Origin of the sequence: Sphingobacterium sp. 1.A.4 (genome assembly GCF_002734245.1) — a bacterium.
GTDB lineage: Bacteria > Bacteroidota > Bacteroidia > Sphingobacteriales > Sphingobacteriaceae > Sphingobacterium > Sphingobacterium tenebrionis.
This window is the reverse complement of the sequence record NZ_PEAZ01000096.1, coordinates 57,672-115,342: the sequence shown is the minus strand read 5'-3', so window position 1 is coordinate 115,342 and position 57,671 is coordinate 57,672. Positions and strand designations below refer to the sequence as shown.

Below are 57,671 nucleotides of genomic sequence, written 5' to 3'. Positions count from 1 at the left end.
TGGATATGGTTTATCGCTTATCTTTTAAAATACTGTTTTTTATGCTAAAACCATGGCATCGTGTTAGAAACAATATTAAAGTATGCTTTTAGTATGGTTAAAGCATGTGTTTATATGCTCAACATAGGAATTGCATACTTTCACATTACTTTCACTATGGTTTCAGAGCGAACCTAATCAGATAAAACCCTACGTAGCTGATCCGATTAGATTCCCGAAAAAATACTGTTGAAATATTCCCCTAGAATAGGTACTGGTTTTTTATGGCCGTTCACCGCATTCATTACCCCAGCGATCCATAGAATAACCAATAAGACAAATCCTAAAACGGAGATGATCCAACCAATAAAAGGTAGATAACTGAACATCCCAAAGATAAACATAGCCAGGAATATGCCTAAGGATTGCCGGATGTGAAAAGTGGTAAAGTCGTTCCGTTTCTCGTTGTTCAATACAAAAGCAATGATGAGACCGATAGCCGTCAGGTAGGAGATGATGGCAAAATTCTTACCATCCTCCATCAAATTATTGCCTCGCTGATCAAATGGGCTTGATGAGTTTTTCATAAATAGTTTAAAAGTTCATTGGTTAGATGTATGATAAATATAACATAATTTTCCTAAAATTGTTAAACTACTAGAATCTCGGGTACAAATACGTTTAGGGTAAACTTATACCTATGATTTTTGTTTAAATACTAATGAAAAACGATTATGGAAGAAAAAACGATTAGATATCCACATCCGAATGGAGAGATCACCATTCTCTGGAAGCCTGAAAAATGTATACATTCGGGAATATGTGTAAAGACTTTGCCGCAGGTTTACGATCCGAAGGGAAGACCATGGATTACACCGGAGCCTGCAACTACGGAAGAATTGATTGATCAGATCAATCATTGCCCGTCGGGCGCTTTGAGTTATGAACTTTCGAAGGATTAGGAAAAGATTAAAAACAAAAAAGGTCGCATTTATTAAATGCGACCTTTTTACTGCGGTCTGGACGGGACTCGAACCCGCGACCCCATGCGTGACAGGCATGTATTCTAACCAGCTGAACTACCAGACCTCATGTTTGCAAAATGATTTCCAAGTTAAACTTGACCAATATTGGCGGTCTGGACGGGACTCGAACCCGCGACCCCATGCGTGACAGGCATGTATTCTAACCAGCTGAACTACCAGACCAATATTTTGCAATTTCTTTTAAAGAACGTGGTCTTTTCAGACCTTGTTAATTCAATAATTAACTGTTGTTTTTGTTGTGGCGGTCTGGACGGGACTCGAACCCGCGACCCCATGCGTGACAGGCATGTATTCTAACCAGCTGAACTACCAGACCATTTTCCTTCTTTTCAGAAGGTGTGCAAATATAGTGTTTATTTCTAAATCTGCTAAATATTTTTGAAAAATATTAGTCTACAGCGCCCTCTTTCATCTTTTCGGCATTCTCTGCAAACTGTAGCTTGTCGATAATGTCCTGAATATCACCATCCATAATGGCAGGTAAATTATACATCGTCAAACCGATACGGTGCTCGGTTACACGACCCTGTGGATAGTTGTAGGTACGGATCTTCGCCGAACGGTCTCCGGTGGATACCATCGTCTTACGTTTCGCGGCTACATCACCATGTTTCTTCTGTACTTCAAGTTCGTAAAGCTTGTTACGAAGCATCTCCATCGCCAACTCACGGTTTGCCAATTGCGAACGCTCTACCTGACAAACAACCACGATTCCAGAAGGTTTGTGCGTCAACTGAACCTTGGTCTCTACCTTGTTCACGTTCTGACCACCAGCACCACCTGAACGGGATGTCTGCATCTCGATATCGCCTGGATTGATCTCCACGTCAACCTCTTCCGCTTCTGGTAAGACAGCTACCGAGGCTGCTGATGTATGTACTCGGCCTTGCGTTTCCGTATCAGGGACACGTTGAACACGGTGAACTCCTGATTCATATTTCAATTGACCATACACATCATCGCCAATTACTTTTAGGATCACCTCTTTATAACCACCCGATGTTCCTTCCGTTACATCCATCACCTCAGTTCTCCAACCTTTGGTCTCGAAATAACGGGTATACATACGGTATAGATCGCCAGCAAATAAGGCTGCCTCATCTCCTCCTGTACCACCGCGGATCTCGATGATGGCATTTTTACCATCCTCTGGATCTTTAGGGATCAACATCAGACGAATCTCTTCTTCTTTTTCCTCACGTTGGGTCCAAAGAATATCCAATTCCTCCTTCGCCATCTCCCTCAACTCCTGATCCTTCTCATTGGCAAGGATGTCTTTGTTGGTATCGATGTTGCTCACCATATTTTTATAGATATGGTATTGTTCTACAATCTTACCTAGGTCTTTATATTCCTTATTAAGTTTTGCAAAACGACTCATGTCGCTAATGGTATCAGGATTGGATAATTCCGCTTCTACTTCTTCCCAGCGCTCTTTTATCGCTTGTAATTTGTCTAACATAGTATTCCTCTGTTGAATAGTTCATTCCCAAATCGTTGGGAATGATAGTAATCGACAAAAATAAAGATTTTTGCGCTTTTTTTAAGTAACTAATGCGAAGAAACTGCTTTTAGCCCAACGATAGAGCCTATCAAGGTGATAATGAAGAAGATGCGCCAGAAATCTGTAGGTTCTTTAAAGAAGAAAATACCCATCAATACGGTTCCTACCGCACCGATGCCCGACCATACGGCGTAGGCAGTACCCAAGGGTAATGTACTGGTTGCTTTGATCAATAAGCCCATACTAACCGTTACACTAACCAAGAAACCCAGATACCACAGGTACATTTCCGTTCCGGTGGCAAATTTTGCACGTCCGATACAATACGTGAAAGCGACTTCAAAAAGCCCGCCCAATACTAGAATAATCCAATTCATTTGTTGTATGTTTTAATTACTGAGGCAAATTTCTGCTTTTACCCGCAATAAGCTTTTTACATATGTTAAAAAAATCTCGATGATTTTATTTTTTTGTCGCCCGGATGCGGCTCAAGGTAACTTGGCTAATTCCTAGGTAAGAGGCAATATATCCTAATTTGATGCGATTCGTGATGTTCGGTGCCTTCTTTAATAGCTCTTCATAGGATTCCAGGGAGGATTTAAACAGTCGGAACATCAACCTATCCTCAATTTTCAGGGATTCCAATTCAGCCAGTTTTCTTCCCCAATTGGCAATTCCGATAGATTTTAGGAAAAGATTTTGTAGGTCGGTGCTGGAAATGCGGTATAAGCTAGAATCTTCGAGGCTTTGGATGGTTTCATAACCTCTTTGGTTATGGATATAACTGTTCAAAGAGATTAAGGCATCTCCAGGAAAAGTAAAGGCAAGAATGATCTCCTTTTCTGCCTTGTGGTAATAGATTCGGCAGATACCGGATTTCTGAAAATAAATATATGGGCTGATCTTTTCCGACTCGATAAGCTTGGTATTCTTAGGTACATGGACCTCTTCGATGATTTCCTCCAATAATTCCAAGTCGGAAGACGCTAATCGAAAAATAGAATCGGCTATTTCCCTGAACTCCATGTTTCCAATGTTAATTGTTCCCCATCCCAAACGGCATAAGTATTATAATTGATCCATTCGCCAAGGTTGACGATGGTGGATTGATTACCTATGGTCCTTTCATAAGGAAGATGCCGGTGACCAAAAATAAAATAATCGTAATGTTCGCCCTGCAGGATTTCCTTCGAATACACGATCAGCCATTCATTTTCTTCGCCAAGAAACTTTTCTTCATTGTTGTTGGCGATTCGGCTGTGTTTCGACCATCTTGTAGCAATACCTATCCCCAGGTTAGGGTGCAGGCGGGCAAATAACCATTGGCAAAAACGCGATCTAAAAATTTTCTTCAAAAATTTATATTTCGCATCTCCTGGACCAAGACCATCGCCATGATGTATGTAAAAACGCTTCCCATCTACTTGAAGAACCTTTTCATTGGAGACGACTTCAGCACCCAATTCCTGTTTGAGGTATCCAAACATCCACATGTCGTGGTTCCCTTTGAAGAGGGTGATCTTAACACCTAAATCGGCCAATTCAGCCAGTTTGCCAAGAAAACGAATGTAACCTTTGGGGACTACCGAGGCGTATTCAAACCAGAAATCAAAGATATCGCCTACGAGGTAAAGTTCTTTTGCATCGGTTTTTATATGGTCTAACCAAGCAACGATTCGGCGCTCCCTATCCAAGGAATGTGAAGTAGGATAAGATCCTAAATGAAAATCGGAAGCAAAATAAATCTTGTTGCGTATGCCCATGAGTTCAAAACTAGCAAATTAAATCATTAGTTTTGTTATAAACTAATTGTAATAGATATGAGGAAATACACCTGTTTGGGCATCATTGTCCTGGGCTTGGCGGCCTGTAATCAAGAAAAAGCTATTGAATCAAAAACCGATATTACATTGAAACCCTATCCTAAAACTGAAAAAGGAACACAAACTGATACTTATTTTGGTGTTACCGTGGAAGATCCCTACCGATGGTTGGAAGATGACCTATCTGCTGAAACCAAAGCTTGGGTAAAAGCTGAAAATGAAGTCACCGAGGATTATTTAAGCCAGATTCCTTTCCGGGAGAACATCCGAAAACGGTTGGAGAACCTGTGGAACTATGAAAAATTCTCCGCTCCTTTTACCGAAGGCGAGTACACCTATTTTTATAAGAATGATGGTTTACAGAACCAATCGGTCATTTATCGTAAAAAAGGAGATGATGGGAAAGAAGAAGTTTTCTTGGATCCGAATAAGTTTTCTAATGATGGTACGACCTCTTTGGCAGGATTATCATTTAGCAAAGATGGTTCATTGGCGGCCTATCAGCTATCTGAAGGAGGTTCTGATTGGACTAAGGTCATCATCATCAACACGAAGGATAATTCGATCGTAGGGGATACCCTGACGAATGTGAAATTCAGCGGCCTTGCTTGGCAGGGAAATGAAGGGATTTATTATTCATCTTACGATAAACCGAAAGAAGGATCTGCTTTGTCGGCAATGACCGACCAGCATAAGCTGTATTTCCATAAGCTGAACACTGCCCAATCTTCTGATGCCTTGATCTTTGGTGGGCCAACCACCCCGCGTAGATATATCGGTGCGGGATTGACCGAGGATGAAAGGTTCCTGATCGTTACGGCGGCTAATGCCACATCGGGAAATGAGTTGTACATCAAAGACCTGAAGAATCCGGGTTCAGATTTTGTTCCGATTGTGAACAACATGGAGTCCAACCATTATGTATTGGATAATGAAGGCGATAACCTGATCATCTATACCGAGTTGAATGCGCCGAACGGTAGATTGGTGCAGACCAGTTTTGCTACACCTACGCAGGAAAATTGGAAGGATCTGATTCCGGAGACGGAACAGGTGTTGAGCCCTTCTACTGGTGGAGGTAAAATCTTCGCTAATTATTTGAAAGATGCGACCACGCTTGTCAAACAATACGATAGACAAGGCAAATTGGAGCATGAGGTAGAATTACCGGGTGTGGGTACCGCTTCAGGATTTGGTGCCAAAAAGGATGAAAAATCCCTGTATTATTCCTTTACGAATTATGTAAATCCAGGAACCATCTATAAATATGATATTGCTTCAGGTAAATCAGAAGTGTATAAAGCTTCAGCGATTAAATTCGATCCTGCCAACTACGAATCGAAACAGGTTTTCTACACCTCTAAGGATGGTACTAAAGTTCCGATGATCATTACCTATAAAAAAGGAATCAAATTGGATGGGACCAACCCTACGATGCTGTACGGTTATGGAGGTTTCAACATCAGTTTGACGCCTTCTTTCAGTACCAGTAATGTAATCCTATTGGAACAGGGTGGCGTGTATGCGGTGGCTAACCTGCGTGGCGGTGGTGAATATGGGCAGACTTGGCACGTAGCAGGTACCAAATTGAATAAACAGAATGTATTTGATGATTTCATTGCCGCAGCAGAATACCTGATAAAGGAGAAATATACCTCTTCGGAAAAATTGGCGATTGCGGGTGGTTCCAATGGAGGGTTGTTGGTCGGTGCAGCAATGACGCAACGCCCGGAATTATTTAAAGTAGCCTTTCCGGCAGTAGGGGTGTTGGATATGTTGCGTTATCATAAGTTTACGGCAGGTGCTGGATGGGCATTTGATTATGGAACAGCAGATGATAATGCGGAAATGTTCAATTACTTGTATAAATATTCGCCTTACCATGCCTTGAAACAAGGGGTAGATTATCCTGCGACGATGGTTACTACGGCCGATCATGATGACCGCGTAGTACCCGCGCATTCCTTTAAATTCGCTGCGCGCTTGCAAGAATATAATAAGGGAACTAATCCGATGCTGATCCGTATCGATACAAAAGCTGGTCATGGTGCCGGAAAATCAACTGCTATGGTTATTGCAGAGCATACTGATAAATGGGCTTTCATGTTCCAGAATATGAAGGTGGGTTATCGGGATGTGAAATAATTAAAATAGTGAAATAAGAAAAGGATTCTTGCTGTCCATCGATTAAGTTTTGGACAACAAGAATCCTTTTTATTTTGGCCACTGCTATTGAAGCAGCTCCATATCGGTGTCCCTTATTCAGTTTCCCAAGTAGGGAGTCCTTTTTTCATTAAGGCCAAATTTGATTCATAGTCTGCTTTTTCATCCGCAGCTGCTAAGCTGATCGCTTTTTCTTGGATCGCAATGGCCTCTTTGGTTTTTCCAGATTTATGCAGAATGTTTGCATAGGTATCTAAATATTGCGGATTTTCTTTCTTTTCCAAGGATTTTTTGCTCCAGGCCAAGGCTGCTTCTAAACATACCGGATCGGTACAGTTTTCAAAGATAGTCCAGGCAAAACTGTTCAGTTGTGTTTCGGAAACCGCGGCTCCTGATGCAATTAAATGATTTACGGCCTCTCTGTACTTGGTCCAGTCCTTTTTAGCTCTATAATAATTAGGCTTGAAGGTCATGAAGGACTCTTACAATTTCAAATCCGGATAAGCCTTAATAGCCTCTTCTGCTGCTTGGTCAAAATTATCCGTTTGAGAAGCACGTAATTTAGGCATAAGTACCGAATTAATTACGGCAGTTCCTAACATGGCATCCGCTTTTCCTGCACCCATCACTTCGTCTACTTTTGCCTTGTTATTGCGAATCAATTCAAATGCCTTATTATCCACACTTGTAATGGATGATCTCAACATAGGAATAAATTCCTTCGTTAAAACGGCATCAGCACTGGAATTCTCTATAATGGAAGCAATAGCTTCTGCTGCAGTATTTTTGTCATATGCCTTTGTTGCTGCTTTTGCCATGGCTTTGGCGGCTTCGACATCCTTAGGATTAGCCTTGTATTTTTTAACGATGGTTTCATATTGCGTACTCGGGTCAAAGCTTTCTTTGGTCATAGCGATAAACTCATCAGCTTCGCCACCACCTACAATACGGTGAACCAATTCGCCATTTGGATTAAAGATTAAAAAGGTAGGATAAGCGGCAATGGCGTAATCTTTTGCGAATCGTTTTGCTTCGGCTCTCCAAGATTTCACATCCTCGTTATCCCCTGGGGTTTCATCCATTTGAATCTTCAGGTTCACAAATTTTTCATTGAAAAATGTTCCCACTTTTTCCTGTGGGAAAATGTTATCCGACATGTATTTACATGGGCCACACCAGGTGGTAAATGCATCCACGAAAATGAACTTATTTTCCTTTTTGGCTTTCTCCTTAACCTTGGCCCAAGTGGTATTGTGCTCAAAGTGAATACCTTTTTCCTGTGCAAAAACCAAGAAAGGGAGCGTGAATAAAATGAATATTAGCTTTTTCATAATTAACTTTACATTTCTAAATATTTAACTAAAGTAACCATTATTAACAAAAAAGTCCTTGTAGAGACAAGGACTTTAAAAGATTTAACATTTTTTAGATAGCTAATTGCTTCTGCATTTCTTTGGTTAATGCTTTTTTGTGCAATAACAAAGAGATAGTTTTATAGCGAACAAACTCTTTTGTTGCATACATATAACCTTTATAATCGTTGGTAGTTCCCCATGAGTTCTTAACGATATAATATTCTTTTCCGTTCTGATCTTTTACCAAACCTACGATGTGCATTCCGTGGTCATCGGTTGTGGTATAGTTGTCAAAAGCTTCTTGACGTTGCGCAGGAGTGATCTTCGCTTCTGGTTTCGGACCGTTGAACATATTATCCAACTCTTCTTTACTCATTTGCTCGATCGGTTTTTCTGGCACATAAGCTACGCCATTCTTCCAGCTGAAGCTTTTCTCGGATACGTCAGTTGCCCATGCTACTGTGAATCCTTTTTCCAAAGCTTGGTCGATGATATCGGTAAGATCATTGATCTTCACGTTATAGAAACTTTCGAAAGACCAGTTGTCAGGGATCAATAGGACAAATGGTTTGTATAAAGCATGCTCTTCAAAAGAAGAGATCCCTACATAATCATCTGGATTGATACCCACTACTTGATCGGCAAATGTACGTGGGGTATAGGTTTTTCCTTTGTATTGGAAGGATTCAGGTACTTTTCCTAGATAAGAATCCATCGCCGCAGTAAATGAATTGATCCAGTTTGCTCCTGGTTTCTTACTTTTTGCCACAGATTCTGTGATGGATTGAAGGATTGGGCTCATCTCCCCAAAGTTATTGCGTGTCTGTCCTTCAGGCAATCCGGTATACGCCTCGTAAGGTACTGCACCGTATTTTCTGAAAATAGTCAATACATCATGCAATTGGCCGCCGTCGCCTTGTGCCTGTTGTCCATGCAGACGCACAAAGTTCTTTGCTTTTTCAATGTAGGTATTACGGGCAGTATAGATCTGGGAAATATTCACTGGTTCCTTGCCCATTCGGATCATCTCGGATTCTAAGAAGGAGTTTCCAGAATAAGACCAACAGGTACCAGATGATCCTTGGTCCTTAATAGAAGTGTTTCCAAGGTTGATCACTTCCGTGAACTTGAATCCTGCCTTACTGTTGTCGCTGGCATTGCCTTTTAAGGCATTTATTAAGTTGTCTTGTGCGAATGTTTGGGTTGTAGCAAATAGAGCTGCTGCAAAAAGAATAGATTTACTCCAATTCATGTTATTATAATATTAAAAAACTGTGTACGAATTTATAAAATAATAAAGAGTAGCTAGGCCACTCTTTGTAAAAATATTAGCACATACTAAAACAGGCCCCTTTTCGGAGCCTGTTTATATGATTAGGATTTTTCAAAATCTTGTTTCTTCGGAAACATCAGGGATGCGATGATACTCAACGCTAGGATTCCCAGAATGACGATAAGGGAATGGGTGGTGGTAAAGCCCCATTCTTTCAAGTAGCTATGCAATAGCATTTTCAGACCGATGAAGATCAATAAGAATGCTAAACCTACTTTTAGGTAATGGAATTTGTGGATGATGTTGATCAATAGGAAGAACATCGAACGTAATCCTAGGATTGCAAAAATATTCGAGAAGAATACAATATAAGGGTCTTTGGTTACCGAGAAGATCGCAGGGATCGAATCCACCGCAAAGATCAAGTCGGTAAATTCAATCACCAATAACACCAAGAATAGGGGAGTCATGTATTTCTCGCCATTTTCTACATGGAAGAAATTTCCTTGATCCAACTTATGGGTTACTTTGAATCTTTTGGACATGAACTTAACCACAGGGTGGTTTTCTGGATCCACTTCCTCTTCTTTATTTCTGTTCATGTACATGGTAAACCCGGTGTACACCAAGAATGCACCGAATACATATAGGATCCATCCAAATTTGGTAATCAATGCCGCACCTACGAAAATGAAGATACAACGCATGATGATGGCACCTAGGATACCCCATACCAATACTTTATGGTAATACTTTTCTGGAATACCAAAGGAACTGAACAGCAATACCATAACGAAGATATTATCTACCGAAAGAGCATATTCTACTACATAACCGGTTAGGTATTCGAGTGTAAGGTTCTTATTATAGGCCTGAAGACTTCCAACGAGGTCGTTTTCATTAATGGTGATATTATGCAGGTGTTTGGCGACGACCTCTTTGAGCCGTGCCATATCATGCACATTATGCAGCTCATTTCCCCAATAATAAAGTAATAGACCAAATAAAAGCGCAAAAGTAACCCAGATGGCACTCATAATGGCGGCCACTTTTAAGGATACAGGTTTATCGCTTTTGGAAAATAGTCCCAGGTCAATTGCTAACATCAGAATTATAAAAATTATAAATCCGATCATAAAGAGTGCTTCGTGGCTCATGGTAGATGTTTATTTCTTTCTTTCTGTAGTATACTTAACGAGTTGTTCTAATCCGGTTTTATATTCCCCACCGTTCGGGATTTCGGCTAATATGTCAAATGCTTCCTGTTGATATTGCATCATTTTTTCGGTTGCATATTCCATTCCACCGTTTATCTTCACAAAGTTGATCACCTCTGCTACTTTTTCTGGATCTTCATTATGGTTCTTCACCAGGTTGATGATCTTTCTTTTTTGGCTTTTATCCACCGTTGATAACGCATGTATCAATGGCAGCGTCATTTTCTTTTCCTTGATGTCATTTCCTACGGGCTTGCCCACATCATCCAATCCAAAGTCGAAAAGGTCATCTTTAATTTGAAAAGCAATACCCACCTTTTCGCCAAACAGCCTTAGTTTTTCCACGGTTTCTTCATCTGCTCCCGCAGAAGATGCTCCGCAGGCACAACATGAAGCGATCAGGGATGCTGTTTTTTTTCGGATCACCTCAAAATAGATGGATTCCTTGATGTCAAGATGTCTGGCTTTCTCGATCTGAAGGAGTTCCCCCTCCGACATCTGCTGAACCGCCTCGGAAACAATTCGCAATATATCAAATTCTTTGTGTTTTACGGATAATAATAATCCTTGGGAAAGCAGAAAATCGCCTACCAAAACCGCAACTTTGTTTTTCCAAAGTGCATTGATAGAAAAGAATCCTCTTCTTTCATTGGCATTGTCCACTACATCATCATGCACCAAAGAAGCCGTATGCAATAGTTCCACTAAGGATGCTCCATGATAGGTTGCCTCGGTGATGCCACCACATACGCCAGCAGAAAAGAAAACAAACATCGGACGCATCTGTTTTCCTTTTTGCTTAATAATATACCTTGTAATTTTATCTAATAAAGGAACGGAACTACGCATCGAATCCTTAAAGGTTTTTTCGAAGCGCTTGAGATGTTCTTTAATAGGAAGTTGTATTTCGTCTATTGTTAACATGAAAATGGTTTAAGACCATTAATAATCCCTGAAATTGACCATAAAAATAATAAAATTATGCTTGGGAAGCTAAGGTAATTTCAAGCTGTTTATACCAATCTTCACCATATTCTCGAATCAAAGGGTCTTTTAGGAATTTATAGACCGGGACCTTCAATTCTTGACCGAATGTACAGGCATCTTTACAGATATACCAACGATCGTAATGCAGTACATCAAATTCAGGGTAGTGGGTAGCACGGATAGGGTAGAGGTGACAGGAAATAGGCTTTTTCCACTGCACATCGCCCATTTCATAGGCTTTTTCAATACCACACTTGGTAATACCGTTTTCCCAGGTTACATAGGCACATTCTTTATTGCCATCTACACAGGTGGTGGTCAGATCGCCATCGGAATCTACCACATATTTACCTTGCTCCTCAATGGCTTTTATGCCTTTTTCGGTTAGATAAGGCTTTACTTTAGGATAAATTTCTTCCAGGATTGTTGTTTCCGCCTCTGTCAATGGTGCGCCAGAATCGCCTTCAATACAGCAAACCCCTTTGCATTTGCTCAGGTTACAAACAAAATCGTTGTTCACGATATCCTCGTGAACAAGTACATTTCCTACTTCAATCATTTTTATTTTGAATAACTAACCCGTTGGCCTAACGGGAATTTTAAGCCATCTGCACTAACCAAATCCATCGTTACAGAGCCAATTAGAATATCTACTTGCGCTTTAACGGGGATACGGTTTCCATCATTCGTAACCCAAAGATACAAACGACTGTTCTTTTTAAAGATTCTTCCTGGAGAAATTTCAGGACTCAGCTTGATACACTCTAATGTTCCAAGAACAGATTTGACCTTCTCTACACCGATATATTCCACACCCAATTGTGCGACCTCATCATTCAAGAAATAAGTAATCTTGAATTTATCGCCTTTTTTCAACGTGGAGAAATCAAGGTTACGCGAGAAGTAATAAGCAGAGACCAAATCGAATGTTTGCTGGGTAGGACTGGTGAAAGTCCCTTTTTTACCTTTTACTTTCTTTGTTTTATGGTCGAAAGTAGCATACTCCACCCGACGATAATTGTTCTCCCGAATATTTTCGGTATACAGGATCGGTAGGAAATTCTTTTGGTCTATATAGGAATCATATTGATTCTTTACGGTATAGAATTTTGAAAATGCCCCTGATGTTTGACCAAAGGCAGATAGATGTACCGCATCCATATTACCAAAATTATATTTTGATTGTTTTACGGATAGGGTACCTGTAGCCGCTGACATAAAGCCATAACGCAGTTTGTATTTCAATACCTCGCCGGCTTTGAAAGTGGGTTCTGATAAGTATGGTAATGTTTGTGCCTGACCAATAGTGGTCAGCGTAATAAACAAGACTAGGGCTGAAATAATTCTTTTCATATAACTAAGACCGTGGGTTGAATAAATAGTTTAAGTTTTACGCTTAAACACAGGTACAGTAGAGCATGGCTCGCCATACATGATGCTCTTGGCTACTTTACTTAATTGGGCTGTAAAGGTCACGAAAGCCGATTCTGGAACAAAGATATCTCCACATCCCTTTACGACGATACGCTCATCCTGGTATACACTATAATCTAATCTTGCTAATTCTTGCTCAAATAAATCCTGACGCACCTTATCCTCATCTCCAAAATGTACGGAAAGAGCATGCTCCACCAGTTTGTTCGTCAACAACATATAAGCCCATGTAGGGACAATCGCATCGGCAGTACATACAATACCGATGTGCTTGCCTGCATATTGCGACCAATCATGTGTTTTGATGAATTCCCGGAAATCCTTTTCCTTCAGGATCAATCCATGAAAGAGGTTCTCCTTGATATCGTAGATGACAATAGGAGCTGTTGGGGCATATTTAGCCAAATCTATGGTCACCAAACCACTTTGGGCTACTTTATTTACAATGTTCTCTTGAATATCCATTTCTCTAAAAATAAAAAAAGCTGGGCAACTTTGGGTTACCCAGCAACAAATTTAACTATTCTTTACTAATAGAATTTAATACGATTGTCAACAATCTTAGCGTTATCCTGCAAAGCTTGGAAAATTACGTTCTGATCACGTTGAGCTTTAGACGCTGTAATTTGCTTTTGTTGAGCGGTTAATTCTTCACCCGCCAAAGCTTTTGGATTTACGAATCCTAATACCTGAACAGCATATACACCTTGAGAACCTTCAATAGATTTTGATGGTTTGTTAGGCTGTAATCCGAATACGGTACCTACAACTGCGTTTTCAACTGCTACACCAGGAATAACTGGGTTAGCTAGAACAACATTCTCAACAGATTGTGCGTTCTTGCCTAATTTTTGAGCCACTTGGTCGATGGAAGTTGAACCATTCAATGCATTGTTCATCTTCTCTTTCAACATACGAGCCTTCACCAAATTCTTTACAACCGGCTCGATCAATTTCTTAACCGACTCTAATGGTTGGATTCCTTTTGGTTGGATATCTGTAACACGAGCAACGATAAAGTTATCTGCCGTTTCGAATACTTTGTCTCCATTTGTTCCAGCTTTCGCTTCAAATGCCCAACGGCTTAATTCACGAGGGATTTCAACCGCGCCGAAACTGTTGTCCATTGCTTTTGTTCCTTCGTTTTTAAGGATGGTCAAGTTTTGTTGTTTTGCTACTTCCTCAAAATTGGTTCCGTTCAATGCGGAGAAGAATTTGTTGGCTTTAGAATATGCTGCATCAGTAGTTTCTTTTCCAGAAACGATTGATTTATCAACGATAGCTAACTTGGCAATTTTTGAACTACCGATCTGTCTGTTCACTTTTACAATGTGAACACCATTGTTGGTAGGAACCACTTTAACATCGCCCGTTTGACCATCAAATAAGATAGCATCTAATTCTGGGATCTGACCTCTAACCAATGTTCCGATTTCACCTCCATTGGTTTTTGAATTCGGATCAGCACTGAATTCCAATGCCAGGGTAGAGAAGTTTCCGCCAGCAGTAATTAAGTTTTTGATAGAGTCTGCTTTGGCAATCGCTTTATCCACGCCACCCTCAGTTGCTGGGTTGATGACGATCGTGCTTGCATTAACCGAGTCAGGGCTCATCTTTACGTTGATTACCTTCGCGATTTCATATACGTTCTGTGTTAGGTAAGGACCAACTACGGTGCCTGGAGCTGCGTTGAAAACCACAGAATCCAAAGCTGCGCTTAATTGGTTCTTTCCGTAATACGTAACTGGGTATTTTCTTTCTGAGTTTACAGTTACAAATGAAGAATCATTGGTTGATGCCTGTAAATCTGTTTTTAATTTTTGGATAGCTGCAGTGGCTAAAGCTGTATCAGCTTGGTTTGGACGTGCGTCAAAAAGTACGTATTCAATGTTACGGGATTCCTCTTGGTTCTTGAATGCGTTCTTGTTTTTGTCGTAATATTCCTTGTAATCAGCATCTGTCAATTTTACTTGTGCATCTGCGATGGAAGCATAATCCAACATCACGTATTTGAAGTTCGCTAATTTATTACGGGAATTGTAATCGTATTGCGCTTCCAAAGCGGTTGTATATACGCTATTGTTCACCAATGTGCTGTATTTTTGGAATAAACGATCTGTTTTGATGCTTTCCAATAAAGCTTCCCATTCTCTTTTGGTGTTAGGATCTTGTTTTGCTTGTTGCATCACCGCGTTGATGGATGCTTTGTCGATCTGACCAGTTTGAGGATTGGTAAAGTATTGTGCGATCAACATGGACGGATTGTTTCCGGTCACTAAGTTGTTCAATTCATCTTTACCTACTTCGATACCGATTTTCTCGATCTCTTGTTTGATCAACTCTTGGGTCAAATATTGGTTCCATACTTGTTGAACCGCATAACTTTGCATCTGAGGGGTATTTTGACCACCCATTTGCTGCGCGAATCTCGCTGCAGTTTGTTCAACTTGTTGGTTGAATTCGTTGTAATCTATACTTTCACCATTCACATTTCCTACTTCAGATTGACTAGCACGCCAAAATGGAGTACCCATGTTGATGATGTCTCCTAATAAAAACGCGATAATTGCTAAACCGATCACGAATATGACTAGCCCCGCACGGTTCCGCAAATAGCTCATTAATCCCATAACTGTATTCTATATTTTTGTTATAAATGCTTGATTTGTTTACTTAATTGTGTTTGTTAAAAAACAAGGCGCAAGATACAACTTTTATGAAAAAAAGTGTAAAAATTTATTTTAGTTCCCTAAACCCGGAAATCCCGAGTTGTTCTGCATATAAATCAAGCCTGTTCCATTGGTCCATTCGATCATGTTAAAATCGAGATCTGAAGTAAAGGAAGTTCCTTGCATGTTCCCGCGGCCATCTGTGAAAATGGCTGAAATAGGTTGACTTCCATAGTATTTTTTCTGTTTATCGTCATGGATCAATTCCTCGGTATTCAGAATGGAACCATTCGCCAAGGTGATCACCACATTCTTTCGGAATTCCGTGATCCCTTCCTGTTGTTTTAGGACACCATAATTGGAAGTGATGCGCTGTGACTCTTTCCCGTCTGGTCCATAAAAAATCAAGAGCAATCCTTTTTGAAACTCCATATTTCCTACTCGTGCGGAATCGTGGTATTGGCGCATTTCGGGCGCTTTCAACTCTGCTTTCACTTTTGCAGAGTCGCTGTAAATCACAGTAACATGCTTGGAAATATCAACAGCCTCTTCTGCTTCGATATTGGCCAATCGATCGATATCTTTTTGGTCGTTTTCGCAGGCAATTGACAAGATTGCCCCTAACAATAACATTGATAGGGGCAAAATTGATGATATTTTCAATGAATTAATTTTCATGTTAATCGTAACTTCTTCTCTGGAACCAAGCATCATTGATGGTAAACCCTAGGTTGATGTTGATATAACGCTCTCTAACCAGGTTGTTGTTCATGGTGCCTTGTTGACCAAATTCTGCTGAAACATTCACATTCGAGAATGTTCTACCAAAATTCGTCTCTGGTAATGGGAATCCCATACCTACGGTAATCGCCATATCGGAAATACGGTGGTTATCTACCGAAATATGTGTTTTATTATACCTAAATCCTAAACGATAATCAACCAGGTTCAAATATTTTAATGAAGTAGCGTCTGGTTTAAACTGTCCACCAACTGCAATTCCGATGTTTTTGCCCAAAGGTGGCTCACCCATTTCGGTATGATATTTTGACCAATCGGCATATTTAAAATCAGCTCCAATACTCCAGTTGATACCTTTGCTCAAGGTAAATCCAACACTGTGTTTTAGAGGTAGATTTAAGTTTCTGTTTGAAAGTGGTGTAAATGCGGAAGTATCGATAGCCACTTGTTCGCCATCAGGATCTGTTGCATCAGTTTGGGTCAGGGTAACTAAAGAAGTGGTCTTACTATTTACGGTATTGTTCAATGAACCTGAATAACCTATGGTAAAATTGACTTTGTTGCCCAATGCTTTGAAATATTGTGCTCCGTAGTCAAAAGTAGCCCCTCTAATTTGTTGGGTAATGGTTTCTGAGGTATTATACATCCCTGCTTCATATGGGAATTGGATCATTGCTTTATCGAAAAGGTTTCCAAAAAGAAAACCGGCATTTGCCCCAATGCTGAAACCAGCAAATGGAGAAACCCCATATCCTACATAGGCTTTGTTGATACCACCTTCACCTACCAAACTGGTTTGGTAAGGGATATTATCAATCTGACGAGCAGATTTTACATTATAACCTACATCCGAATAAGGCATCAAACCGAAAGACACACCACCTACTTTTGGACCATTCTGTTTATTCAAGGAAAAACCGTAGGCAAAATGGCTGAATGCAAAGTCTGCTGTTTTACCAGTAGAACCAGATTTAGCCAATTGGGTGAAGTTGCCATATAGACCAGCATCTAAAATCGTTCTGTTTAATGCAGAATAACTGGCAGGGTTTGCCATGTTTAAGATTGGTAGACCACCTTGATAACGAACACCACTGGAAATTCCGCCCATTGCGCGAGTTTGAGGCAATAGATCCTCCCTCATCTGTCCCAAACCATATTGTGAGTAAGGTGAGTGTGAAGTAGATGACTGTGCTTTAACCTCCGTAAAGCCCAACATCAGTACCCCAATACCCAATGCTGTAAGCAGGTTTTTGTGTGTAAATATTCGTCTCAATTGTATCAACTTTAAAATAATAATGGCCCTGTTTAGGCTAAAATTTCGCTACAAAACTATCTAATTTTTAATAACCACGTAAGATTTTGTTGTTAAAAAAGGTTAAACAGCTAACTGTCAGGTTTTTAGAAAAACTGAAAATAGATTATGGTGGCCAATATAATCAAGTACAAGGTTTCATAAAACCATTTTATCTTCGCATAGGTAAAGAAGTAGGCCAGATAAATGGAAAGCGCTGGAATGGTCAATAAAAAATGGTTTACCGATTTATCCGGGTTTAGATAGAATGATCCAAAGATGAGGATTAGCATCACGAACAATAATTGGAAACTCTTTCGGACCTGGACAACGCTCTTGAAAAAATTATCCTTTAATATAAATAAAAACCCTCCAATAGCCACCACGATAGGAATCAGTACAAAATAATCATGTACATCCATATTCAATCGAGTTGGAAGGGAATAGGTGAATGGTCTAAAGATTTCATAGAACTCATTCATTCTTTCCAGCCAATAATAACAAACGGCCAATAGGAAATAAACAACAGTTACACCCAATAAAGGCGTAATCCATTCTCTCCAGGAGAATGCTCTAAAAATTACCAAGCTTGCCCAAATGAGCAAAAGCATCACAATAAATGGAAAATAGATCAGGCTTCCCAATGCAACCAATAAGCCCAAGTCAAACATGATCCCCTTAACATCTGCGTGTTTATAGATATTGAACAGCTTCTGCACCATCCAAATGGTGATAAAATTACAGATAAGGGTGGGGGATAATACCAAAAACGGTATGAACACACTGACCAAGGTCATGAACATCAAGGCCGTCAGGAAGTTTGGTTTTCCAAGGAGGTTGAAATGATTGACAACCCTATTTAGATAGAAAGCTTGGAGGATGGTCAAGATTAATGTGATGAACACATTAGATTGTGGGGATAATTCCGCCCCGATCTGAAAACCTAAAAGGTTACTGATGCCGGGTTCAAAAAGCACGGGAGTAAGTTTCTCCGGCAAGTGTAGATATACCCCAAGGCATAGTACCGTCCCAACAAGAATAACCAGGAAAACATTCAGCCCTGATAATGTCCGATGTTGGTTGATTAACATACGCTATATGCTATTTGTCTTTTTCTAATTTGCTGACTTTACGGTCGATGGTGAAAAGGTAGATGGCAACCACCAAGAAAATCACCAACATCACCAAAACAACCACATAGATTTTTCCTTCAGAACGAAGGCCTTCGGCCATAGGAACCTTTTCTTGCGCGAACGCTGTCCCAAAGCTAAAAAGCAGTGCAAAAAGAGTGTATAGGAAATTTCTCATTGTATTAAAAACTATTTCTTTTATCTTCTATTAATCGAATTCTATAACGTAGGGTGGCAATCCAGGTACCGATCAAAATCCAACCGATTACCGCTGTATAAAATACCGGTCGCATATAATTGTCCATATCCAAGTCCCCAAAAGTGGAGTTTCCACCACTACCTGGGTGAAGCGAATCATTCATTTTTGGGAGGATATAAATCAGCACAAACATGATCGGAAAAGCGAAAATATTATAGATGGCTGATATTTTGGCGCGTTTTTGTTCTTCTTCAAGGGCATTCCTTAAAACTAGGTAGGCCAGATACATCAAGGTTGCAATGGCCGCCCCATTCAATTGGGGGTCATTCGTCCAAGGGGTTCCCCAGGTGAAATTTGCCCAAAGCATACCTGTCAATAAACCGCAAAAACAGAAGATAACACCCGTATTTACAGCTTCTACCGCCATAAAATCATGCTCTCTTTTTCCGGTATTCAAGTATTTGATGCTATAAATTAAGGAGATCAGGTATAAAATCATCATGGTAAACCACATAGGTACATGGAAATACACATTTCTGATGGTTTCATTCAAGATGTACAAAACGGGTACTGGACCTAATAAACCAGCAACTACGGTACTTGCAACCATGACAACTGCAAGAATTTTCCACCAACTTTTTCTCATAAGAACAAAAAAATCAATCTCGCCAAAGGTAAGGAAATAACAGCAAAGAAATGGCAATAGTAACTATATTAATTGCCAATAATACAGCAATATCTCCCCAACTATCAGCGATCACACCGCCTATGGCAGCAGCTTTTGATAATTTGATGAGGACGATCAATAGGGGGATGATTACCGGAAAACTGAGGATGGCCATGATGGTGCTGTTGTTTCCAGCTTTCGCACTGATCCCTGCTACCATGGTAAATACTGTAGCAAAGGAAATGCTGCCTAAAAAAATACTCAACAAATAAACAGGTAGATTGCCGATCGGGGTTCTAAAAATCAGGTTGTAAACAATAAAAGCGATCCCTGTCATTAAGATCATGATCAAGGAATTATAGATGATCTTTGCCAAAATTATTGCTTTTGGGCTTACCATGCTATAATAATAAAGTTGTCTATTACCGGTTTCCTGAAGGAAGGAACGGCTCATGGCATTGATGGCCGCGAAAAGAAGAATGATCCAGAACAGGGTGTTCCAAACAGAAGTATCCACGGATTGGAATGATTGATAACAAACAAATACCGTGGATACTACGTAAAGAAGAATGCTATTGATAGCGTATTTAGAACGCCATTCCAATAAAACATCCTTATATATTAAAGTCTTGACTTGTGTTAACAGATCCATGATATGCAAAGATACAAATCAATCTGTCTAGCCAAGACGGATGTCTAGAAATTAAGCGTTTTTAATTTCTGATTTCGCTTTATCAGCAACATCGTTTGCTTTGTCAGCCATGCCTTGTGCTGCATCTGATGCACGGCCAGCCCATTCGTTAGCTTTTGAAGAAGCTTTGTCTAATGCTTCTCTACCTGCATTTTTAGCACGGTCTTTTAAGTTCTCTAAATCTTCTTTTGCGGATTTTGCAAATTTAGAAGCACGTTTTGCTTCTTTTTTAGAAAGATCTTTAATGGATTTTGTTAAGCTCTTGATTCCGTCGTTTGCACGGTCTAATTGCTTTTTACCATCCTCTGTTCCTAATAAATAATATGCAGCAGTTCCGACAGCTAATCCTAGTAGGGCGAATGCCACTAATCCATTTCTATTCTTTTCCATGATTATAATTTTTTATCCTATTTTGTAATTACATGTTATTGTATAATGGAAACAAGCAATAAGCCAAAATGTTTGTGGGTTTTAGAAATTAACAAAAATTAACTTTCAAAAACCTGAAGAGACTGTAATTGATAGAGATGTTGGTATAATCCCCCGCCTTTATTCATCAATTCTTGATGGGTTCCAACATCGGATATGAAGCCATTTTCTACGACGATAATCATATCAGCGTCCCGTATGGTAGACAATCTATGGGCAATAATCACGGATGTTCTGTTCTTCATCAATTCTTCCAAAGCCAATTGCACCAAACGTTCGGATTCGGAGTCGAGGGAGGAAGTCGCTTCATCCAAGATCAATATGGCTGGGTCTTTCAACAAAGCCCGCGCAATAGCGATTCGCTGCCTTTGTCCACCGGATAATTTAACCCCTCTTTCACCAACAACCGTATCATATCCATCTGGAAACTCCATGATGAAGTTATGGGCATTGGCCCGTTTTGCTGCTGTGATGATTTCTTCGGCATCAGCTTGAAGGTTTCCATAGCTGATGTTCTCCCGAATCGTTCCTCCGAAAAGAAGTACATCTTGGGGAACCACGGCTACTTGATTTCGGATATCGGTTAATGCCAATTCTGAAGCAGGGATGCCATCATAGTAGATTGAACCATCAGTAGGTTGGTAAAACTGCAATATGAGCGAAGCAATGGTCGACTTTCCAGTGCCGCTTGGACCAACAATGGCCAATTTCTTCCCGGCTTGGATCTGGAAAGAAATATCTTTCAAAATTTGAATATCTGGACGTGTCGGATAAGCGAAGCGGACATGATCAAAGGCGATGGCACCTGTTAAAGGCTGTTTGATGTTTTTGTCGGTTTCATCCACTTTGATATCTTCCTGATCTTCGTCAAGAATTTCCAATACGCGCTCACTTGCTCCCAAGGAACGTTGGATGCTGGCGTAGAGTTCAGGGAAACTTCCCATCGAACCTGCCACAAACATAGAATATAAGATATACATAGTCAGGTCGCCCACCGAAATCTCATTAATCGAAACCAGGGAGGCGCCATACCAAATCACGACGATCGCTGCTCCGAAAATGGCAAAGATGATAAAAGAGGCAAATAATCCGCGGTAAGTAGCCCCTTTCACGGCAAGATTCACCGCCTTCCCTAATTTGGAAGCATAACGTTTGGATTCAAAATATTCATTGACGAATGCCTTTACATTGCTGATCCCCAATAAAGTTTCCTGAACGATCGCATTGGAATCTGCCAACTGATCTTGGGATTCTTTGGAAAGTTTGCGGATAAAACGGCCGAAAATAAGTGCTACTACAATAATGATAGGTAGCACACTCAGGTTCATGAGCGCTAATTTTGGAGAAACCAACACCAAAAGGAATACCCCTACGCCCAAACTGATGGTCTGTCTCAAGATTTCAGCCAAGGTGGTTGTCATGGTGTCCTGGATCTGAGAAAGGTCGGCAGAAAGCCTACTGTTCAGTTCACCCACTCTGCGGTTGGCAAAGAAATCAATTGGCAAGGTGATCAAACGGTGATAGGTATCTTTCCGAATGTTGGCCAGGGATTTTTCTGCAATCTCCACAAATAAGCGAATCCGGAAAAAGGAAATCGTAGATTGTACGGCCAGTATCGAAATACTCAGCACACCTATGTACATCACATCGGCAGGGAGCCAATCGAACTTCTGTTTTCCTTGTGCTGCATCAATCATCGCGCCCATCAAGGCCGGAAAGGTGAGCATGGTCAAGCTCGAAAGAATAAGGAATAACATCCCAATAACGAACTTCCATTTGAAAGGTCGAATGTAAGAAAAGATCTTTAAGGCTTTCTTTAGGGTCTCCTTGTTAATTTTCGGCTTCGGTAAATCTTCCGAATGCGAATCTCCACTGTTCAATCTCGGTCTGGCCATGAATTAAAATTATCAAATCGAGCAAAAGTACTCATATATATAGCTCTTCGTATCACTATACAGTCAATTTTTTAGGCTTCTGCTTTAAATAAAGATAAATAACCGAAATTACCAATCCCAAAATGATCACGATGGCGATGAACAATTTATTATCATTCCCTTGATCGCTGTTCTCCAGATTACTGATATCCCCACGGAGCTTGTCATTCTCTTGCTGCAATTTGTTGATGGTTTTCATATAGGCAGAAACCTGTTGGTCATACTCTGCTGCCAATTTCTGATACCGTTCGCTTTGGGCATCCTTAAGATCCAACAATTTCCGCGTCTCGATAAAGATATGGTTATCATTGATCACGATGTTCCGGAGGATATCGATGGATTTCTGCATGTCGCCTTTGGTTTTAAAAAGACCAAAAACACCTGTCTTTTTGGTCAGCGAACTATCGTAGTCACCAAATTTTGCACTTCGTTCGTTCAACAATTTATTTACTCGAGCACGTTGGGATTCAAAGGTGATGGAATCTGTTTTAAGTGCTGTACTATCCTGTGCCTTAAGAATTGCCGATCCTGAGAAAACCAAGATACAGGCAAATAAAAACTTCAAATATTTATAATTCATTGTTCTTTTCAGTTTGAAGATGTTCCACATGAAAAACATACTTTTTTTAATAAACATTGTAGCAAAATATAATTTTTTAACGTAAGAATTGAAAAACATGACAACTAATTATTAACCAGCATGAAAAGAACCAACAATTTCATCTCAAGAGGTCTTATAGGCCTTCTTACTGGAATATTATTCCTATCGGTGTCTTGCGATCGCATTACTTATGAGCAAGAGGTGATGGCCAAAGTGGCTGTATTCAAAACAATGGCCGAAATCCGTAAGGAATTTGTCGGCACCAAGGATGGGGTAGAGCTTCAATCTACCGGAAAAATCTATATCTATAAAGATTTTTTGTTGATCAACGAACCTTTAAAAGGTATTCATTTTTACAACAATTCTAATCCGGCAAAACCGGAGAAGATTACTTTTTTGGCGGTTGAAGGTACTTCGGATTTCGCCATAAAAGATGATGTCTTATATACGGATAACTATGCCGATTTATTACTTTTCGATCTTAAAAACATCGCAAAACCTACATTGATGAAAAGAGTGGAGGATGTTTTTAAAACGGTGAATACAGTTTGGGGTTGGAAGCCTATGAATGGTACGAAGGTAGTAGCTGGATGGAAGGATTCCCTAGTTACTTATAAAAATACAAGAGAACATACACCTTTTGTAAAATATGATACAAATATCAATTACGATGGGAATTCAGGTGGCACTGGACAAGCTGGGTCACTGGCACGTTTCACCATATCCAAAAACCATCTATACACCGTGGATATTTCCGATTTGAATTGGTTTGATATCAGCAACAAAAATACGGCAACCTATGTGGATAAGATGAGGTTATCGGGTCTATTGGAAACTATTTTCCCCTATAAGGATAATCTGTTCATTGGAACCACGCAAGGTATGCACATCATCAGTCTGGAAAACCCCGCCGCGCCTAAAAAGATATCCACTTTTGCTCACTTTCGCGCTTGCGACCCCGTGGTTGTAAACGACAAATATGCTTTTGTCACCCTGAGGAGTGGTATTGAATGCGGAGGAGGAAGTAATGAATTACAAGTCATCGATATTGCAGACTTGAGCAATCCTAAACTAAAACTTACCCAAGCATTAAAATCTCCTTATGGTTTAGGCTTATCTGGAAATATGGTTTACCTCACAGAAGGAATGAATGGTTTTAGGAGCTTCGCTTTTGAAGAGGGGCAGCAGCTTTCGCTAAAAGAAGTGCAGAATTTGCCAAACATGATGAGTTATGATGTAATTCCTGGTCCGAAATCCATGATTGTCATTGGCCCAAAAAAGATTTGTCAATATGATTATCAAGACAAATCGAATATTAAGGAATTAGGATGTATTAATATAACTCCAGGCTCGTAAGATGAAGAAATTTATAGTTATCCTCGTATTATGTTTCGTAGGAAATAGTTTTTCCTTACATGCCCAAATGGGTAAAAGGACCTATGTAAATCAAACAGAAATTGGTTTGATGAACTATGGATTTATTCCTATTCAAAACAGTTATAGTTTTTTGACCATGCATGGCCTGAAGTTGACCGAATCTTGGGAATTGGGTCTCTCTTCTGGAGTGGAGAAATACACAGCTGATGAATATGAAAAGTTCTGGGTATTACCATTCAATGTTGCTGGTCGATTTATTTTAAATCCCCATAAACGCACCACATTTTATTCGGGATTGGATGCGGGTTATGGCTTCGCCGGGCTAAACTCCACAGCAGATAAAGTCTGGAACAACACAGTAACCGAAAAGGATAGGTCTTTTGAAGGTGGTTTGAGGTTTCATCCACATGTGGGTTGGAGATGGAAAGTAGGTGCAGAAAGAACTTTCATTTCCCTGAGCATAGGCTATCAATTCCAACAGATAAAACAAGAAAGGTCAAAGTTTAGGCATATTATTAATGAATATCTATATAATAGTGTAGACAATTATTTGCACGAGCGGGTCACCTATAATATGGGTAGAGCCGTTGTGAAAGTCGGCATGGGATTCTAATGGTCAAAAAACTCGACCAAAATGGTTTCATCCTGATATAAGCCCAACAATTGACTGGCATTACCTTTATTAATAGCTATTTCCAAGAAATTACTGATCCCAAAAAGACAGAGTTTCTCCCCTTCAGATACCTCATTGTAATGCCAGCTCAATTTTGAAATCGTCTCATTTCTCTTAAATCTCAAAACGAAATCCCTTCCATTTTGGATCTTATTGAACAATTCCTTACTGATATTACTGATGACATTTCCAAAGGAATCAATAAACGTTACATGACCTTTGATGCTGTTCTGATTATAAACAGGTTGAAACAAAACCTTTTGTACAGGGTTTTCGATCGGGAAACCGATATCAGAAAATTTGCCTCCGTTGGCAATATGGCAGGCTGCTTTGGTCAAAATATCCGCTAAGGGAAAGTGCAGATACCTCAGATCCTGCATGATATTGATCTCGATCATTTCCGTAGGACGATCTTCCCCCAGAATGATACTGAAAATCCCATTATCCGCGCCAACAAAATATTGCCCTTTGTAAGACATGGCCAAATAGCGAGAATCCTCCTGAAAAACAGTGTCGATACCGATCAGATGAACAGTCTTCGCTGGAAAATAGGGGTAGGCATTATTGATGACAAATGCGGCATGCTGAATGCTGAAAGAAGGGATATCATGGGATATGTCTACCAGACGTACATTCGGCAATTGCGAAATAATACTGCCCTTTAATGCGGCCTGATAAAAATCGCGATGACCTAAGTCTGTGGTTAACGTTATTACTCCCATACTATCCAAATGCCCGTAGCAAAAAATTTAACTGTTGTTTTTGATAAGCGAACTACAAAAATAGAAAAAGTAAATTGTATTTTTGAATCAAGAAAAATTAATCGATTAAAATTTGAGTGAATTAGAAATCAATTTGGACACAGTCAATCTGATTACCTTATGGGGTGCTCAGAATGAGAATTATGAGTTTATCAAACGCGCTTTTCCCAAGTTGCGCTTGGTAGCCAGAGGAAGTCAACTTAAGGTGTTGGGTGAAGAAGGAGAAAGGAACCGCTTTCAGCAGGTATTTGACCAAATTCTTGGCCATGTCAACCAGTTTCAGACACTATCGTTACTTGAGCTCGAGGGACTTTTAAGTTCGGTTACCGACCTAAAAGCACCTGCTTCCCCACCAAAGGATGAGGCGGAGGCAAAAGCTGCTGCGATGAAAGGAGAGCCTATTGTTTATGGTCCTAATGGAATCGTAGTTCGTGCAAGAACGGCAAATCAACGTCGAATGGTCGATAGCATCAACAAGAATGATATCCTGTTTGCGATAGGCCCTGCTGGTACGGGAAAGACCTATACAGCGGTAGCATTAGCGGTCCGCGCCTTAAGAAACAAGGAAATCAAACGCATCATTCTGACGCGTCCTGCCGTTGAAGCGGGAGAAAACCTTGGTTTTTTACCTGGCGACCTTAAAGAGAAGGTGGATCCTTATCTAAGACCTTTATACGATGCGTTGGATGATATGATTCCCGCTGAAAAACTAAAAGGTTACCTAGAGAACAGGACCATTGAGGTCGCACCTTTAGCGTTCATGCGGGGTAGGACCTTGGATAATTGTTTTGTGATCCTGGATGAGGCGCAAAATGCGACCGATATGCAGTTGAAGATGTTCCTAACACGTATGGGACCAACAGCAAAATTCATCGTAACTGGCGACATGACCCAAGTGGATCTTCCAAAAAAGACCCAATCTGGTCTGGTGAATGCCGTCAAGATATTAGAAGGCATCGAAGGGATTGATATGATCTACCTGAGTGGGGCAGACGTTGTTCGCCATAAATTGGTGAAACGTATCCTAGAAGCCTATGGCGATATTTAATAGCAATTAAACGCGTGGAAACGCAACAAATATGAGTACAATAAAAGAAACAAATTTCAATTTCAAAAACCAGACGGCATTTTATAGGGGTAAAGTCAGGGATGTCTATACCATTGCAAACGATTACTTGGTGATGGTAGCTTCCGATCGTATTTCTGCATTCGATGTCGTTTTACCTCGTGCAATCCCTTATAAAGGTCAAGTATTGAACCAGATCGCTTCCAAATTCTTAAAGGCTACTGCTGATATCTTACCGAATTGGGTGGTATCTGTTCCAGATCCGAACGTAACGATCGGGAAAAGCTGTGAGCCTTTTAAAGTAGAAATGGTGATTCGTGGCTATGTATCTGGACATTTATGGCGTACCTACCGTGATGGCGGACGTGAGCTTTGCGGCGAAGTTCTTCCTGAAGGGCTGAAAGAAAATGATAAGCTTCCGGAACCGATCATTACCCCAACCACCAAAGCAGCGGTCGGTCATGATATGGATATCTCCAGAGCTGAAATCATCAGCCAAGGGATTGTCTCTGAAGAAGATTATACCCAATTGGAAAAATATGCAAAAGCGCTTTTTCAAAGAGGAACTGAGATTGCAGCAGAAAGAGGATTGATCTTAGTGGATACCAAATACGAATTTGGAAAACGCGATGGCATCATCTACCTGATCGATGAGATCCATACACCAGATTCTTCGCGTTACTTCTATGCGGATGGTTATGAGGAACGTCAGCAAAATGGCGAACCGCAGAAGCAACTGTCCAAGGAATTTGTAAGACAATGGTTGATCGAAAATGGTTTTCAAGGAAAAGAAGGTCAAGAAGTGCCTGAAATGACAGATACTATTGTAAATTCAATTTCTGAACGCTATATTGAACTTTTTGAACACATCACGGGCGATAAGTTCGAATATCCAGAAAATGGAGATGTTCTGGACCGCGTTGAACGCAATGTGAGCGAAGAATTAGCGAAACTATAATACATTAATCTTAAAAGACTAACATTTATGAAATTTACGGTAGATAAATACGATCGATTTGTGGTGATTGAGCCCCTTCAAGAAAAATTAGATGGAGATGCTGCCGCAAGTTTAAAGGGCGAGTTTATGCTCCGCAATACCGGCGGACAACGAAACATTGTCTTGGATATGAATAAAGTGTTAGAAACAGATGAAACAGGTATCCGTACCGGTTTATTAGCACGTAGATTATGTAAATCTTTGGGTGGCCTATTCATTATCACCAACCTGAATGAAGGAGTTAAACAATATATCAGCTCCTTAGGTCTGGATAGTTACCTGATCATCACCAAAGACGTAGAAAAAGCAAAAGACCTGATCTTCGGAAATGAAATCCGATTGGATTTAAAAGAAGGGCAGGCATAAGATGATTCGATTTGAAGTATTGGTATTGGGTAACAGCTCAGCAACACCCATTTTTGAACGCCATCCTACTTCTCAGGTCATCAATTATAACGAACAATTATTCTTGATCGATTGTGGCGAAGGTACGCAGATGCAACTTTCACGCTATGGTATCAAAAGCAATCGCATCGATCATATTTTTATCTCTCATCTGCATGGAGACCACTATTTAGGTCTTGTAGGCCTGGTGTCCTCCATGCACTTGGTAGGTAGAAAGGCCGATCTCCATATCTATGGGCCTGCACCTTTACAGGAGATTCTGGAATTGCATTTCAAATATTCCGAAACGGTCATCCGGTATAATATCATTTTCCATCCGACCAATCCAGAAAAGGAAGAGGTTATTTTTTCATCCAGGATGATGACCGTAAAATCCTTTCCATTAATCCATCGTATCCCATGCACTGGATTTCGATTTGATGAAGGAAAGCGTTCTGCCAGTATTTTAGCGGAAAAAGTGGAACCCTTGAATATTCCAAAACCCTATTATTCGCTTTTGAAAAAGGGGATAGATTACGTCGATCCTCAGGGCAATGTACATCAAGCGGCGGCATTGACGGTCCCTGGTCCTGCCTCCCGGTCGTATGCCTACTGCTCAGATACCGTAAGGCATCCGATCTATTTACCATCCATCCAAGGAGCTGATCTTTTATATCATGAATCCACTTTTTTGGATGAAATGCGGGACAGAGCCAAAGAAACCTTCCATACCACCTGTTTAGAAGCGGCTGAAATCGCTAAAGAAAGCCAGGTGAAAAAATTGCTCTTGGGCCATTATTCCGCAAGGTATAAAACACTCGGCCCTTTACTGGAAGAAGCCCAGACTGTTTTCCCTAATACCGAGCTATCAATTGAGGGGAAATGGTATTTAGTTTAGCCTTTTTTGTGAATTTTTGCCCATATTTACAGCTCGAAAAAAATAGTCTAAAATAATGTCCTTCAACTTAACCGCCTTATTACGAGAGAACATTAGAAATCTCGTACCATATTCATCCGCAAGGGATGAATTCAAAGGGGAAGCATCTGTTTTTTTGGATGCCAATGAAAACGCTTTTGGCTCCCCGCTTCCTCATGACTATAACCGATATCCTGACCCCCTTCAACATCAAGTAAAACATAAATTATCCAGCATAAAAGGTGTGCCTGCCGAGAACATGTTCTTAGGTAATGGTTCTGACGAAGCAATCGATATTCTCTATCGTGCTTTCTGTACACCAAAAATCGATAATGTGATCCTGGTACCACCTACTTACGGTATGTATGAGGTGTCTGCCAATATCAATGATGTAGAGGTCCGTAAAGTAAACTTGACTGCAGATTATCAATTGGATCTAGATGGTATCGCAGAGGCATTGGACACCCATACCAAACTTATTTTTGTATGCTCGCCCAATAACCCAACCGGTAATAGCATCAATCCATTGGATATTGAAACCCTTTTGGTCAATTTCAAAGGTATTGTCGTGGTGGATGAAGCATACATCAACTACTCCAAACAGAAATCCTTTACCTATTCCTTGCCGGAATTCCCGAACCTGGTTGTTCTACAAACACTTTCCAAAGCTTGGGGATTGGCCGCTTTGCGCTTAGGCTTGGCATTTGCGAGTAAAGAAATCATTGAAGTCTTCAACAAAATAAAACCACCCTATAACATCAATCAGGCCACCCAAGATCTGGTATTGGAAGCATTGAATAATTATGAGGTGGTGAACGAGTGGATTCGGGAAACCATCAAAGAAAGGGAAACTTTAGTATCCCAATTGGATGCCTTACAGCAGGTTGAAAAGATCACCCCTTCCGATGCCAACTTTATTTTGGTCAAACTTCAGGATCCTAGATCCCTATATGATTTTCTGGTGGACAAGGGAATCATTGTTCGCGACCGCTCAAAAGTGGCATTATGCGATGGTTGCCTACGTATAACCGTGGGGACAAAGTTGGAAAATGAACGTTTAATAAACGAAATACAAGAGTTTTATAAATAATATCCCATGTCTGACCAATTAATTCGTGTCCTTTTTATCGATAGAGACGGCACATTAATTCAAGAACCGGCAGATGAGCAGGTAGACTCATTCGCCAAATTGAAATTTTATCCAGGCGCCTTGCAATACTTGCCAAGGATTGCCAAAGAATTGGATTTTGAATTGGTCTTGGTAACTAACCAAGACGGTTTAGGAACTTCTTCCCATCCGGATGAGAATTTTTGGCCTGTCCATCATTTGGTGATGGATACCTTCGCCGGTGAAGGCGTAAATTTTGCCCGCGAGCATGTGGATAGGACCTTCCCGCATGAAAATGCTGATACCCGAAAACCAGGTGTGGGGATGCTGAAGGAATATTTTGATCCTCAAAAATATGATTTGGCAAACTCCTTTGTGATTGGCGACCGGGTAAATGATGTGAGATTAGCACAGAATTTAGGCGCGAAAGCCATCTGGCTGCGCAATAACGATGATCTTGGGAAATTGGAAGGCGTGGAAATCAGCAACGATGTGGTTGCATTAGAGACTTCCGATTGGAAAGCGATCTATGAATTCCTAAAATTGGGGACCCGTGTGGCCGAGCATCACCGTAAAACCAATGAAACGGATATCTATATCAAATTGAACCTGGATGGCAGCGGAAAATCGGATATTGATACCGGGCTACCCTTCTTCGATCACATGCTTGACCAATTAGCTCGTCATGGTGCATTGGACCTTACGATCAAAGCCAAAGGCGATCTGCATATTGATGAACACCATACTATTGAAGATACCGGTATTGCGCTGGGTGAAATCTTCCTGACTGCTCTTGGAAACAAACGCGGCATTGAACGATACGCTTTTACCCTTCCGATGGACGACTGTCTTGCGCAGGTAGCGATAGATTTTGGTGGTCGCAACTGGATTGTCTGGGATGCCGAATTCAAAAGGGAAAAAATTGGAGATATGCCTACGGAGATGTTCTTTCATTTTTTCAAATCCTTTTCGGATGCTTCCAAATCAAACCTGAATGTACAGGCAACGGGAGAAAATGAACACCATAAGATCGAAGCCATCTTTAAAGCCTTCGCCAAAACCATCAAAAAGGCGGTGCGTAGGGATGCAGATAATATGCAGTTGCCAAGCACAAAAGGATTATTGTAAAACTATTTGAAGACCAGTTGGTTATTAAACATAAATAGATGGTTGGAATCGTAAATTATGGTGCTGGGAATATATTCTCCATAACCGCTGCTTTACAGCGCTTGGATATTTCCTACGGCATGATCAATACCAAGGATGATTTTGATCGTTACGATCGGATCATTATCCCTGGGGTTGGGCATGCAGGGGCAGCCATGGATAAATTGAAAGCGTCGGGTTTGGCAGAGGCCATCCCCAAGTTGGAAAAGCCAGTTTTGGGAATATGTGTAGGGATGCAATTGCTGACCGACTTTTCCGAAGAAGGCCATGCCGAACTATTGGGGATTATTCCGGTGAAGACCTTGCATTTTGAAGGTCGAGTAACCGAAAAAGTACCTCATATGGGTTGGAATAGCATAAGCTTCGACCCTTCCTGTCCATTGTTTAAGGATATTGCAAATAATACGTATTTTTATTTTGTACATTCTTATTTTATTGAACATGAGGATAGGTATAACATCGCAACCTGTGATTATGGATTAACCTTTTCAGCAGCGATTGCCAAGAACAATTTTTGGGCAGTTCAGTTTCACCCGGAGAAATCCGGAAAAGCAGGAGAACAGCTCTTACTTAACTTTAGTCATTTTTAATCGAATTTTTGATATTATGTATATTATACCTGCAATTGATGTATTGGACAAACAGGTTGTCCGTTTAAGAGAGGGCAACTACGACGAGGTTACCACTTATCCGATTTCTTTGGAAGAACAGATCGAAAAATACCATGCCAATGGTACGGAGATCGTTCATATCATAGATCTTAATGGAGCCAAAGGTGATTTTAGCAATCAAGCTTATCTATTCGACATCATCAAACGTACTGAAATGAAAGTGCAATATGGTGGTGGTGTCCGTAGTATCGAAAAGGTAAAGGAATTGATCGATGCAGGGGTGTACCGCGTCATCGTAGGTACGCAAGCGATAACCAATCCGGCATTTTTGGAAGAACTTTCTGCATTGAACGAAGGCCGGATCAAATACGCTGACCATATCGTCATTGCCATTGATGTACTGGATGAGGTGATCAAATATTCGGGATGGCTAGAAAGCTCCCCAATTAAATTAATGGAATACATTGATAAATGTTTGGCATTAGGATTCTATCGTTTCCTATGTACCGACATCAGTAAGGATGGTAAATTAGGCGGTGCCGGTGTAGAGCTGTACAGCAAACTACTTGGACATTCGCCGATCATAAAACTGATCGGATCAGGAGGCATCAGTTCCATGGCAGATATTGAGGCGCTGAATGATTTGGGTAAAATGGAATCTGTGGTGGTTGGTAAAGCTATCTATGAAAATAGAATCAGCATCGAAGAAATAAAAGACTGGAATCTTAAAGCCTTAATCAGTTTCTAAAACATGTTGGCAAAGCGGATTATTCCCTGTTTAGATGTTAAAGATGGACGCACGGTAAAAGGGGTCAATTTTGTTGACCTTCGAGATGCCGGTGATCCAGTTGAATTGGCTTGGCAATATTCACAGCAAGGAGCAGATGAACTGGTCTTCTTGGATATTACCGCTACACATGAACGCCGTAAAACTACGGTAGACTTAGTGAAAGCAGTAGCTAGTCAGATCAATATTCCCTTTACCATTGGTGGTGGAATCAATGAATTAGCAGATGCAGATGTCTTGTTGAATGCGGGTGCAGACAAGATTTCCATCAATTCGGCTGCTGTTCGAAACCCAAAACTATTGGAAGAACTGGCCAATGCTTTTGGTGTTCAATTTGTTGTGTTAGCGGTGGATACCCGCTTCGTGAATGGAAAGAACTATGTACACCTGAGAGGTGGCAGGGATATTACAGATCTGGAGACCGAGCAATGGGTAAAAGAAGCAGAGGATAGGGGAGCTGGTGAGATTTTATTGACATCCATGGACCATGATGGTACCAAGAATGGATTTGATAATAACCTATTGAAAAAGATAAATGCCAGTATCCACATTCCATTGATTGCGTCTGGCGGTGCAGGAAATCAACAGCATTTTGTCGATGTGTTCCAAGAGGCACAAGTAGACGCGGCTTTGGCAGCGTCGGTATTTCATTATGGTGAAATATTGATTCCAGAATTAAAAAATACACTGCAGAACCAAGGGATTCCTGTTCGGTTCTGATATTAACTATCATCATGAATATTGATTTTAAGAAAGGGGACGGTTTGGTTCCGGTGGTCATTCAAGATGCCCAGACATTAGAAGTGTTAATGTTGGGCTATATGAATGAGGAGGCTTGGAATAAAACCAATGAAGAGCAAAAGGTTACCTTTTTTTCCAGAAGTAAAAATAGGTTGTGGACAAAAGGAGAGGAGAGTGGGAATTTTTTGCAGGTAGTAAGTAGTCATATTGATTGTGACCAAGATACCGTATTGATCAAGGTCAACCCGGCTGGACCAACCTGCCATACAGGCTCCAGAAGTTGTTTCAATACCCCATTCAACCAGAATTTCCTATTGGAATTGGAGCGCATCGTGCAACATCGCATCGATTTCCCTTCCGATGAATCCTACGTGAATAGATTAAGGAGCAGAGGGATTAATAAGATTGCTCAAAAGGTAGGAGAGGAAGCTGTGGAAACGGTTATTGCCGCACTTACCGAAACCGATAATGACTTTATCAATGAGTCATCAGACCTTTTATTCCATTTGATTGTTCTATTAAAGGAAAAGGGAATGAGCTTAGAAACCATTGCCAAAAATTTAGAAGGAAGACATCAATAAACCAAACATGGCATCCAATTTGGAAATTACATTAGCATCTACGCTTACCGGACATCAGAATCCTGTCTTTGCCTTAGCCCAACCTGAAAATTCCTCGGTGTTATATACCGGTGGGAATGATAAAGGGGTAGTGGAATGGGATCTGCAGGAAATGAAGTTCAAAAGGATTCTTTGTAAGGTGGGTTCTTCTGTATATAAACTATTGGCCATTCCGGATTCTGACCTCTTGGCCATTGGATTGCGTTCTGGTCAGCTCTTATTGGTGGATACCCAAAAGCAATCGCTTGTTGCCAATTGGAATACGGAATCGGGAGCCATATTTGATATCAAACTTATCCCCTCCAAAAGGGAACTGATCGCTATAGGCGAAGAAGGTTTTGCGTATGTGTGGAGTTTGGAAAGTTTAGAACTTTTATACCGTTTCAAGGTATCCGATACCACCGCGCGTGTCATCAGCCTTTCAGAAGACGGTAAATTATTGGCCTTTGGCGATAAATTGGGGATGGTCCATGTCCATGATGCCTATGATTTCCATAAATATATAAAAGAGCCAATCCATGAATTGCCGGTAACTTCCTTACGATTTATAAATGGGGAGCTAATTTCTGGGGGACGGGATGCAAAGATCAATCGCTTGGATCCTAAGACCTTGGAGAAAAAGCAGAGCCTTGTACCGCATATGTTCACGGTCTACGGGATAGACAGCTCGGCTGATAATAATTTTTTGGTAACCGTAAGTAGGGATAAGACCATAAAAATATGGAGATCTACAGACTGGGGTCTTTTAAAGAATATCTCTCGGGATAAAGGTATAGAAAGCCATTACCTCAGCATCAATAATGTCCTTTGGCAAGAAAATCGGATTTTTACGGTAAGTGATGATAAATCGATTAAGATATGGAAGGTGGAAACTCATTAAACCCTTCTTGCAACTTTCTCCGCACATTACATAGATAGAACGAATACAAGGTAGCGAGAATGCACGCGAATAACATGACATATAGATACGGTTTCATATCCGGATCAATGAAATGTGGCTGCTTGATGTTTTGGATAAGAATGCCAAAAATACCCCAAGCTAAAACAGCAGAAACCGCAGGGAGATAATGTGTTATGGTATAATAAATACCGTATGCCGTACATGCCAACAGCACAGCTACATTCAACCAGAACAACTCCGAAGAGGAGCTCACCAATTCAAATTTGGCTAAAATGGTCACACTATTGAAAGCCATTAAAATAATCATCCAACCTGTATATACCCCAAAACCTAAACGGATAAAATAGCGAATGAAAGAATTTGAAACCAGTTTATGAATTTCTATCCGTTTATTGATCATTAAAATGGTAATCAAACATGCTGATGAACAAATTACAGAAAGGATAAAATGATTGTTCATTTTTAATACCATACTCAAACCACAGAATAGTTGATTCAGGATAAGTAGATTACCAATCTTCTTGATCTTAAGGACTGTTCTTGGATTTTCAGCTTCATTTCTAGAAGCTATAAACATCAGTATCCCTACCAATATCATATTGGCCGAAAGAAATGACCATATTTTAAATGTAATAGGTGCTGGGGTTAGGTAAGTTGGATAGGAACTAATGGCCGTATTGATCGAATTTCCGAAGAAAAAACTGTTGTCCATCAAGATAATCCACGTGAAATTCAACGTGACCATCATGAAATTCAGCAGAGCCAAAGATTTAGTTCCCGACATGATAGATTAATAATTATAGTTGTGATTCAACACAAATATACGGGAATTGTTTTACTCTTTGTTAAAAGATTTACGTTTTAACAAGTATCTCCTAAAAAGGTTAAGATTTCAGCTAGGTATTTACTGTCAATTTCATCAAAATCAGCCAGTTCGTCGCTATCCACATCGAGAATACCTATACATTTACCGTCCTTGAACAAAGGTACTACGATCTCCGATTTCGATAAAGAAGAGCAAGCGATATGCCCTGGGAATTCATCCACATTCGGAACGATTACGGTTTCTTCCTTTGCCCAGGCTGTCCCACAAACTCCACGGTTATAAGCAATCCTCGTACAGGCTACGGGTCCCTGGAATGGGCCTAAAACCAATTCCTCGTTTTCAGCCAAATAAAATCCTACCCAGAAAAAATGGAACTGCTCTTTCAATGCCGCGCAGATATTTGCCATATTGGCCACAAAATTGGTCTCTCCTGAAATCAATCCCTTGATCTGTGGAAGGAGGTTTTCATATTGCGTCTGTTTATCCCCTTGGATTATCTGTAAGTCTTCTGCCATGTAAATTATAATCTTTTTAATGCTGCTTTGATCAATTTTTCAACGGTCAAATCTGGCTCTGCGTTATGGATCGCCTGTAGCACTTTGTCGGCTTGCGGTTTTCCAAAACCCAACATCACCAATGCCGTCAATGCCTCTTCAATAGCTGAAGATTTGGTTACCGGCAGCGGAATCAAGGCATCTGGTCCTTGTTTCTTCAATTTGTCCTGTAATTCCAAAATAACACGTTGTGCCGTTTTTGGCCCAATACCCTTAATCTTCTGGATAATATTGACCTGTCCGGCAACAATGGCTTGCTGGATCTCTTCCGGAGTAATGGAAGATAGCATCATACGACCCGTATTTGGTCCTATACCTGAAACGGAGATCAGGTGTTCAAATAAATGCCTTTCGCCTTCTGTTGCAAAGCCGTATAAAGTCTGGGAGTCTTCTCTAACCTGAAAGGAAGTAAAGAGCTTACAGTCTTCCAAATCTTTGATCTGGCTAAAGGTCGTCAGGGAAATATGCAGGTAATAGCCAATCCCACCTACGTCTATAACAACGTGGGTGGGCGCTTTTACTACTAATTTTCCTTTGATGTATTCGTACATACGGAAATGTTAGTTATTGTTGTTTTTTTCGTGCTCAATGGCATCCACCACCGCAATGGTAACCATGTTCACGATCTCACGAACGGAACTGTCTAATTGCAATACATGGACAGGCTTGTTCATTCCCAATAGGATTGGTCCTACAGCTTCTGCATTTCCAACTTCCTGTAATAGCTTATAGGCAATATTACCGGATTCCAAATTAGGGAATACCAAGGTATTTGCTGCTTCGCCATTTAATGCAGAGAATGGGAAATTAGCGGACAACATTTCTGGGTTCAATGCAAAATTCGCTTGGATCTCACCATCAGCTACGATTTCAGGATGTTCTGCATGAAGGATCTTCACCGCTTGGCGAACTTTATCGGAAACCGTTCCTTCATTGGAACCAAAGTTGGAGTAGGATAACATAGCAATACGTGGTTTGATATTGAATCGCTTAACAGCAGAATCCAATAATACCGTAATATCAGCCAACTCCTGTGGTGTTGGATCTTCATTAACGGTGGTATCACCAAAGAATAAAGGTCCTTTATTGGTCATCATGATGTACATACCTGCAACACGGCTTCCTGGTTTGGCACCGATCACCTGCAATGCCGGACGAATCGTAGATGCGTAATTTCTGGTCAATCCAGAAATCAAGGTATCTGCCTCACCAAACTCAACCATGCTGGCAGCAAAATAGTTTCTATTGGTCATCAATTTTCGGGAATCCAATTTATTGATGCCACGACGTTGTCTTTTCTTGTAAAGATGCTCTGCATATTTTTCGAAACGTGGCGAGTCAATCTCCGCTTGCGGATCGATGATCTCCGCCCCATCCAATTCAAAAGCATATTCTTTGATGATGTTTTGGATCTTCTCTTTGTTACCTAATAAAATAGGGAATGCAATACCTTCTTCTTTTACGATCTGGGCAGCGCGAAGGGTTTTGGTGTTATCAGCCTCTGCGAATACCACACGTTTAGGGTTGGTTTTTGCTTTTGCAGATAAATTGCGGATGATGCGGTCTTCCTTACCCAAACGTTTATGAAGTTCTTCCCGGTAGGCATCCCAATCCTCAATGGTCTTACGGGCTACGCCAGAAGCAATAGCGGCCTTAGCAACCGCAATAGATACTTCCGTGATCAAACGTGGATCGGTTGGTTTTGGGATCACATAATCTTTACCAAAACGGATATTACTTTGGTTATAGGCAATGTTAACCTCTTCAGGTACATTTTGTTTCGCTAATTCGGCAATTGCGCGAACAGCAGCGATTTTCATGTCTTCATTAATGGCTGTAGCGCGTACATCCAATGCACCACGGAAAATATACGGGAATCCCAATACATTGTTCACCTGGTTAGGATAATCGGAACGTCCAGTACCCATGATGATATCATCACGTGTTTCAACCGCTAGATCGTAAGCAATTTCAGGATTTGGATTAGCCATCGCCAAAACAATCGGATTACTGTTCATGGTCAATAACATCTCCTTGGTCAATACATCCGCTTTGGATAAACCAATGAAAACATCCGAACCTGCCACGGCATCTTCCAAGGAATGAATGTCACGGTCGGTTGCCCATTCTGCTTTTGTTGCATCTAAGTTGTCACGGTCGTTACGGATAACCCCTTTACTATCTAACATCACGATGTTCTCTTTTCTTGCACCAACCGCAACATACATGGCTGTACAAGAAATAGCAGCAGCACCTGCACCGTTCACTACGATTTTCACATCAGCAATATCCTTACCTTGCAATTCGCAGGCGTTGATCAAGGCTGCACCAGAAATAATCGCTGTACCATGTTGGTCATCGTGCATCACCGGAATGTTCATCTCTGCCTTTAAGCGTCTTTCAATCTCAAAACACTCTGGCGCTTTGATATCCTCCAAGTTGATCCCCCCGAATGTAGGTTCCAATGCTTTTACGATGTTTACAAATTCATCAACATTCTTGGTGTCCAATTCAATATCAAACACATCGATATCCGCGAAGATCTTAAATAATAGACCTTTACCTTCCATCACTGGTTTTCCGGCCTGCGCACCGATATCTCCTAAACCTAGTACGGCAGTACCATTACTGATAACCGCTACTAAGTTTCCTTTTGCAGTATATTTATATGCATCCTCGCTGTTTTCTGCAATCGCCAAACAAGGCTCTGCTACACCAGGAGAATAGGCTAATGTTAAATCTCTTTGGGTACTGTGTGGTTTTGTTGGTACAACGGCAATTTTTCCTGGACGCCCCATAGAATGGTAGGTTAAAGCGTCTTTCTTTCTGTTGATGTTACTCATTACAATTTTAGTTTATACTTATATGTGTCGATTATTGCCTGAATAATCTATTTTAATGCATCTAATAATTTAAACATGGCCTGTCTCATCGAGGAGGCTGATCCTTGGTAATTATTTACCAATAAGGAAAAGGTATATTCTTGGCCATCGGCAGCTTTTTGATAGCCGGTATAGCCCAATACACCTCCTATAGTTCCGCTTTTCATGGATGTCCCATTCACATTGGGCAAAGATTTTAGAAAATCGGCATACCAGGTTCTTCCCTTTGCATATTGCATGATTCTGGCCATTGCTTGGGTCGTAACCCGGTTCTGTGGCGATAATCCCGAACCATCAAAGGTATTGATTTCACTCGGTGAAATCTTTAATTTATTTTGCCAGAACTTAGCGACCAGATTGGCTGCTTCGCTGGTATTGGTTTTGTTGGCGGAAATGCCTCCAATGACCTTCAATAGACTTTCTCCATAAAGGTTGATACTCTTTTGGTTGAACCAATGTACAATCTCCATCAACTTCGGAGAATGGTGGGTATGGATCAGCTTTTTATTCCCGCTGATCAGGTATTGTGGGTCTCTATTTTTTAAACCTTGAAAGGTGATGATGGTATCCAACACTGCAATAGAATCTTGGGCAAGGACTTCAGAAAGATCGTACGCAAGATACAGGGCAGGGTCTGGAACGGATATCTCAATGGTTTTCTTTAGGTCACTTCCGTAGGTCCCTCTTAAATAGATCGTATTGGAATAGGGAGCAGAATAGGCATATACATTATCTCCCGAACCCACATTTCCAGTGCTTACCTGATTGATCATCTGGAAAAATGGAGGTGTTTTTACAGGTTGAAGAGCTGCCGGTTGGCCAGGTCTAGATGGACTGAAATTGATGCCCAATTTGTTTTCCTTCCAATTCAGGCCTGATACACCTGCTCCATAGTAATTGCCGATATCGGTCCACATCCAAGTGCCCGGTACATCATATCCATTATAAAGTTGGTCATTGGCAATAATACTTCCTGCTATTTGTTTGATTCCCAGTTTAAGAATGGCCTCTTTCCATTTGGAAAGGATAGTAGCCGCTTTAGTCTGTTCGTAGCGATCACTACCCAAAGTAGGATCTCCAGAGCCTTCAATAATGATGTCTCCATTCAATACACCCAAGGAGTCGACATCTCCAGTAACATAGAGTTTTGTCGGAAAGGTATAGTCCGCGCCCAATAGTTCGAGGGCGGTTATGGAGGTGATGACCTTGAGGGTGGATGCTGTTGGCATTCCGATTTTGTTGTTGCCATCAAAAACCACTTCGCCGGTTTTCGCGTTGATGACCGTTAAAGAAGCCAAGCCACTTTGAAGGGCAGGGCTTTTTTGGAAAGTCTGAAAGGCAGATTGGATTTTTGGTTTAATCCCTTGGCCCAACACCGGAGCTGTACCCAGCACAGTGACCAATGTCAGCATCGAAAAAAATGAAAAAAATCTTCTCATAGCTAGCAAATATCGTAATCTACTAAACAAGTAGTGCATTAAAAGTGTAAAATTTCAAATCTATGATTAAGGTAATGTATTAATTAAGAGAGTTTTTATAACTTGCGTGGAATATTAAAAATTACATAATGAATCACATCGAAAAATTAGCTTCCATCCGGGAGCAGATGAAAGAAAAAGGTGTAGATGCCTATATTATCCCATCATCTGACCCACATATCAGTGAGTATCTCCCAGACCGATATAAATGTATTGCTTGGACATCCGGATTTACCGGTTCGGCAGGAACATTGGTGATCACCGCAGATTTTGCAGGTCTTTGGACAGATTCACGCTATTTTGTTCAGGCTGGAGAGCAGTTGGAAGGGACAGGATTTGAATTGGTGAAACTTCAGGTACAGGGAAAACCAGAATATGCTACTTGGCTTGCAAAACAATTAAAAGAAGGCGGTACTGTTGCTTTTGATGGTAACCTGGCTGCCGTGGCGGTCGCTCAGGCTGTTCAACAGGAATTACAACCCCTAGGAATCCATGTAAATGGACATTTAGATCTGTTGGATCCAATCTGGGAGAATAGACCAGCATTGCCTTTGGAAAAAGCCTATTTGTTGGATGAAAAAACAACAGGTCAATCGACGGCTTCAAAAATCGAGGCCGTTAAAGCTAAATTGAAAGATAAACGTGTAGATAACCATTTGGTTTCATCCTTGGATGACCTTGCTTGGTTATTGAACATCCGTGGTAATGATGTGCATTGTAATCCGGTGGTATTGGGCTTCTTCCTGATCCAAGCGGATAAAAACACCCTTTTCATTGCTGATGGAAAACTTTCGAATGAAGAGGTAGCATCATTGAATGCTTCGGGGGTACAAGTAGAGGATTATGAAAAGGCATTTGATGCGGTGAAGTCTATTTCCAACGGTAGAATTTTGTTGGATACCAAACGCACATGTTTTGCGTTTTATGATGCTGTTGCTGATGGGGTTGAAATTGTAGAGGAGACCAATCCATCCACTAACCTGAAAACGGTTAAGAATGGGGTAGAGATCGAACATACACGCAATGCCATGGTGAAAGATGGTGTTGCTCTGACCAAATTCTTTAAGTGGTTGGAAGAGGAAGTCGGCAAAGGTGAATTGACCGAGATTTCCATTGCTGAGAAATTGCAAGGATTTCGCGCGGAAAATGATGGTTTTGTGGATATTTCCTTTGATACCATTGCCGGTTATCTGGAGCACGGTGCTTTGCCACATTATAAAGCGACCGAAGAAAGCAATGCTACACTAAAACCAGAAGGACTATTATTGGTGGATTCCGGAGGTCAATATAAGGATGGAACAACGGATATTACGCGTGTTGTTTCTCTTGGAAACATTAAAGCAGAGGAGAAAACAGATTATACCTTGGTGCTGAAAGGAACTATTGAAGGTTCTCAGGCAATCTTTCCAAAAGGTACAAGGGGATATTCGATTGATGCGATCACAAGACGTCCGATTTGGGAGCAGTTGCGTAATTATGGACATGGGACAGGTCATGGGGTAGGTTTCTTTTTGAATGTGCATGAAGGTCCACAGGTGTTCAATATGGCTGCGATTGATATCCTGATTGAAGAGGGCATGATTACCTCTATTGAACCGGGATTATATCGTGAAGGTCAATATGGTATTCGTATTGAGAATTTGGTGTTGTCGAAAGCGGTGGAAAGCAATTATTTTGGAGATTTCATGGATTTTGAGACCTTGACGATCTGTTATATTGCTACGGATTTAGTGGATAAAACTTTATTGGATGAAAAGCATATTGATTGGTTGAATAGGTACAATGCTTGGGTATTTGAGAAATTAAGCCCGAAATTGGATGAAGAACACGCTGCTTGGTTGAAGGAGAAAACGTTAGCTATTTAATTTTTGAGTATCTAATTTTTGAGTATTTAGTAGTGAGTATTTAGAATTTAGATACTGCAAGCGAATAGAACAGGCTGAATCATGATAAATGGTTCAGCCTGTTTTTTTGTCAACCATCCCGTCATTGCGAGGAGGCACGACGAAGCAATCTTTCTCCCTGTCATCCTGAGCGAAGTCGAAGGATCTGTACGCAGGCATACGAACAGATGGTTCGACTCCGCTCACCATGACATGCGGGAAGATTGCTTCGTTCCTCGCAATGACGTGGGAGTCGCAATGACGCTGGCCTCCCAATGACGCGGAAAGTTCAAGACATAGTAGGAGTCATTTTTTCTTCAATTTTCAAGTGAGATATATGTACCATGTAAGTGAGTTGTAAGTGACTTTTAGCACTTACAACTCACTTACAAGTCACTTACACCTCACTTGAAAAAAGAAAAAAGCAAGCAAGCACCTCACCCCAAAAGAAGCTTTTTCTTTAGATCCTGTTTATAAAAAAAACAATTCCTAATTCTCCTAAGGTCAAATCCTAATTCTCCAAAATTTAATCCTATTTTTCCGAAAGCCAGATCCTATTAAACAACACTTCTTTCTCTGCTTGAAAATCAACCTGAATCTCCTGCGCCTTATCCATCGAAAATTCACCCAATACCACATCCAAAAACTCCTCCACATACCAATTCTGGTTAGGTTCCACAGTAATCTTTCCATTAGGCTTGGCCACTGCCTTCCAAGTTCTGCCATTCGCAGTAATGGTCAGCCCTATATCTTCTTTGGCAGGATTATGTAAGGAAGCTTCTAATTGATAATTTCCTGATTTTGGTACATATACTTTCCAGCTCACTTTTTGATTCGGTTTTAACTTCAAATGATCCGGGCTAGTTCCATCAAATCCCTTATACTCCAGTCCCTTACTGATCGTGTTTTTAGCATTCAAACTAAATCCTCCAAATGTAGATTCCCCTACGATTTCCTTGTTGATATCCAACTTATCCATCGTCAGCTTGATCACCGAAACATAAGGATCAGGTTGATCCCCTGCACAATGTATATGCAATAAAGGGCCATTCTGCTCAAATTTCAATGCCTTGCGACCGGAGGAAGTCAATAGTTCCACCTTATTGGGCTTACTGCTTAGCCCAGTTACCCGAAGAATTTTATCCAATGGCCAATTATACACATGCAGATACAATGCACCAGTCTTTTTATTCAAGGTGATCTTTCCCCAATCGTGTTGGGAAGACCGAATTTCCAATCCGGTGTTCATATATACCGATTCGCCATAGTTAGCAAGCCATTTCCCCATGGTCTCTAATCGTTCAATTCCTTCATACGGAACCGATCCATCTGCTCTAGGGCCAATATTTAAGGTATAAGACCCATTCAGGCTCACATTATTGATCAAAGATTGGAACAGTTGATTCGTTGATTTCCATTCGTTCTCCAAGGCATTGAATCCCCAGGAATGAGCGATCGTGCCAGGGGTTTCCCAGATATGGGTGGTATAAGCCGATCCAAATTGGTTATCACCCAATGTTTCGAAGTCCACATGTTCGTTTTCTATAGGTAGCCCCAAACGGGAGTTGATCAAGCAGTTGGGTTGCAGGTCGTGGATCAGGTTGGCCAATTGGTCCAACTGTTCTTTTTTGATGATGCTTTGTTGGTAGGGGATCCACATGTCAAACCACATCATCGCAATATCACCATAATTACTTAGCAACTCCCTGACCTGAGGGATCACTTTTTCTTGCCAATATTGGTTGTATTGAGCATCTGTAACCCTTCCGGTAATTTCCTGGTTATGATTCCATGCAAATGGATGTTGCCAATCGATCCATTGGGAATAATAGAAACAGAGTTTGATGTTGTGTTTTTTACAGGCTTCAGCAATTTCCTTGATCACATCCCTATTGGTTCCACTTAATTTGGGTAGGGAGTAATCACCTACCTTTGTATCCCAAAGGGCCACACCATCATGGTGCTTAGAGGTAATGATGATGTATTTCATACCGGCTTTTTTGGCCAGTAACACCCATTCTTCTGGATTGATTTTATCCCAGTCGAATCGTTTGGCAAGCGCTCCGTATTCGGCTTCCCCAATCCGGTTCCGGTATCGGATCCATTCGGCATAGTTGTTCGGGTGTCTAAGTCTTTCGCCTTTCCAGATCCCTTCCGTGGCACTGTACAGCCCCCAATGAATGAACATGCCGAAGCGTTCGTCCTCTAACCATTGGGCTTTATTGGGTTGTTGGGCAGAAGTTAATAAACAGTAGCAAATCAGAAACAAAGTACAGATGGCTGATCTCATAAAATTTGGTTTTATTGTGGCTTACAAGATAATAAAAAGGGGTTTAAAAAAAAATCTCGTGGAGCAGGGCGCCCCACGAGAAACCATTATATTAAAAATTGAACCTTTAGTTCTTTTTAGCCCACCAAAGCGGGGTAAATATTTGGTCTTCACCACCCAACTGCGTAACAGCTTTGTCGTAATTAGTCTGATCGGCAGAGCGGAAAGATGAAGGATATCTCAAACGTTGAGGGAAGAAATTCACCTGATTTTTTGTGTAATTAGATGAATTCAACTGTAACATGGTTTGGATTGGTTGTTCTACAGCAGGGTTTTCGAAAAATGGTAAACCTAATCTTCGGTGATCACTCCATGCTTCCAAAGCCATATAAGGGAATGTAGCAATGTATTTCTGCGTGATGATCTTTGTTAGTTTATCATTCTTCACCGTACCATTTTTATAAATGGTATTGGATGGATACGGAATCTGCGCAGTTCCAGGTGCCCCAGTGTATGCATCAATGAATTTTACGGTATGAGAAGCAGGTGGTTCCGTAACATGGTCATAACTTACAGAAGTACCCACGCGGTTATAGTTGGTAGAAGCTTTATATGCTGCTAAATGGCTACTCACACCCCAATATTCAAAATTCTGTTCAATACCTTTTTCATAAGCGGCTTTATCCGACATCGGGGTTGACCAACCTCTCAATGCCGCTTCGGCCATTAGGAAATGGGATTCCCAAGAAGCAAAGAACAACCTTTTCTGTGTACTCGTTCTGAACTTGTTGATCATTCCAGGTAGGCGACCATTCTGACCACGAAATACAAGGTTAGATGCTAGACCACCCCATGTTCCACCAGTGAAAGCATTCCATGTGTATTTTGTATCTAAAATATCTGTCCGTGTATCTGAAACCTTGATTGAAGCTTCTTGGGTGCTGGCTGCCGGCCAATATTCTCCATCCGTTTTATTTCCAGGAACGAAGAAGGCTTTATAAGCACGTGGGTCCATTTTATTTGGCATACCATCCAAATAATATCCTTGAGAAGGATCGTTGGATTTTACCGAGAAATTGGAAAGATATCGTGTTCCAAAATCATCCTCAGGTTTGATCTTTTCTATTATGCCTTGATTGGTAAATTGATCGGCTGTTTTAATACCTCCTAAACCGATGAATATATTGTTGAGGGTAGCTGAAAGGATTTGTGTGTTCCAGCTTCTGGACATGACGCCTGAAAGTGGGTCCCAACCATCTTTTTCTTGAACACCAAAGTTCTGTTCTTTCGTTTCGATGAATTTATTCGTAGCAACTGCAGCCTCAAATTCTGATTTTGCCTTCGCCGCATCTACTTCAGACAAGCGCATAGCGAAACGCATCCTCATGGAATTGGCAAATCTGATCCAATTCTCCCAATTGAAACCATAAGCCGCATCGTAAGATTTGATATCACCATTTGCAACACTTACATCAATTTTGCTGGTAGCATCTTTTAACTCGTCAAAAAGATAGTTGTAAACCTCTTGAACCGTATTGAAAGTTGGGTTGGTTCCTTTGAACGATTCGATCGGGGCAGGTCCAAAGTTATCCGATAGTTCACTCATCAGATAAGCTCTCCAGATACGAGCCACTTGTTTCACGTTTTCATTGTGTGCAGCTGCGGTTCCATTGGCGGCTTGCTTTTCGGCTATCTCGATGGCTGCGTTCGCATTGTTCAACCATTCGGAAATATAACGCCAATAATCACCATTAAACGTATCATCATCAACACCCATGTTTAGGTAATTGAAATAATGATGTCTTGCTGCGGTTTTCCAATAGTACACATATACCCTTTCTGCAATGTGTGGATCTTGCTGCGCGCCAATAATGGCGTTGTTTAGAAAATATTCAGGTTTTACCTGATTTTCATTCGCCGCTGTTGGGCTGGTATTTAATTCTTCGAATTTACTACAGGAAGCAGTTATTCCTCCAATAAGCAAAGCGAAAGTTATTTTTGATATGATATTTTTCATGATTGTCTAATTAGAAGCCTACAGAAATATTAAGGAAGAAAGATCTGGAAGTTGGGAAAGATAAGTATTCAAATCCTACGGCATTGGTGCTCAATGCAAAGGTCGATTCTGGATCAACCCCTTTTCCATAGCTTTTTAACATCGCCAAATTGTTCACTGAGATTCCGAATTTTGCAGATTTTACAGCTGAGGACTTCAGCACCTGACTTGGGATGCTGTAGTTCAACATTAAGTTTCGGATACGGATGTTTGTTGCATTCAATAGGTTGTGTTCCGTAATCCCCAAGTTACCATTGCCAGCAACAGCTGCCCAATAATTTTCAGGACTTACTTCTTTGTTGTTCTGTACATAGGTGTCTTTATCTAAGATAACTCCATCCACTACGAAATTAGCTCGGTCACCATTCACTACGGTTTCTGCAGAAGAACCACTTAACTGTATAGCACGGTGTGTTCCTGCGAAGAATTTACCACCGAAACGACCATCGACCTGGAAGCTCAATCCGAAGTTTTTATAAGAAAAAGAGTTGGTTATACCTACTAATGCACGTGCTGTTTGGTCACCCAACATGGTTGTAGGACCAGAAGCTTTTTGTGGAAGCCCAGTTTGGGAAGCCAAGATTAACTTTCCATAATGCTCAGATTCTACATCCTCAACTCTTAAGAATCGTGTTCCGTAGATGGCACCATAATACTTGCCTTCTTCAGCAAAGATTTTCACATCATCATATCCGCCTAGTTCCGTACGTTTTACGTCATCATGTAATTTGATGATTTTGTTCTGGTTGTGGGATACATTTGCTCTAAGATCCCATTTCAATGGGGTATCTCTTAAGATGTTCGCATTGAAAACCACCTCGAAACCTTGGTTTTGAATATTACCAGCATTAGCTTTGAACCCTTGGTATCCTGATAGGTTGTTCATTGGGATATTGATCAACTGATTGGTCGAATTAGTTTTGTAATACGCAAAGTCGATTCCGATACGATCATTCAAGAACCTGGTTTCAAAACCTGCTTCAAAACTTTTCTGCAACTCATTCACTACACCTGGATTGAAGAGGATATTTCCTTTGGAAGCTGTCGTTACGTTGTTCGGGTCATTACCTACATTATACGTGTTGTATAATTGGTATGGGTCCATATCACGACCAGTTTCGGCATAAGAAGCTCTAATTTTTGCAAAAGAGAACCAAGATGGCATTTCCCCATTTACACGTACAAGATCAGAGATGATCAATGAAGTACTTGCAGAAGGGTAGAAGTAACTGTTATTGTCTGGATGTAAAGTAGAAGTCCAGTCATTTCTTGCCGTCAAAGTAATAAACCAGAAATTACTATAGTTGATATCTAAGCTGGAGTAAACCGAGTTGATCTGTTTTCTGGAAATACTTTCAGAAATACTTGGGTTTCCAATGTTATTACCTAATGTGAAAAGATTTGGAACACGTAGGTTTCCTGCAGAAGAATTGATTCCATTTCTGTTTCTCTCCATGATCTGTCCATAAAGCGACAAAGCACCACCCCAGTTTCCAAAAAGATTATCTTTTCTCGCGTGGATACTAGCAATGTAGTTGTTTTCATAGAACTTATCCACCCCAGTAGAGTAGGAGTTGTTCAAGTTTGCCCCTGTATAGGTTTTGGATTCGTATTTGGTGCTGTAAGTATCAGTACCTACACGTGCATCAGCACTTAACCAATCATTGAAATCGTATTTTACCGTAGCGTTCATTAAATAACGGTCGCGGGTATCTGTACTCAACTTATTATGAGCAGCCCAATATGGGTTTACCGGTGCATCAGCTGGATCCGTATACCAGATTTGATTCACCCCTAGTTCATCCATCCCTGTTTTGAATTGGGTAATATCCAATGAATGTGGAAACAATAGAACCTGGGAGTAGAAGTTACCATCGTTATGACCACCTACAGCTCTGTTATAAGCCATGTTTTTCATGTATTGTACTTTTACATCAGTACTCCATTGGTTTCTTTCACCAAATTTAGCGTTTACACGGTTGATCAAGTTCAATCTGTTCAACTTCATCCCTGGCGTTTTGCTATCATCATGTAGGTAAGTGGCAGAAGTGTATAGGTTTACTTTGTCAGAAATCGCCTGTTGGAAGTTGATGTTCTGTGTTGTACTGAAACCTGTTTTAAAGAAGTTGGACATGTTGTCATAAGCGGAAAGATTGGCTTTAGAACCATCCCACATATCGACTTCCTGGCCAGCAATCTTTGCTCCCCAAGAAGTACTCGCCAAACGACCATAAATACCACCAGCACCTTGTGAGAATGTGCTTTGAAGTTCAGGTGTCATAAACATGTTTTCAATACCTGTAATGGTCGAATAACTTATTCCTACACCATCTTTAGCTTTACCTGATTTTGTTGTGATCAAGATAACCCCATTGGAAGCTCTTGAACCATATAAAGCTGATGCAGCACCACCTTTTAATACGGACATGCTTTCGATATCCTCTGGGTTTAAATCGCCAAGACCGCTACCCATATCGGCAGTAGGATTCCAGAAGTCATTATTGGATGCACCCACAAAGTTATCCATAGGCACACCATCCACAACGATCAAAGGCTGGTTGTCACCAGTTAATGAATTGAAACCTCTTAAGATAATTTTGGATGAAGAAGCCGGTCCTCCAGAACCTTTAACGACCTGAAGGTTAGAAACCTTACCAGCTAAAGCGTTCGCTACGTTATTTTCACGCGCATCTGTTAAAGATTCTCCTTTTACTTCTTGGAAAGAATATCCAAGCGCTCTGCGCTCTCTTTTAACCCCCATTGCTGTTACTACAACCTCATCAATGTTGCTATTGTCGGCAGATAGGGTTATATTATGGGTAGCTCCAGAAACAGTGATTTCCTGGAAAGCATAGCCCATACTTGAAAAGCGGATTTTTTGGCCATTATCAGCTTGGATGCTGTAATTACCATTTTGATCTGATTGTGCAGCCCGGTTGGTACCCACCACCGTTACACTGACACCAGCCAATGGACCATTAGCATCTGTTACTCGCCCCGTAACAGTTTGCTGTGCAAATAATGTCGTAATGCTCAATAGCATAACCAACATTATACTGCAACTTTTTGCGTAAAGATTACTCATTTGTTGATGATTTAATTGATTAAATTTCTGTTAAATAATTCTTGTAAATGCTCTTGTCTGAATTACCAATGCAGACGCAGGCAGATCCTAATAGTTGTATGTGTTTGGTATTAGAAAATTTGATTTTGGTGTTTTTTGATAATCGTTGGATGGTAAATTCCAAAAGGGCGGAATTGATCTGAGGGGCCAGGATAGTTTTCGCCTGCGCACCACGACCTGAAACCACCACCATTTCCGGATTGATTATGTGGATTAGGGTGGCTATCCCCTTGCCCAACATATACCCGATACGACTTATTGCTTCAATAGCCAATTGATCACCTGCGTTTGCCGCAGTTAATAATTGATCGCCAGTGATGTGGTTATTTTGCTGCTGATAATCCTTTAATAAAGAAGACTCTTCACCTTTTGAAAGTTTCTCGGTAGCAAATTCGATCGCTGCAATCAGCGATGCCTCCACCTCCAGACAACCTTTTTTGCCACAAGAACAAAGCTTGTTTTGATTAGATAAAGGAATATGGCTGAATTCTCCCGCATACCCAGAATGTCCACGATAAAGTTCGTTATCAATGATCATTCCCAGTCCTACACCCCAATTGAGGTTTACCACCATGACATTTCTGGCATCTTTGGCTTGTCCAAAATAATGTTCGGCTATAGCGATTGCTGAAGAATCATTTTCGATAAAAACAGGGAGGTTAAACGTTTTACCTAAATTCGCTTGAAAATCATAAAATGGCGATTCAGCTGTGAAAGAGTTGTTTTTTCCGGATTTGCTATCCACAAATCCTGGAATACTGACCCCTAAGCCAAAGATCGGTTTGTCTTGAACCAATAACATGGTTTGCCTGATAAAGGCAACCAATTCTTCATAAGCGTTTTCCCCTTTGAGTGGAATTCGTTGAGTAGAGATTTCCGTTTGAAATTCGTTTTTGAAGTCAGTAATAACGACCGATGTGTAAAATTGATCGATTGCCACACAAACGATTAATGGGAGCTGTTGGCTGTTTGGAATGAATTGAGCAGCCCGCCTTCCGCCTGTTGAAGGAGCAAGCCCATCTTGTTGAATCAAATCCGATTGAAGAAGTTTATGGATAGAATTCGTTATGTTGGGCACACTCTTCCCAATAGAGGAGCTAAGCTCTGCAATCGATTGCGGACTTGAAAAGTATAAACTTTTTAATATCGACAATTTTAGGTTATCCACGGCTAATACGTTTTATTAAACTTATTGTAAAGTTATGTTAAAAATTTCTTAACATACAAATTCTTTTTAAAATTTTTAATAAGTACTGTTCTACTATTTAAAACCTACTCAAAGTTTAAGATTATATATGCGTGTTTATGCGTTTTTATAGTAATTCAAACTAAATGTTGCATTATTTGAGCTTTGAATGCCCAATAATAATTGTACCTTAGTTAGAATTATTAAATTATGAAGCAACGTTATTACTCTTTGGATGTGTTCAGAGGTGCTACAGTGGCGCTAATGATCATGGTGAATAATCCAGGTACTTGGTCATCGATGTTTGCCCCGCTAAAACATGCACCTTGGCATGGTTGTACGCCAACCGATCTGGTGTTCCCATTTTTTCTGTTTGCTGTAGGAAATGCGATGTCATTTGTGATTCCGCGCCTTCAAGAGGCAGGGGATGGGGTATTCTGGAAAAAAGTCATTAAGCGAACGGTTTTGATTTTCCTGATCGGTTTAGGGCTCAATTGGTTTCCTTTTGTACAATGGGTGGATGGAACGCTGCAATTCCGAGAGTGGGTAAGCAGTGTGGATCCCGATAAAGGGGTTCGGATTTTAGGGGTTTTACAGCGTATTGCTATTGCCTACTTTTTTGCTTCGGTATTGGCCTATTATTTTAAACCTCGGACCCTAATTTATATTTCAGCCGTTATCCTTTTGGGATATTGGGGCCTGAGCGCATTTTTAGGAACGGGGGATCCCTATTCGTTGGAAGGCTGGTTTGGAACAGCGATCGATAAACAGATTCTGGGGGTAGCCCATATGTATAAAGGTGAGGGGGTTCCCTTTGATCCGGAAGGTTTCGTGAGTGCCATGCCTGCGGTAATCCAAGTGGTATTCGGTTATCTGGCGGGGGTATTTATCAAAAAACAGGGACAGGTGGATTGGCTTTGGACACGGGTTCCACAGAGTCAGGAACCACATTTCAAATTGTTGTCTGGGATGTTTGTGACCGGGTTTATTCTATTGGTATTGGCTTGGACCTGGTCTTTAGGATTTCCCATCAACAAAAAAATATGGACCAGTTCCTATGTGTTATACACAACAGGATTGGGCGTGATGACGATCGGATCGATGATCTGGTATATCGAGGTACAGGGAGTCAAGAATAAGCTTACCCAGTTTTTCGATGTGTTCGGAAAAAACCCGTTGTTCATTTTTGTGTTGAGTGGGTTATTACCAAAAACATTGGCTTTGATCCGAATTCCAAACGGATTTGCGGAGGATGGAAAAGCCTTGTTCACCACACCTTTGGCCTGGTTCTATAAAAATGTTTGTGCGCAGATTCCTGGTCCTACAGAGATAGGTTCTTTTGTGTATTCCCTGTGTTTTCTGGCCTTTATGTGGGCCATCTGTTACTGGTTGGACCAAAAGAAAATCTATATCAAGGTATAAAGGATAGGGTAATTCCCTGTAAATGAATAATAATTTTAAAAAGTTGCTGATAAACATTATCTTTGCAGCCAATTAATAAATTTTTTAACGCTTTAATATTATTCAAGAATGTATTTAAGTAAAGAGTACAAAGCTGATATCTTCGCAGAATTTGCAGGTGCAGCAGAAAACACTGGTTCTGCAGAAGGACAAGTAGCTTTATTCACTAAAAGAATCGCTCACTTAACTGAGCATTTGAAAAAAAACAGAAAAGATTTTAACACACAACGTTCTCTACAAATGTTAGTAGGTAAACGTCGTTCTTTATTAGCTTATCTGTACAAAAAAGATATCAACAGATATCGTGCGATCATCAAAGGCTTAGGCTTGCGTGATATCATCAAATAAGCTTTTAGTAAAAAAACAGAGGAGCCCCGAATTTCGGGGCTCTTTCTTTTTGTGATATGGTTTATTTCCAGAATGGATTCTGTTCCAGGTTTTCGTTCAGTTCCAATTCTTGGGTAGGCAATGGATAAAAGTAATCCTTCGTTTCATCAAATACCTTTTTGATATGAGGATTGACGATGACATTTCCACTGGTTCCATTTTCCAATAAAATTTCGGATCCTAATTTCAATAATTGAATGCCAGAGGCTGTCGGTTTTGTGCCTTCATAGATCCAGACATCTTCTTTCCCATCACCATCAAGATCAAATTTTCCAATACTTGGGAAATACATTCCCTTGAATTGACGGGTAACTAATTGTCCTGCTTTCCAGCGTAAAATATCATCCCAACGGTAAGTTTCCATCACCAGTTCAATCCGACGTTCCCTGCGAATTTCAAGAATGACGCCTTTGTTGTTCCCTGATACCAGCGGATAGTCTGTTGCTAGAATCTTATCTGGATTGCTGTTCGCTGCATCTTTATTCAAACCAGGCATTTGGATTCTTGCCCGGATTTTATTGATGGAGAGGTCAAGATCTGCTTGCGTCAAGAGCCCAAGCTCCGCACGGGCTTCAGCATAGTTTAACAGTACTTCCGCATAACGAATAACAGGCATATCATTTTCCGACCGATTATAATTATCATACATCGGATCACCAACAAATTTGGTCAATTGATAGCCGGTTACTGAATTTCCGAAGTTTGGCGCTAATTGAGCAACCCCACCGATCCGTTTATATCCTGGGTATCGGATCGTTTGGGATAATCGAGGATCTCTATCCTTCATTTCTTCCAGAAAGGTCAATTTATCGTAGTTCGGTTTGTCCGTAAAACGGGATCCATCTTTCATGAGGTAAGAATTCACCAATGATTTTTCTAGTCCCGGCTTACCATAAGATGCGGTAATGGTATAATAATTGACATTATGCCAGATCTGTAAAGCATCCGAGAATTTTCTGGTCAGGATCACCTCTTGGTCAATACTGTTTACAGAACGGAACAATGCCGCATAGGAATCAATTCCTGCACCCACATAGATATCATATTGTTTTTGGTCGATCAATTTTTTGGATGCATCTGCCGCCGCTTCCAAAAGTTTGTCGGCACCTTGAAGATCTAATTCCGTATGATATTTTCTAAATGTCCCTTCAAATAGAGCAACCCTAGATTTTAAAGCCAAGGCTGTCCATTGGGTGATTCTGATATCCGATTTTTTGTCTGCCTTGATTTTCTCAATGGCATAATCCAGATCGGCCAAAATGGAATCCACGATCAAAGTACGGGGGTCTCTTTTTTTCATCAATCCTTCTTCATCGGATTCCGAAAGAGTTTTGCCGTACCATGGCACATCGCCGAACCTTTTTAGCTTTTCGAAATAAAAATAGGCTCTGAAAAATCTAGCTACACCAGCATAAGGGGCAGCTTCAGCTTCGCTGAGATTATTGAAGCAGTTTTCCAGGAAGAAGTTGATGTTCCTGAGTTCACCCCAGCTCCATCCTCCACCAGTTGTTGGGACAATTCTTTTTCCGGAGATATTATCTTCCAACGTTGTTTTCACAATATTGTCTACACCTTCATTATAGATGCCCTCGGCTGATGGTAAATAGTTGTAGAAAGAATTGGTATAAAGTTCCAGGTCTTTTTTTGTTTTAAAAGAGGCATCGGGAGATACGCTAGCCTCGGGAGTTCTATCTAAGAAATCCTTGGAACAGCTGCTAAGACCAAAAGCTGTGATTATGACGAAATAAATTAATTTTTTCATGATTTAGAATGTAAGGTCAAGACCGAATGAGAAAGTTTTGGAATAAGGATAAGCTCTACCGTTGGTTTCTTGGGCAGCCTGTTCAGGGTCGATGTATTTGGAGCGTAGTTTTGTTGCAGTCCATAAATTTTCACCAGAAAGGAATATTCTCGCCCTACTTAACTTCATTTTCTGGGCAATGGAGATTGGAAGAGCATAACCTAGGGTCAGATTCTTCAAGCGTATGTAAGCTAGGTCCTGAAGATATCTATCCGTTCTTACGTTCAATGAACCTCGGTTGTTTAAGGCGATGTATCCTCTTAACAATGGGAAATAAGCATTAGGATTTTCTGGTGTCCAAACATCATCATTAAAATCTTTCGGGATAAACGAATAGTATGGACGTGAATATGGTCCCCAGAATTTGTCGGAATTATTCCCAGGCCACCAATTCTGTTTGCCAATACCTTGGAAGAATAGGGAAATATCAAAACCTTGATAATTAGCTCCCATATTGATCCCAAAATTGTACCTCGCACGGGAATTACCGATGATAACCTGATCTCCAGGTTCAAATACGGAGTTTTTTCCATTATTTACAATTCCGTCTGGCGTTCCGTCTGGTCCAGAAATGTCCACAAATTTTAAGTCTCCCGCTTGCAGTTTTGACCAGTTTCCTGGTGCAGATAGACGTTGGTTATCGACATAGTCCTGGTTGATGGTCCAACCATTGGCTTCTTCGTTGGATTGGAAAAATCCATCCGTTTTATAGCCCCAGATTTCACCTAATGTTTGACCCACGTAATAATTGTTGAGCAGCTTTTTCTCGTTATCAAAACGGGTGATCTTTGCTTTAGAATCAGACAGTCCAATCCCAAAATTGTATCCAAATGGTTTTTCATTGATCAAGAACTGATCTCTCCAGGTCATGGATAATTCCCATCCTGTATTTCTCAAATCGCCGGCATTGGTCCTTGGTGAAGAGGCTCCATAAACAGCAGGCAAGGTTTTTCCAGGGATCAACATATCCAATGTTTCACGGATAAAATAATCAAATGATACGGCGAGCTTATTTTGGAAGAATTCCAGATCAGTACCAAAGTTTAATGTATTTGTTCTTTCCCAGGTAAGATCTGCAGAAATTGGGGTAGGGATGCTTAGGTATTGCGACCGGGCACCATTGATGATATAGGTATTTGTTCCAGCATTTAATAATGGAATGTATCCATAAACACCAGCTTCCTGCGCATTACCCAGAGCTCCATAAGACACCCTGAACTTTGCTTCGTTCAATACTGGTTTTAGACTTTGCATAAAGTTTTCCTCCGAAATACGCCATCCAGCTGAAAAGGAAGGGAAAAACCCATAACGTTGTCCGGTAGGGAATTTAGATGTTCCATCGTAACGACCATTTACCTCTAATAGGTATCTCCCTTTATAATCGTAATTGATACGTCCAAAGAAACCCATTAATGCCCAAGTATTGGCTCCACCATTCAAAATTGGAATACCAGTTCCCAAATTGAAGTCATTCAGATCTTCGGATAATAAGTTGGTCTGGGTTCCGCCCATGTTCTTATAGACGTTCAGTTCTTGGTTAAAACCAAGGGTAGCTCCAAAATTATGGTCTCCGAAGTTTTTGATATAATTGGCAAATAAGTTCATGGAATGCTTGCGGGTCAACGCGATGGATTCCACTAATTGATCATTTCCTAAATAATTGATCACTCCTGGAAAAATGGACCATGGTGCTTGCGTGCGTCTGTTAAAGCGGGAAATAGGATTATACGTGAAAGTATAATTACCTGTTACCGTAAGTTCAGGTAATGGTTGGAATACGGCTTCAAATAAGTTTACAAATTCGTAATCCTTTTCTCCGCCTTTGGATTTTCCATATAATAGATCGGCCATAATACCATCACCGATGTTGTAGTTGTTCAGCTCAGTTCTGTAGGTGGCCGTTCCATCGGGGTTCACTGGGACATAGGATGGAAGCGCATGGACAGTAGTAGAAATAAAGTTATTATTGGCATCTACGCTGGAGTTCCATCCCGGATAGGTATAGCTTTGGTAATTCAATTGGGAATTGTTGCTGACACGTAGCCAGGAAGTAACTCGCCCATTGATCCTTGAACGTAGGTTAAAAGAATCGAATTTATCTTGGGTCACTTTCATCAAACCGCCTTTTTCATACATACGTCCAGAAAGGTAATAATCGATCTTATCTGAACCGCCCGAGAAGGTCAGCGCATGTTCCATAGAATTCATGTTCTTGCGATAGAAAGTATTCCACCAGTCGGTATTGGCATAATAAACATATTGGTCCTTACCATTTCTGTTTTGAATAACAACTGCAGGTAATGAAGGATCCTCTTTACGTTTTAATAGTTCGGCATAATCCTCATCGGTATAGCCGGTATAGCGGTTTCCTGTTGCTCTAACAAATGCCTCATCATTCAGAATGGCTGCATCATAGCCACTCGTCATAAAGTCTGTGCTTACCGTTAAGTTGGAAGTTGCAAAATTATTGTTGTAACTAATGTTCATTTTACCAGCTTGGCCCCGTTTGGTGGTCACTAACA

At 40.7% G+C, this 57,671-nt stretch carries 53 protein-coding genes and 3 tRNA genes (1 of these 56 only partly in view); 18 read left to right on the top strand and 38 right to left on the bottom strand.

The window, feature by feature from the left end; genetic code table 11:
- Positions 1-206 precede the first annotated feature (206 nt).
- Positions 207-566 carry a DUF4870 domain-containing protein gene (locus CRJ00_RS16170; RefSeq protein WP_099367781.1) on the bottom strand — a complete coding sequence of 120 codons (360 nt, stop codon included), beginning with the start codon at positions 564-566 and terminating at the stop codon, positions 207-209.
- Between the two features lie 147 nt (positions 567-713).
- On the opposite strand from CRJ00_RS16170, the gene CRJ00_RS16165 reads away from it, so the two are divergent.
- Positions 714-941, top strand: a complete 228-nt coding sequence (locus tag CRJ00_RS16165; protein WP_099367780.1) for a (4Fe-4S)-binding protein — start codon at positions 714-716, stop codon at positions 939-941.
- A 53-nt stretch (positions 942-994) separates the two neighbouring features.
- Here CRJ00_RS16165 and CRJ00_RS16160 read toward each other — a convergent pair.
- From CRJ00_RS16160 to CRJ00_RS16130, 7 genes are all read right to left on the bottom strand, one after another.
- Positions 995-1,068, bottom strand: a tRNA-Asp gene (locus CRJ00_RS16160).
- Positions 1,069-1,110: 42 nt separating this feature from the next.
- Positions 1,111-1,187 (bottom strand) — tRNA-Asp (locus CRJ00_RS16155).
- Positions 1,188-1,264: 77 nt separating this feature from the next.
- Positions 1,265-1,341, bottom strand: a tRNA-Asp gene (locus CRJ00_RS16150).
- 72 nt (positions 1,342-1,413) lie between these two features.
- A complete protein-coding gene (prfA, locus tag CRJ00_RS16145) occupies positions 1,414-2,487 on the bottom strand; it encodes a peptide chain release factor 1 (protein ID WP_099367779.1) in 1,074 nt (357 codons plus the stop codon).
- Between the two features lie 89 nt (positions 2,488-2,576).
- Positions 2,577-2,906, bottom strand: a complete 330-nt coding sequence (locus tag CRJ00_RS16140; RefSeq protein WP_099367778.1) for a DMT family transporter — start codon at positions 2,904-2,906, stop codon at positions 2,577-2,579.
- A gap of 85 nt (positions 2,907-2,991) precedes the next feature.
- Complete coding sequence (locus tag CRJ00_RS16135) at positions 2,992-3,555, bottom strand: Crp/Fnr family transcriptional regulator (RefSeq protein WP_099367777.1); 564 nt, start codon at positions 3,553-3,555, stop codon at positions 2,992-2,994.
- A complete protein-coding gene (locus tag CRJ00_RS16130) occupies positions 3,537-4,292 on the bottom strand; it encodes a UDP-2,3-diacylglucosamine diphosphatase (RefSeq protein ID WP_099367776.1) in 756 nt (251 codons plus the stop codon). The genes CRJ00_RS16135 and CRJ00_RS16130 overlap by 19 nt, the downstream gene beginning before the upstream one ends.
- A gap of 57 nt (positions 4,293-4,349) precedes the next feature.
- On the opposite strand from CRJ00_RS16130, the gene CRJ00_RS16125 reads away from it, so the two are divergent.
- Positions 4,350-6,497 (top strand): prolyl oligopeptidase family serine peptidase, encoded by a 2,148-nt coding sequence (locus CRJ00_RS16125; protein ID WP_099367775.1) that lies wholly within the window; start codon positions 4,350-4,352, stop codon positions 6,495-6,497.
- A gap of 113 nt (positions 6,498-6,610) precedes the next feature.
- Here the strand turns inward: CRJ00_RS16125 and CRJ00_RS19245 are convergent, their stop codons facing one another.
- The 18 genes from CRJ00_RS19245 to CRJ00_RS16040 form a co-directional block, all read right to left on the bottom strand.
- A complete protein-coding gene (locus CRJ00_RS19245) occupies positions 6,611-6,988 on the bottom strand; it encodes a hypothetical protein (protein WP_257213827.1) in 378 nt (125 codons plus the stop codon).
- A gap of 9 nt (positions 6,989-6,997) precedes the next feature.
- Complete coding sequence (locus CRJ00_RS16120; protein ID WP_257213826.1) at positions 6,998-7,846, bottom strand: thioredoxin family protein; 849 nt, start codon at positions 7,844-7,846, stop codon at positions 6,998-7,000.
- A gap of 94 nt (positions 7,847-7,940) precedes the next feature.
- On the bottom strand, positions 7,941-9,122 hold the full coding sequence (locus tag CRJ00_RS16115) for an aminopeptidase C (RefSeq protein WP_099367774.1): 1,182 nt from the start codon (positions 9,120-9,122) through the stop codon (positions 7,941-7,943).
- A 122-nt stretch (positions 9,123-9,244) separates the two neighbouring features.
- Positions 9,245-10,300, bottom strand: a complete 1,056-nt coding sequence (locus CRJ00_RS16110; RefSeq protein WP_099367773.1) for a TerC family protein — start codon at positions 10,298-10,300, stop codon at positions 9,245-9,247.
- 9 nt (positions 10,301-10,309) lie between these two features.
- Positions 10,310-11,284 (bottom strand): polyprenyl synthetase family protein, encoded by a 975-nt coding sequence (locus CRJ00_RS16105; protein WP_099367772.1) that lies wholly within the window; start codon positions 11,282-11,284, stop codon positions 10,310-10,312.
- Between the two features lie 55 nt (positions 11,285-11,339).
- Positions 11,340-11,906 carry a DUF3109 family protein gene (locus CRJ00_RS16100; protein WP_099367771.1) on the bottom strand — a complete coding sequence of 189 codons (567 nt, stop codon included), beginning with the start codon at positions 11,904-11,906 and terminating at the stop codon, positions 11,340-11,342.
- 2 nt (positions 11,907-11,908) lie between these two features.
- Positions 11,909-12,700, bottom strand: a complete 792-nt coding sequence (locus tag CRJ00_RS16095; protein WP_099367770.1) for a DUF3108 domain-containing protein — start codon at positions 12,698-12,700, stop codon at positions 11,909-11,911.
- 30 nt (positions 12,701-12,730) lie between these two features.
- Positions 12,731-13,246, bottom strand: a complete 516-nt coding sequence (locus CRJ00_RS16090; RefSeq protein WP_099367769.1) for a DUF2480 family protein — start codon at positions 13,244-13,246, stop codon at positions 12,731-12,733.
- A gap of 65 nt (positions 13,247-13,311) precedes the next feature.
- Complete coding sequence (locus CRJ00_RS16085; RefSeq protein WP_099367768.1) at positions 13,312-15,411, bottom strand: peptidylprolyl isomerase; 2,100 nt, start codon at positions 15,409-15,411, stop codon at positions 13,312-13,314.
- A 111-nt stretch (positions 15,412-15,522) separates the two neighbouring features.
- A complete protein-coding gene (gene lptC / locus CRJ00_RS16080; RefSeq protein WP_099367813.1) occupies positions 15,523-16,128 on the bottom strand; it encodes an LPS export ABC transporter periplasmic protein LptC in 606 nt (201 codons plus the stop codon).
- A 1-nt stretch (position 16,129) separates the two neighbouring features.
- Positions 16,130-17,464, bottom strand: a complete 1,335-nt coding sequence (locus CRJ00_RS16075; protein WP_257213825.1) for a hypothetical protein — start codon at positions 17,462-17,464, stop codon at positions 16,130-16,132.
- 125 nt (positions 17,465-17,589) lie between these two features.
- Positions 17,590-18,573 (bottom strand): DUF6427 family protein, encoded by a 984-nt coding sequence (locus CRJ00_RS16070; RefSeq protein WP_099367766.1) that lies wholly within the window; start codon positions 18,571-18,573, stop codon positions 17,590-17,592.
- Positions 18,574-18,583: 10 nt separating this feature from the next.
- Positions 18,584-18,790 carry a CcmD family protein gene (locus tag CRJ00_RS16065; RefSeq protein WP_099367765.1) on the bottom strand — a complete coding sequence of 69 codons (207 nt, stop codon included), beginning with the start codon at positions 18,788-18,790 and terminating at the stop codon, positions 18,584-18,586.
- A 4-nt stretch (positions 18,791-18,794) separates the two neighbouring features.
- Positions 18,795-19,457, bottom strand: a complete 663-nt coding sequence (ccsA, locus tag CRJ00_RS16060) for a cytochrome c biogenesis protein (protein WP_099367764.1) — start codon at positions 19,455-19,457, stop codon at positions 18,795-18,797.
- 13 nt (positions 19,458-19,470) lie between these two features.
- Positions 19,471-20,130, bottom strand: coding sequence for a heme exporter protein CcmB (locus CRJ00_RS16055; protein WP_099367763.1), 660 nt, complete (start codon positions 20,128-20,130; stop codon positions 19,471-19,473).
- A 51-nt stretch (positions 20,131-20,181) separates the two neighbouring features.
- On the bottom strand, positions 20,182-20,559 hold the full coding sequence (locus CRJ00_RS16050) for a YtxH domain-containing protein (RefSeq protein WP_099367762.1): 378 nt from the start codon (positions 20,557-20,559) through the stop codon (positions 20,182-20,184).
- A 98-nt stretch (positions 20,560-20,657) separates the two neighbouring features.
- Entirely contained in the window at positions 20,658-22,493 is a 1,836-nt protein-coding gene (locus CRJ00_RS16045) for an ABC transporter ATP-binding protein (protein WP_099367761.1), read from the bottom strand.
- Positions 22,494-22,548: 55 nt separating this feature from the next.
- Entirely contained in the window at positions 22,549-23,112 is a 564-nt protein-coding gene (locus tag CRJ00_RS16040) for a hypothetical protein (RefSeq protein WP_144038185.1), read from the bottom strand.
- Between the two features lie 120 nt (positions 23,113-23,232).
- On the opposite strand from CRJ00_RS16040, the gene CRJ00_RS16035 reads away from it, so the two are divergent.
- Entirely contained in the window at positions 23,233-24,489 is a 1,257-nt protein-coding gene (locus CRJ00_RS16035) for an LVIVD repeat-containing protein (protein ID WP_099367759.1), read from the top strand.
- 1 nt (position 24,490) lies between these two features.
- Entirely contained in the window at positions 24,491-25,123 is a 633-nt protein-coding gene (locus tag CRJ00_RS16030; RefSeq protein WP_099367758.1) for a hypothetical protein, read from the top strand.
- Here the strand turns inward: CRJ00_RS16030 and CRJ00_RS16025 are convergent.
- A complete protein-coding gene (locus CRJ00_RS16025) occupies positions 25,120-25,905 on the bottom strand; it encodes an SAM hydrolase/SAM-dependent halogenase family protein (protein ID WP_099367757.1) in 786 nt (261 codons plus the stop codon). The genes CRJ00_RS16030 and CRJ00_RS16025 overlap by 4 nt on opposite strands.
- Before the next feature lie 112 nt (positions 25,906-26,017).
- Between CRJ00_RS16025 and CRJ00_RS16020 the strand changes: the two genes are divergently transcribed.
- The 11 genes from CRJ00_RS16020 to CRJ00_RS15970 are packed head-to-tail and all read left to right on the top strand — an operon-like array spanning position 26,018 to position 35,221.
- Positions 26,018-26,992, top strand: a complete 975-nt coding sequence (locus tag CRJ00_RS16020) for a PhoH family protein (protein ID WP_099367756.1) — start codon at positions 26,018-26,020, stop codon at positions 26,990-26,992.
- A gap of 31 nt (positions 26,993-27,023) precedes the next feature.
- Complete coding sequence (locus tag CRJ00_RS16015; RefSeq protein ID WP_099367755.1) at positions 27,024-27,968, top strand: phosphoribosylaminoimidazolesuccinocarboxamide synthase; 945 nt, start codon at positions 27,024-27,026, stop codon at positions 27,966-27,968.
- 27 nt (positions 27,969-27,995) lie between these two features.
- A complete protein-coding gene (locus CRJ00_RS16010) occupies positions 27,996-28,373 on the top strand; it encodes an STAS domain-containing protein (protein ID WP_099367754.1) in 378 nt (125 codons plus the stop codon).
- A 4-nt stretch (positions 28,374-28,377) separates the two neighbouring features.
- Positions 28,378-29,289, top strand: coding sequence for a ribonuclease Z (locus CRJ00_RS16005; protein WP_099367812.1), 912 nt, complete (start codon positions 28,378-28,380; stop codon positions 29,287-29,289).
- 55 nt (positions 29,290-29,344) lie between these two features.
- On the top strand, positions 29,345-30,397 hold the full coding sequence (gene hisC, locus CRJ00_RS16000) for a histidinol-phosphate transaminase (protein ID WP_099367753.1): 1,053 nt from the start codon (positions 29,345-29,347) through the stop codon (positions 30,395-30,397).
- A gap of 6 nt (positions 30,398-30,403) precedes the next feature.
- A complete protein-coding gene (gene hisB / locus CRJ00_RS15995) occupies positions 30,404-31,543 on the top strand; it encodes a bifunctional histidinol-phosphatase/imidazoleglycerol-phosphate dehydratase HisB (protein ID WP_099367752.1) in 1,140 nt (379 codons plus the stop codon).
- 38 nt (positions 31,544-31,581) lie between these two features.
- Complete coding sequence (hisH, locus tag CRJ00_RS15990) at positions 31,582-32,172, top strand: imidazole glycerol phosphate synthase subunit HisH (protein ID WP_099367751.1); 591 nt, start codon at positions 31,582-31,584, stop codon at positions 32,170-32,172.
- Positions 32,173-32,188: 16 nt separating this feature from the next.
- Complete coding sequence (locus CRJ00_RS15985; protein ID WP_099367750.1) at positions 32,189-32,941, top strand: HisA/HisF-related TIM barrel protein; 753 nt, start codon at positions 32,189-32,191, stop codon at positions 32,939-32,941.
- Between the two features lie 3 nt (positions 32,942-32,944).
- Positions 32,945-33,700: an imidazole glycerol phosphate synthase subunit HisF gene (hisF, locus tag CRJ00_RS15980; RefSeq protein ID WP_099367749.1), complete on the top strand. Its 756-nt coding sequence runs from the start codon at positions 32,945-32,947 to the stop codon at positions 33,698-33,700.
- A gap of 14 nt (positions 33,701-33,714) precedes the next feature.
- On the top strand, positions 33,715-34,302 hold the full coding sequence (hisIE, locus tag CRJ00_RS15975) for a bifunctional phosphoribosyl-AMP cyclohydrolase/phosphoribosyl-ATP diphosphatase HisIE (RefSeq protein WP_099367748.1): 588 nt from the start codon (positions 33,715-33,717) through the stop codon (positions 34,300-34,302).
- A 7-nt stretch (positions 34,303-34,309) separates the two neighbouring features.
- Positions 34,310-35,221 carry a WD40 repeat domain-containing protein gene (locus tag CRJ00_RS15970; protein WP_099367747.1) on the top strand — a complete coding sequence of 304 codons (912 nt, stop codon included), beginning with the start codon at positions 34,310-34,312 and terminating at the stop codon, positions 35,219-35,221.
- Here CRJ00_RS15970 and CRJ00_RS15965 read toward each other — a convergent pair.
- The 5 genes from CRJ00_RS15965 to dacB form a co-directional block, all read right to left on the bottom strand.
- A complete protein-coding gene (locus CRJ00_RS15965) occupies positions 35,193-36,026 on the bottom strand; it encodes a hypothetical protein (RefSeq protein WP_099367746.1) in 834 nt (277 codons plus the stop codon). The genes CRJ00_RS15970 and CRJ00_RS15965 overlap by 29 nt on opposite strands.
- A 77-nt stretch (positions 36,027-36,103) precedes the next feature.
- Positions 36,104-36,583: a GAF domain-containing protein gene (locus CRJ00_RS15960; RefSeq protein WP_099367745.1), complete on the bottom strand. Its 480-nt coding sequence runs from the start codon at positions 36,581-36,583 to the stop codon at positions 36,104-36,106.
- 5 nt (positions 36,584-36,588) lie between these two features.
- Positions 36,589-37,173, bottom strand: coding sequence for a Holliday junction branch migration protein RuvA (ruvA, locus tag CRJ00_RS15955; protein WP_099367744.1), 585 nt, complete (start codon positions 37,171-37,173; stop codon positions 36,589-36,591).
- Between the two features lie 9 nt (positions 37,174-37,182).
- Positions 37,183-39,465, bottom strand: coding sequence for an NADP-dependent malic enzyme (locus CRJ00_RS15950; RefSeq protein WP_099367743.1), 2,283 nt, complete (start codon positions 39,463-39,465; stop codon positions 37,183-37,185).
- Between the two features lie 47 nt (positions 39,466-39,512).
- Complete coding sequence (dacB, locus tag CRJ00_RS15945) at positions 39,513-40,943, bottom strand: D-alanyl-D-alanine carboxypeptidase/D-alanyl-D-alanine endopeptidase (RefSeq protein WP_245153266.1); 1,431 nt, start codon at positions 40,941-40,943, stop codon at positions 39,513-39,515.
- A gap of 128 nt (positions 40,944-41,071) precedes the next feature.
- Between dacB and CRJ00_RS15940 the strand changes: the two genes are divergently transcribed.
- The gene (locus CRJ00_RS15940; protein ID WP_099367741.1) at positions 41,072-42,847 is read left to right on the top strand and encodes an aminopeptidase P family protein; all 1,776 of its coding nucleotides are present in this window, start codon (positions 41,072-41,074) and stop codon (positions 42,845-42,847) included.
- A gap of 550 nt (positions 42,848-43,397) precedes the next feature.
- Here CRJ00_RS15940 and CRJ00_RS15935 read toward each other — a convergent pair.
- From CRJ00_RS15935 to CRJ00_RS15920, 4 genes are all read right to left on the bottom strand, one after another.
- On the bottom strand, positions 43,398-45,155 hold the full coding sequence (locus tag CRJ00_RS15935) for an alpha-L-fucosidase (protein WP_099367740.1): 1,758 nt from the start codon (positions 45,153-45,155) through the stop codon (positions 43,398-43,400).
- A gap of 106 nt (positions 45,156-45,261) precedes the next feature.
- Positions 45,262-47,151, bottom strand: a complete 1,890-nt coding sequence (locus CRJ00_RS15930) for a SusD/RagB family nutrient-binding outer membrane lipoprotein (protein ID WP_099367739.1) — start codon at positions 47,149-47,151, stop codon at positions 45,262-45,264.
- 10 nt (positions 47,152-47,161) lie between these two features.
- Positions 47,162-50,275 (bottom strand): SusC/RagA family TonB-linked outer membrane protein, encoded by a 3,114-nt coding sequence (locus CRJ00_RS15925; protein ID WP_099367738.1) that lies wholly within the window; start codon positions 50,273-50,275, stop codon positions 47,162-47,164.
- Between the two features lie 19 nt (positions 50,276-50,294).
- A complete protein-coding gene (locus CRJ00_RS15920) occupies positions 50,295-51,482 on the bottom strand; it encodes an ROK family transcriptional regulator (RefSeq protein ID WP_099367737.1) in 1,188 nt (395 codons plus the stop codon).
- A gap of 228 nt (positions 51,483-51,710) precedes the next feature.
- Between CRJ00_RS15920 and CRJ00_RS15915 the strand changes: the two genes are divergently transcribed.
- Both CRJ00_RS15915 and rpsO read left to right on the top strand, forming a co-directional pair.
- Positions 51,711-52,922 carry an acyltransferase family protein gene (locus CRJ00_RS15915; protein WP_099367736.1) on the top strand — a complete coding sequence of 404 codons (1,212 nt, stop codon included), beginning with the start codon at positions 51,711-51,713 and terminating at the stop codon, positions 52,920-52,922.
- Between the two features lie 108 nt (positions 52,923-53,030).
- Positions 53,031-53,309, top strand: coding sequence for a 30S ribosomal protein S15 (gene rpsO / locus CRJ00_RS15910; RefSeq protein ID WP_099367735.1), 279 nt, complete (start codon positions 53,031-53,033; stop codon positions 53,307-53,309).
- Positions 53,310-53,370: 61 nt separating this feature from the next.
- Here rpsO and CRJ00_RS15905 read toward each other — a convergent pair whose 3' ends face one another.
- The gene (locus CRJ00_RS15905) at positions 53,371-55,110 is read right to left on the bottom strand and encodes a RagB/SusD family nutrient uptake outer membrane protein (RefSeq protein WP_099367734.1); all 1,740 of its coding nucleotides are present in this window, start codon (positions 55,108-55,110) and stop codon (positions 53,371-53,373) included.
- Positions 55,111-55,113: 3 nt separating this feature from the next.
- Positions 55,114-57,671 carry the 3' portion of a SusC/RagA family TonB-linked outer membrane protein gene (locus tag CRJ00_RS15900; protein WP_099367733.1) on the bottom strand. Its footprint extends 709 nt past the window's final position, so 2,558 of the gene's 3,267 nt are visible here — the last part of the coding sequence; the start codon falls outside the window, past its right edge; its stop codon occupies positions 55,114-55,116.

Coding starts and splice junctions, on each gene's coding strand:
- CRJ00_RS16170 (WP_099367781.1), bottom strand. CDS start 566: ATGAAAAACTCATCAAGCCCATTTGATCAGCGAGGCAATAATTTGATG.
- CRJ00_RS16165 (WP_099367780.1), top strand. CDS start 714: ATGGAAGAAAAAACGATTAGATATCCACATCCGAATGGAGAGATCACC.
- prfA (WP_099367779.1), bottom strand. CDS start 2,487: ATGTTAGACAAATTACAAGCGATAAAAGAGCGCTGGGAAGAAGTAGAA.
- CRJ00_RS16140 (WP_099367778.1), bottom strand. CDS start 2,906: ATGAATTGGATTATTCTAGTATTGGGCGGGCTTTTTGAAGTCGCTTTC.
- CRJ00_RS16135 (WP_099367777.1), bottom strand. CDS start 3,555: ATGGAGTTCAGGGAAATAGCCGATTCTATTTTTCGATTAGCGTCTTCC.
- CRJ00_RS16130 (WP_099367776.1), bottom strand. CDS start 4,292: ATGGGCATACGCAACAAGATTTATTTTGCTTCCGATTTTCATTTAGGA.
- CRJ00_RS16125 (WP_099367775.1), top strand. CDS start 4,350: ATGAGGAAATACACCTGTTTGGGCATCATTGTCCTGGGCTTGGCGGCC.
- CRJ00_RS19245 (WP_257213827.1), bottom strand. CDS start 6,988: ATGACCTTCAAGCCTAATTATTATAGAGCTAAAAAGGACTGGACCAAG.
- CRJ00_RS16120 (WP_257213826.1), bottom strand. CDS start 7,846: ATGAAAAAGCTAATATTCATTTTATTCACGCTCCCTTTCTTGGTTTTT.
- CRJ00_RS16115 (WP_099367774.1), bottom strand. CDS start 9,122: ATGAATTGGAGTAAATCTATTCTTTTTGCAGCAGCTCTATTTGCTACA.
- CRJ00_RS16110 (WP_099367773.1), bottom strand. CDS start 10,300: ATGAGCCACGAAGCACTCTTTATGATCGGATTTATAATTTTTATAATT.
- CRJ00_RS16105 (WP_099367772.1), bottom strand. CDS start 11,284: ATGTTAACAATAGACGAAATACAACTTCCTATTAAAGAACATCTCAAG.
- CRJ00_RS16100 (WP_099367771.1), bottom strand. CDS start 11,906: ATGATTGAAGTAGGAAATGTACTTGTTCACGAGGATATCGTGAACAAC.
- CRJ00_RS16095 (WP_099367770.1), bottom strand. CDS start 12,700: ATGAAAAGAATTATTTCAGCCCTAGTCTTGTTTATTACGCTGACCACT.
- CRJ00_RS16090 (WP_099367769.1), bottom strand. CDS start 13,246: ATGGATATTCAAGAGAACATTGTAAATAAAGTAGCCCAAAGTGGTTTG.
- CRJ00_RS16085 (WP_099367768.1), bottom strand. CDS start 15,411: ATGGGATTAATGAGCTATTTGCGGAACCGTGCGGGGCTAGTCATATTC.
- lptC (WP_099367813.1), bottom strand. CDS start 16,128: ATGAAAATTAATTCATTGAAAATATCATCAATTTTGCCCCTATCAATG.
- CRJ00_RS16070 (WP_099367766.1), bottom strand. CDS start 18,573: ATGTTAATCAACCAACATCGGACATTATCAGGGCTGAATGTTTTCCTG.
- CRJ00_RS16065 (WP_099367765.1), bottom strand. CDS start 18,790: ATGAGAAATTTCCTATACACTCTTTTTGCACTGCTTTTTAGCTTTGGG.
- ccsA (WP_099367764.1), bottom strand. CDS start 19,457: ATGAGAAAAAGTTGGTGGAAAATTCTTGCAGTTGTCATGGTTGCAAGT.
- CRJ00_RS16055 (WP_099367763.1), bottom strand. CDS start 20,130: ATGGATCTGTTAACACAAGTCAAGACTTTAATATATAAGGATGTTTTA.
- CRJ00_RS16050 (WP_099367762.1), bottom strand. CDS start 20,559: ATGGAAAAGAATAGAAATGGATTAGTGGCATTCGCCCTACTAGGATTA.
- CRJ00_RS16045 (WP_099367761.1), bottom strand. CDS start 22,493: ATGGCCAGACCGAGATTGAACAGTGGAGATTCGCATTCGGAAGATTTA.
- CRJ00_RS16040 (WP_144038185.1), bottom strand. CDS start 23,112: ATGAATTATAAATATTTGAAGTTTTTATTTGCCTGTATCTTGGTTTTC.
- CRJ00_RS16035 (WP_099367759.1), top strand. CDS start 23,233: ATGAAAAGAACCAACAATTTCATCTCAAGAGGTCTTATAGGCCTTCTT.
- CRJ00_RS16030 (WP_099367758.1), top strand. CDS start 24,491: ATGAAGAAATTTATAGTTATCCTCGTATTATGTTTCGTAGGAAATAGT.
- CRJ00_RS16025 (WP_099367757.1), bottom strand. CDS start 25,905: ATGGGAGTAATAACGTTAACCACAGACTTAGGTCATCGCGATTTTTAT.
- CRJ00_RS16015 (WP_099367755.1), top strand. CDS start 27,024: ATGAGTACAATAAAAGAAACAAATTTCAATTTCAAAAACCAGACGGCA.
- CRJ00_RS16010 (WP_099367754.1), top strand. CDS start 27,996: ATGAAATTTACGGTAGATAAATACGATCGATTTGTGGTGATTGAGCCC.
- hisC (WP_099367753.1), top strand. CDS start 29,345: ATGTCCTTCAACTTAACCGCCTTATTACGAGAGAACATTAGAAATCTC.
- hisB (WP_099367752.1), top strand. CDS start 30,404: ATGTCTGACCAATTAATTCGTGTCCTTTTTATCGATAGAGACGGCACA.
- hisH (WP_099367751.1), top strand. CDS start 31,582: ATGGTTGGAATCGTAAATTATGGTGCTGGGAATATATTCTCCATAACC.
- CRJ00_RS15985 (WP_099367750.1), top strand. CDS start 32,189: ATGTATATTATACCTGCAATTGATGTATTGGACAAACAGGTTGTCCGT.
- hisF (WP_099367749.1), top strand. CDS start 32,945: ATGTTGGCAAAGCGGATTATTCCCTGTTTAGATGTTAAAGATGGACGC.
- hisIE (WP_099367748.1), top strand. CDS start 33,715: ATGAATATTGATTTTAAGAAAGGGGACGGTTTGGTTCCGGTGGTCATT.
- CRJ00_RS15970 (WP_099367747.1), top strand. CDS start 34,310: ATGGCATCCAATTTGGAAATTACATTAGCATCTACGCTTACCGGACAT.
- CRJ00_RS15965 (WP_099367746.1), bottom strand. CDS start 36,026: ATGTCGGGAACTAAATCTTTGGCTCTGCTGAATTTCATGATGGTCACG.
- CRJ00_RS15960 (WP_099367745.1), bottom strand. CDS start 36,583: ATGGCAGAAGACTTACAGATAATCCAAGGGGATAAACAGACGCAATAT.
- ruvA (WP_099367744.1), bottom strand. CDS start 37,173: ATGTACGAATACATCAAAGGAAAATTAGTAGTAAAAGCGCCCACCCAC.
- CRJ00_RS15950 (WP_099367743.1), bottom strand. CDS start 39,465: ATGAGTAACATCAACAGAAAGAAAGACGCTTTAACCTACCATTCTATG.
- dacB (WP_245153266.1), bottom strand. CDS start 40,943: ATGAGAAGATTTTTTTCATTTTTTTCGATGCTGACATTGGTCACTGTG.
- CRJ00_RS15940 (WP_099367741.1), top strand. CDS start 41,072: ATGAATCACATCGAAAAATTAGCTTCCATCCGGGAGCAGATGAAAGAA.
- CRJ00_RS15935 (WP_099367740.1), bottom strand. CDS start 45,155: ATGAGATCAGCCATCTGTACTTTGTTTCTGATTTGCTACTGTTTATTA.
- CRJ00_RS15930 (WP_099367739.1), bottom strand. CDS start 47,151: ATGAAAAATATCATATCAAAAATAACTTTCGCTTTGCTTATTGGAGGA.
- CRJ00_RS15925 (WP_099367738.1), bottom strand. CDS start 50,275: ATGAGTAATCTTTACGCAAAAAGTTGCAGTATAATGTTGGTTATGCTA.
- CRJ00_RS15915 (WP_099367736.1), top strand. CDS start 51,711: ATGAAGCAACGTTATTACTCTTTGGATGTGTTCAGAGGTGCTACAGTG.
- rpsO (WP_099367735.1), top strand. CDS start 53,031: ATGTATTTAAGTAAAGAGTACAAAGCTGATATCTTCGCAGAATTTGCA.
- CRJ00_RS15905 (WP_099367734.1), bottom strand. CDS start 55,110: ATGAAAAAATTAATTTATTTCGTCATAATCACAGCTTTTGGTCTTAGC.